This window comes from Kitasatospora sp. NPDC057692 (assembly GCF_042799475.1).
GTDB lineage: Bacteria > Actinomycetota > Actinomycetes > Streptomycetales > Streptomycetaceae > Kitasatospora.
Genome location: NZ_JBHVIV010000069.1, coordinates 1 through 48,903 on the forward strand (window position 1 = coordinate 1; position 48,903 = coordinate 48,903).

The 48,903-nt window shown below is 73.7% G+C and carries 49 protein-coding genes; 17 read left to right on the forward strand and 32 right to left on the reverse strand.

Translation table 11 applies throughout. The features are described 5' to 3' along the window. Positions 1-441 precede the first annotated feature (441 nt). Positions 442-1,704, reverse strand: coding sequence for a tyrosine--tRNA ligase (gene tyrS / locus ACFVFS_RS30255; RefSeq protein WP_380628051.1), 1,263 nt, complete (start codon positions 1,702-1,704; stop codon positions 442-444). Between the two features lie 303 nt (positions 1,705-2,007). Here tyrS and ACFVFS_RS30260 point away from each other — a divergent pair, with 303 nt between their 5' ends. Beyond that, on the forward strand, positions 2,008-2,544 hold the full coding sequence (locus ACFVFS_RS30260; RefSeq protein WP_380628011.1) for an HNH endonuclease: 537 nt from the start codon (positions 2,008-2,010) through the stop codon (positions 2,542-2,544). 120 nt (positions 2,545-2,664) lie between these two features. On the opposite strand, the gene ACFVFS_RS30265 is transcribed toward ACFVFS_RS30260, so the two are convergent. The 6 genes from ACFVFS_RS30265 to ACFVFS_RS30290 form a co-directional block, all read right to left on the reverse strand. Next, a complete protein-coding gene (locus ACFVFS_RS30265; protein WP_380628012.1) occupies positions 2,665-4,431 on the reverse strand; it encodes a PQQ-binding-like beta-propeller repeat protein in 1,767 nt (588 codons plus the stop codon). 119 nt (positions 4,432-4,550) lie between these two features. Beyond that, positions 4,551-4,853 carry a 4a-hydroxytetrahydrobiopterin dehydratase gene (locus tag ACFVFS_RS30270; protein WP_380628013.1) on the reverse strand — a complete coding sequence of 101 codons (303 nt, stop codon included), beginning with the start codon at positions 4,851-4,853 and terminating at the stop codon, positions 4,551-4,553. A gap of 90 nt (positions 4,854-4,943) precedes the next feature. Continuing rightward, complete coding sequence (locus ACFVFS_RS30275; RefSeq protein WP_380628014.1) at positions 4,944-5,702, reverse strand: sulfite exporter TauE/SafE family protein; 759 nt, start codon at positions 5,700-5,702, stop codon at positions 4,944-4,946. A gap of 172 nt (positions 5,703-5,874) precedes the next feature. Next, the gene (locus tag ACFVFS_RS30280) at positions 5,875-6,936 is read right to left on the reverse strand and encodes an SPFH domain-containing protein (protein ID WP_380628015.1); all 1,062 of its coding nucleotides are present in this window, start codon (positions 6,934-6,936) and stop codon (positions 5,875-5,877) included. Positions 6,937-6,946: 10 nt separating this feature from the next. Next, positions 6,947-7,369, reverse strand: a complete 423-nt coding sequence (locus tag ACFVFS_RS30285; protein WP_380628016.1) for an NfeD family protein — start codon at positions 7,367-7,369, stop codon at positions 6,947-6,949. Positions 7,370-7,534: 165 nt separating this feature from the next. Continuing rightward, positions 7,535-8,326 (reverse strand): ABC transporter ATP-binding protein, encoded by a 792-nt coding sequence (locus ACFVFS_RS30290; protein ID WP_344333919.1) that lies wholly within the window; start codon positions 8,324-8,326, stop codon positions 7,535-7,537. A 149-nt stretch (positions 8,327-8,475) separates the two neighbouring features. On the opposite strand from ACFVFS_RS30290, the gene ACFVFS_RS30295 reads away from it, so the two are divergent. Further along, positions 8,476-9,273, forward strand: a complete 798-nt coding sequence (locus ACFVFS_RS30295; protein WP_380628017.1) for a hypothetical protein — start codon at positions 8,476-8,478, stop codon at positions 9,271-9,273. 3 nt (positions 9,274-9,276) lie between these two features. Here ACFVFS_RS30295 and ACFVFS_RS30300 read toward each other — a convergent pair whose 3' ends face one another. The 3 genes from ACFVFS_RS30300 to ACFVFS_RS30310 form a co-directional block, all read right to left on the reverse strand. Then, entirely contained in the window at positions 9,277-9,927 is a 651-nt protein-coding gene (locus ACFVFS_RS30300) for a response regulator (RefSeq protein WP_376088936.1), read from the reverse strand. Next, on the reverse strand, positions 9,920-11,017 hold the full coding sequence (locus tag ACFVFS_RS30305; RefSeq protein ID WP_380628052.1) for a GAF domain-containing sensor histidine kinase: 1,098 nt from the start codon (positions 11,015-11,017) through the stop codon (positions 9,920-9,922). The genes ACFVFS_RS30300 and ACFVFS_RS30305 overlap by 8 nt, the downstream gene beginning before the upstream one ends. Before the next feature lie 309 nt (positions 11,018-11,326). Next, complete coding sequence (locus ACFVFS_RS30310; RefSeq protein ID WP_380628018.1) at positions 11,327-13,924, reverse strand: FHA domain-containing protein; 2,598 nt, start codon at positions 13,922-13,924, stop codon at positions 11,327-11,329. 279 nt (positions 13,925-14,203) lie between these two features. Between ACFVFS_RS30310 and serB the strand changes: the two genes are divergently transcribed. Then, a complete protein-coding gene (gene serB / locus ACFVFS_RS30315; protein WP_380628019.1) occupies positions 14,204-15,475 on the forward strand; it encodes a phosphoserine phosphatase SerB in 1,272 nt (423 codons plus the stop codon). 69 nt (positions 15,476-15,544) lie between these two features. Here serB and ACFVFS_RS30320 read toward each other — a convergent pair whose 3' ends face one another. The 3 genes from ACFVFS_RS30320 to ACFVFS_RS30330 form a co-directional block, all read right to left on the reverse strand. Then, the gene (locus ACFVFS_RS30320) at positions 15,545-16,072 is read right to left on the reverse strand and encodes a histidine phosphatase family protein (RefSeq protein ID WP_376088927.1); all 528 of its coding nucleotides are present in this window, start codon (positions 16,070-16,072) and stop codon (positions 15,545-15,547) included. A gap of 111 nt (positions 16,073-16,183) precedes the next feature. Further along, positions 16,184-16,306 carry an SGM_5486 family transporter-associated protein gene (locus ACFVFS_RS30325; protein WP_376088924.1) on the reverse strand — a complete coding sequence of 41 codons (123 nt, stop codon included), beginning with the start codon at positions 16,304-16,306 and terminating at the stop codon, positions 16,184-16,186. A gap of 56 nt (positions 16,307-16,362) precedes the next feature. Next, entirely contained in the window at positions 16,363-17,661 is a 1,299-nt protein-coding gene (locus tag ACFVFS_RS30330; RefSeq protein ID WP_380628020.1) for a CynX/NimT family MFS transporter, read from the reverse strand. Between the two features lie 86 nt (positions 17,662-17,747). Between ACFVFS_RS30330 and ACFVFS_RS30335 the strand changes: the two genes are divergently transcribed. The 4 genes from ACFVFS_RS30335 (at position 17,748) to ACFVFS_RS30350 (ending at position 22,132) form a co-directional block, all read left to right on the forward strand. After that, positions 17,748-18,425, forward strand: coding sequence for a FadR/GntR family transcriptional regulator (locus ACFVFS_RS30335; RefSeq protein ID WP_380628021.1), 678 nt, complete (start codon positions 17,748-17,750; stop codon positions 18,423-18,425). A gap of 135 nt (positions 18,426-18,560) precedes the next feature. After that, positions 18,561-18,902 (forward strand): hypothetical protein, encoded by a 342-nt coding sequence (locus ACFVFS_RS30340; RefSeq protein ID WP_380628022.1) that lies wholly within the window; start codon positions 18,561-18,563, stop codon positions 18,900-18,902. 3 nt (positions 18,903-18,905) lie between these two features. Continuing rightward, entirely contained in the window at positions 18,906-21,077 is a 2,172-nt protein-coding gene (locus tag ACFVFS_RS30345) for a DUF6571 family protein (protein ID WP_380628023.1), read from the forward strand. Further along, positions 21,074-22,132: a hypothetical protein gene (locus tag ACFVFS_RS30350; RefSeq protein WP_380628024.1), complete on the forward strand. Its 1,059-nt coding sequence runs from the start codon at positions 21,074-21,076 to the stop codon at positions 22,130-22,132. The genes ACFVFS_RS30345 and ACFVFS_RS30350 overlap by 4 nt, the downstream gene beginning before the upstream one ends. Before the next feature lie 77 nt (positions 22,133-22,209). Here ACFVFS_RS30350 and fabI read toward each other — a convergent pair whose 3' ends face one another. Then, positions 22,210-22,977 (reverse strand): enoyl-ACP reductase FabI, encoded by a 768-nt coding sequence (gene fabI / locus ACFVFS_RS30355; protein WP_380628025.1) that lies wholly within the window; start codon positions 22,975-22,977, stop codon positions 22,210-22,212. 3 nt (positions 22,978-22,980) lie between these two features. Next, positions 22,981-23,700, reverse strand: coding sequence for a 3-oxoacyl-[acyl-carrier-protein] reductase (gene fabG, locus ACFVFS_RS30360; RefSeq protein ID WP_380628026.1), 720 nt, complete (start codon positions 23,698-23,700; stop codon positions 22,981-22,983). 374 nt (positions 23,701-24,074) lie between these two features. On the opposite strand from fabG, the gene ACFVFS_RS30365 reads away from it, so the two are divergent. The 6 genes from ACFVFS_RS30365 (at position 24,075) to ACFVFS_RS30390 (ending at position 29,935) form a co-directional block, all read left to right on the forward strand. After that, positions 24,075-25,220: an MBL fold metallo-hydrolase gene (locus ACFVFS_RS30365; RefSeq protein WP_380628027.1), complete on the forward strand. Its 1,146-nt coding sequence runs from the start codon at positions 24,075-24,077 to the stop codon at positions 25,218-25,220. 135 nt (positions 25,221-25,355) lie between these two features. Next, positions 25,356-26,939 (forward strand): TldD/PmbA family protein, encoded by a 1,584-nt coding sequence (locus tag ACFVFS_RS30370; protein WP_380628053.1) that lies wholly within the window; start codon positions 25,356-25,358, stop codon positions 26,937-26,939. Next, complete coding sequence (locus ACFVFS_RS30375) at positions 26,939-28,345, forward strand: metallopeptidase TldD-related protein (protein WP_380628028.1); 1,407 nt, start codon at positions 26,939-26,941, stop codon at positions 28,343-28,345. Before ACFVFS_RS30370 ends, ACFVFS_RS30375 begins: the two co-directional genes overlap by 1 nt. Positions 28,346-28,378: 33 nt before the next feature. Further along, positions 28,379-28,927 carry an RNA 2'-phosphotransferase gene (locus ACFVFS_RS30380; RefSeq protein WP_380628029.1) on the forward strand — a complete coding sequence of 183 codons (549 nt, stop codon included), beginning with the start codon at positions 28,379-28,381 and terminating at the stop codon, positions 28,925-28,927. A 122-nt stretch (positions 28,928-29,049) separates the two neighbouring features. Beyond that, a complete protein-coding gene (locus ACFVFS_RS30385; protein WP_380628030.1) occupies positions 29,050-29,439 on the forward strand; it encodes a DUF3099 domain-containing protein in 390 nt (129 codons plus the stop codon). Between the two features lie 268 nt (positions 29,440-29,707). Then, the gene (locus ACFVFS_RS30390; RefSeq protein ID WP_380628031.1) at positions 29,708-29,935 is read left to right on the forward strand and encodes a hypothetical protein; all 228 of its coding nucleotides are present in this window, start codon (positions 29,708-29,710) and stop codon (positions 29,933-29,935) included. A gap of 4 nt (positions 29,936-29,939) precedes the next feature. Here ACFVFS_RS30390 and moaA read toward each other — a convergent pair whose 3' ends face one another. From moaA to ACFVFS_RS30410, 4 genes are all read right to left on the reverse strand, one after another. Beyond that, positions 29,940-30,929 carry a GTP 3',8-cyclase MoaA gene (gene moaA / locus ACFVFS_RS30395; protein WP_380628032.1) on the reverse strand — a complete coding sequence of 330 codons (990 nt, stop codon included), beginning with the start codon at positions 30,927-30,929 and terminating at the stop codon, positions 29,940-29,942. Between the two features lie 91 nt (positions 30,930-31,020). Then, complete coding sequence (locus ACFVFS_RS30400; protein ID WP_380628033.1) at positions 31,021-32,631, reverse strand: cation acetate symporter; 1,611 nt, start codon at positions 32,629-32,631, stop codon at positions 31,021-31,023. Next, a complete protein-coding gene (locus tag ACFVFS_RS30405) occupies positions 32,628-32,984 on the reverse strand; it encodes a DUF485 domain-containing protein (RefSeq protein WP_380628034.1) in 357 nt (118 codons plus the stop codon). The genes ACFVFS_RS30400 and ACFVFS_RS30405 overlap by 4 nt, the downstream gene beginning before the upstream one ends. A 249-nt stretch (positions 32,985-33,233) precedes the next feature. Then, positions 33,234-34,277, reverse strand: a complete 1,044-nt coding sequence (locus tag ACFVFS_RS30410) for a zinc-dependent alcohol dehydrogenase family protein (protein WP_380628035.1) — start codon at positions 34,275-34,277, stop codon at positions 33,234-33,236. Positions 34,278-34,460: 183 nt separating this feature from the next. Between ACFVFS_RS30410 and ACFVFS_RS30415 the strand changes: the two genes are divergently transcribed. Together ACFVFS_RS30415 and ACFVFS_RS30420 are read left to right on the forward strand one after the other, a co-directional pair. After that, on the forward strand, positions 34,461-35,459 hold the full coding sequence (locus ACFVFS_RS30415) for a DEDDh family exonuclease (protein WP_380628036.1): 999 nt from the start codon (positions 34,461-34,463) through the stop codon (positions 35,457-35,459). A 31-nt stretch (positions 35,460-35,490) separates the two neighbouring features. Then, positions 35,491-36,291 (forward strand): SURF1 family protein, encoded by an 801-nt coding sequence (locus ACFVFS_RS30420; protein WP_380628037.1) that lies wholly within the window; start codon positions 35,491-35,493, stop codon positions 36,289-36,291. A 53-nt stretch (positions 36,292-36,344) separates the two neighbouring features. Here ACFVFS_RS30420 and trxA read toward each other — a convergent pair whose 3' ends face one another. From trxA to ACFVFS_RS30435, 3 genes are all read right to left on the reverse strand, one after another. Next, positions 36,345-36,677, reverse strand: coding sequence for a thioredoxin (trxA, locus tag ACFVFS_RS30425; RefSeq protein ID WP_380628038.1), 333 nt, complete (start codon positions 36,675-36,677; stop codon positions 36,345-36,347). Between the two features lie 3 nt (positions 36,678-36,680). Next, positions 36,681-37,127 carry a MerR family transcriptional regulator gene (locus ACFVFS_RS30430; RefSeq protein ID WP_380628039.1) on the reverse strand — a complete coding sequence of 149 codons (447 nt, stop codon included), beginning with the start codon at positions 37,125-37,127 and terminating at the stop codon, positions 36,681-36,683. Positions 37,128-37,281: 154 nt separating this feature from the next. Then, a complete protein-coding gene (locus ACFVFS_RS30435; RefSeq protein WP_380628040.1) occupies positions 37,282-37,857 on the reverse strand; it encodes a hypothetical protein in 576 nt (191 codons plus the stop codon). Positions 37,858-38,029: 172 nt separating this feature from the next. Here ACFVFS_RS30435 and ACFVFS_RS30440 point away from each other — a divergent pair, with 172 nt between their 5' ends. Then, on the forward strand, positions 38,030-38,803 hold the full coding sequence (locus ACFVFS_RS30440) for an SDR family oxidoreductase (protein ID WP_380628041.1): 774 nt from the start codon (positions 38,030-38,032) through the stop codon (positions 38,801-38,803). Positions 38,804-38,854: 51 nt separating this feature from the next. On the opposite strand, the gene ACFVFS_RS30445 is transcribed toward ACFVFS_RS30440, so the two are convergent. The 9 genes from ACFVFS_RS30445 to ACFVFS_RS30485 all read right to left on the reverse strand — a co-directional run bounded on the left by ACFVFS_RS30445 (position 38,855) and on the right by ACFVFS_RS30485 (position 45,955). Then, positions 38,855-39,496, reverse strand: a complete 642-nt coding sequence (locus ACFVFS_RS30445; protein ID WP_380628042.1) for an alkaline shock response membrane anchor protein AmaP — start codon at positions 39,494-39,496, stop codon at positions 38,855-38,857. Further along, entirely contained in the window at positions 39,493-40,092 is a 600-nt protein-coding gene (locus ACFVFS_RS30450) for a DUF6286 domain-containing protein (protein WP_380628043.1), read from the reverse strand. Before ACFVFS_RS30450 ends, ACFVFS_RS30445 begins: the two co-directional genes overlap by 4 nt. A gap of 204 nt (positions 40,093-40,296) precedes the next feature. After that, a complete protein-coding gene (locus ACFVFS_RS30455) occupies positions 40,297-40,656 on the reverse strand; it encodes a hypothetical protein (RefSeq protein ID WP_380628044.1) in 360 nt (119 codons plus the stop codon). Next, entirely contained in the window at positions 40,656-40,847 is a 192-nt protein-coding gene (locus ACFVFS_RS30460) for a hypothetical protein (protein ID WP_376088849.1), read from the reverse strand. Before ACFVFS_RS30460 ends, ACFVFS_RS30455 begins: the two co-directional genes overlap by 1 nt. Before the next feature lie 40 nt (positions 40,848-40,887). After that, complete coding sequence (locus tag ACFVFS_RS30465) at positions 40,888-41,409, reverse strand: Asp23/Gls24 family envelope stress response protein (RefSeq protein ID WP_380628045.1); 522 nt, start codon at positions 41,407-41,409, stop codon at positions 40,888-40,890. Between the two features lie 165 nt (positions 41,410-41,574). Further along, a complete protein-coding gene (locus tag ACFVFS_RS30470) occupies positions 41,575-42,381 on the reverse strand; it encodes an enoyl-CoA hydratase/isomerase family protein (RefSeq protein WP_380628046.1) in 807 nt (268 codons plus the stop codon). A gap of 232 nt (positions 42,382-42,613) precedes the next feature. Beyond that, complete coding sequence (locus tag ACFVFS_RS30475; RefSeq protein WP_350548483.1) at positions 42,614-42,847, reverse strand: helix-turn-helix domain-containing protein; 234 nt, start codon at positions 42,845-42,847, stop codon at positions 42,614-42,616. 388 nt (positions 42,848-43,235) lie between these two features. Beyond that, positions 43,236-44,834: an ABC-F family ATP-binding cassette domain-containing protein gene (locus ACFVFS_RS30480; RefSeq protein ID WP_380628047.1), complete on the reverse strand. Its 1,599-nt coding sequence runs from the start codon at positions 44,832-44,834 to the stop codon at positions 43,236-43,238. Positions 44,835-45,031: 197 nt separating this feature from the next. Further along, on the reverse strand, positions 45,032-45,955 hold the full coding sequence (locus ACFVFS_RS30485; protein ID WP_380628048.1) for a hypothetical protein: 924 nt from the start codon (positions 45,953-45,955) through the stop codon (positions 45,032-45,034). 387 nt (positions 45,956-46,342) lie between these two features. Between ACFVFS_RS30485 and ACFVFS_RS30490 the strand changes: the two genes are divergently transcribed. Beyond that, on the forward strand, positions 46,343-47,599 hold the full coding sequence (locus ACFVFS_RS30490; RefSeq protein ID WP_380628049.1) for a glycoside hydrolase family 26 protein: 1,257 nt from the start codon (positions 46,343-46,345) through the stop codon (positions 47,597-47,599). A 9-nt stretch (positions 47,600-47,608) separates the two neighbouring features. On the opposite strand, the gene ACFVFS_RS30495 is transcribed toward ACFVFS_RS30490, so the two are convergent. Next, a complete protein-coding gene (locus ACFVFS_RS30495) occupies positions 47,609-48,775 on the reverse strand; it encodes a GNAT family N-acetyltransferase (RefSeq protein ID WP_380628050.1) in 1,167 nt (388 codons plus the stop codon). Positions 48,776-48,903: the final 128 nt, after the last annotated feature.

Below are 48,903 nucleotides of genomic sequence, written 5' to 3' on the forward strand. Positions count from 1 at the left end.
CTCCAACCCCAGAGAATCTGAGGCCGGGGATGTCAACATATCTGGCGTTGACTTTTGGCACGCTGTTGAGTTCTCAAGGAACGGACGCTTCCATCGGGCGGCTTTCACACCGGCCCTCCGGGCGCTTCGCTCTTTCGTGTTTCCAGCTTATCAGATGTTTTCCGCTCCGTTTTCCGGAGTTTCATTCATCCGACTTTCCCGAACTGGTCCGGGGCCACTTTCTGCGGCGCCCTCCACATTAGCGCATTTCGAGTGTCACTCGAAATTCACGCTCCGAGAGCGATACGCGCTGAGTGGGTGGCCGCTTCAGCGACTCGTTCAACACTAGGCCACCTGGAGGACATCGTCAAACATCAGGGGCGGGATCCGGCTGGATCCCGCCCCTGAGGGTCGAAGCCGCAGGTCAGCGGCGTCGTGATTCGGCCATCGCGGCCGGTTCGATCACTTGGCCAGCTCGGCCGCGGCCAGGTTGCGCTTGCCACGTCGCAGGACCAGCCAGCGGCCGTGCAGCAGGTCGGCCTCGGCCGGCACCGCCTCCTCGTCCGTCACCTTGACGTTGTTGAGGTAGGCACCGCCCTCCTTGATCGTCCGGCGGGCGGCCGAACGGCTCGGGGAGAGGCCGACGGCGACCAGCAGGTCGACGACCGACTGGAGCTCGGTGACCGCGGCCTTCGGGACCTCGGCGAGCGCGGCGGCCAGGGTCGGGGCCTCCAGTTCGGCGAGGTCGCCCTGGCCGAACAGCGCCTTGGAGGCGGCGACGGCCCGCTCGTACTGGTCGGCGCCGTGCACCAGGGTGGTCAGTTCCTCGGCGAGGGCGCGCTGGGCGAGGCGGGCGGCCGGGCGCTCGGTGGTCTCGCGCTCCAGCTCCTCGATCTCCTCCTTCGAGCGGAAGCTGAAGATCCGCAGGAAGTTGGGGACGTCCCGGTCGTCCGCGTTCAGCCAGAACTGGTAGAAGGCGTACGGGGTGGTCAGCTCGGGGTCGAGCCAGACCGTGCCGGACTCCGTCTTGCCGAACTTGGTGCCGTCGGCCTTGACGATCAGCGGCGTGGCCAGCGCGTGCACCGACTTGGCGTCCGCCTTGCGGATCAGGTCCGTGCCCGCGGTGAGGTTGCCCCACTGGTCGCTGCCGCCGGTCTGCAGGGTGCAGCCGTAGCGGCGGTTCAGCTCCAGGTAGTCCATGCCCTGGAGGATCTGGTAGCTGAACTCGGTGTAGCTGATGCCCGCGTCGGAGTTGAGCCGCCGGGCGACGGCCTCCTTGGCGATCATGTTGTTGACCCGGAAGTACTTGCCGACGTCGCGCAGCAGGCTGATCGCGGACATCCCGGAGGTCCAGTCCAGGTTGTTGACCATGCGCGCCGCGTACGGGCCCTCGAAGTCCAGGAACCGGGAGATCTGCCCGCGCAGCCGCTCCACCCAGCCGGCCACCGTCTCGGGGTCGTTGAGCACGCGCTCGGCGGTGGGCTTCGGGTCGCCGATCAGACCGGTGGCGCCGCCGACCAGGCCGAGCGGAAGGTTCCCCGCCTGCTGGATGCGGCGCATGGTGAGGATCTGGACCAGGTTGCCGAGGTGCAGGCTGGGCGCCGTCGGGTCGAAGCCGCAATAGAAGGTGACCGGGCCGTCCGCGAACGCCTTGCGCAGTGCGTCCTCGTCGGTGGACAGGGCGATCAGCCCACGCCACCGCAGCTCGTCGACGATGTCCGTCACGGTCACGCTTCTCCTTCGGTCGGGCGTCCCACCCGGTGCGGGCCCGGTTCGGCCGGGCCCCGGTGCGGAACGACGCCAGCGCTGTAGAGCCTACGCGGTCGCCGCCAGCGAGTTTCCGCCGCACTGGCACGGACGCGCCGCGAGAACCGGGTCCCGACGTGGCCATGTCCCTCCGTGACACCGGAAATTCCGTTGTTCGACGACCGTGAGCCCCTTCACAGTGGTCCCACCGCCGCGCGGCGGCAGTGACGTGGGTCGAGGACGGTCGTGCCGCCGTGGCACGCCCGCGGAAGGGTGGCCGAGGTGCGCAGCACGTTGGTTCTGAACGCAAGCTACGAGCCGCTGACGACGGTGTCGCTCCAGCGCGCCGTGGTCCTGGTGCTCCAGGACAAGGCCGTGGTCGAGCAGGCGCACCCGCTGCGCACCATGCGCGGGACGGGGGTGACGGTGCCGGTGCCGCGGGTGATCAGACTCCAGCGGTACGTGCGGGTGCCGTTCCGACAACAGGCTCCGTGGTCGCGCCGCGGGGTGCTGGTGCGGGACCAGCACCTGTGCGCCTACTGCGGGCGGCGGGCCACCACGGTGGACCACCTGCAGCCCAAGTCGCGCGGGGGCGGCGACACCTGGCTCAACACGGTGGCCGCCTGTGCGGAGGACAACCAGCTCAAGGCCGACCGGACGCCGGAGCAGGCGGGGATGAAGCTGCTCCGCAAGCCGTTCGTGCCGACGCCGCAGGCCACCCTGATGATGGCGCTGGGGCTGCGCGGTTCGGACGTCCGGGAGCTGGCCGACTGGCTGCCGGCCCAGGCCGTCGCCGTGCCCGCGCCGTCGGCCGCCTGAGTCCGCGGTCCGAGGACGCCGCCCCTCCGGGCGGCCGTGAACCGGGGGCGTGAGGGGGGAGCGGGGGAAGGCCCCGGCCGGGGACCGACGGGGGAGGTCGGTTCCCGGCCGGGCGCGGGCTCACTCCTTCGCCCGGAAGCCCGTCGCGGTGCCGAAGTTGGCCGCGTGCTCGGGGACGGCGACGACCCGGCCGCCGCCGATCAGGACGCGGCCGGCGACCAGCAGCGAGCCGGTGCCGGACGGGAAGCCGCCGCCGGCCTTCTCCTGTCCGCCGTCCAAGGCGAAGCGGCTGAGGTGGGCCGACTGGTCGAGGCGCTCGTCGACGGCGAGCACCAGGGCTCCGCCGTCCACGCCGACGGCCCGGGCCGCGCCCTTCTCCCGGGCGGTGGTCCGCCAGCGCTGCTTGCCGGTGTCCAGGTCGTAGCCGACCACCGCGACCGACCCGCCCGCCCCGTTCGCCCCGCCCGCCGAGCCGGCGGTGACCGTGGTGACCATGGTGCGGTCCTGGAAGAAGACGCCGGGGGTGGCCGAAAAGGTCCCGTGGGCGACCTCCAGTCGGCCGTCGCCGTCCGCGACCGGGATCTCGACGGCGGGGTCGCCGGCCGGACCCCAGGCGAGCACCCGGTCGTCCTCGGGCTTCTCGCCGGTGGTCAGGACGACGGGCGGTTCGGCGGAGAGCACGGTGGCCGTCCTCGGCCTGTTGTTCAGGCCTCGCCACCAGGTGACCTTGCCGTCGGCGGTGTTCAGCGCGACGACCTGGTCGACGGGCGCGGAGTCGGCGCAGGTGCTGGTGACCAGGACGGTGGCGCCGGAGACGCCGCCGGAGAGGGTGCAGAACTTCCCCTGTCCGGTGTACTGCCAGACATCGGCGCCGTCGGCGGACTGCCAGGCGACGGCGTGGCTGTCGCCGACCGCGATCACCTTGTCCTCGGTGACGCCGACGCGCGCGCCGTAGGCGCCCTTGGCGTCGGTGAGCGGCTTGGTCCACACCGTCCGGCCGGCCTTGGTGTCGACGGCGGCGACCAGCGCGCACGGGCTCTTCGGGTCGGCCTGCGGCCGGAACAGCACGGCGCCGAGGCCGGCCGGGTTGACGGTGGGCGACAGTCCGCACGGGACGGCTCCGGCGGCGGGCGGCTCCACCGCCCAGACGGGCCGACCGTCCGCCAGGCCGTACGCGCGCACACCGGTGTCGTCGGCGCGCACCACCGCGCCGTCGAGCAGCCAGCTGCCGACGAGGGTGCCGTCCCCGCCGTGTCGGCCGGCCTCGACCGGGGCGGCCCAGGTGCGGGCGTGGGCTGCGGTGAAGCCCGGTTCGCCGTCGGCGGAGGCGCTGCCGTCGTCCTCGGCGCTCACCACCACGCCGGCCGCGACCAGGACGCCGAGTGCGGCGAGGCCGGCGCCGCTGCGCACCAGCAGGGCGCGACGGCCGGGGCTGTACCGGGTGCTCCCGGCGGCGTCCGCGGCGGCGCGGGCCTTCCCGCCCCGGCCGGCCCGCCGGGAGGGGGCCGGCGCGGCGGCCGGCGCGGGTTCCGGCGCCGGTTCGGCCTCGGCGTCGGGCCCGGTCCCAGGTTCGGGCTCCAGGTGGACGTAGCCGTCGGCGGTGTACTCGGCGCCGGCGGGCACGTACAGCTCCTCCCCCGCCGGCTGCGGCTGCTGCGGGACGACCACGTACGGCGCGTAGAGCTCCTGGTGGTACTGGTGCTGTCCGTCGTGGGGGTGCGCGTCCGGGACGTAGGCGTCGGGCTGCTGCTGTCCCTGGCCGTAGGGGTGGTACGGGTCGTACGGGAGGTAGGGGACGTCCGTGCCCTGTCCCTGCTCCCCCGGCCAGGTCGCCTGCTGCGGGTACCAGGACTGCGGGCGGCCGTCGCCGAGGGGGTCCTGCGCCATCCGTTCCGTCCCTCCCGGCCGCCTGCACTGCGGCAGCCAGCATCTCATGGGCCCGCGGCGGGGCCGGAGGGGACGGTTCCGCGGGAACCCGGGGGCTAAGGCGTGTCCGACACGCCTAGCTAGGCGGCGGACTCGGCGGCCAGCGCCTCGTCGATCCTGGCGGCGAGGGTGAGGTCGAGGGCGGTGAGGCCCCCGGCGCTGTGGGTGGAGAGGGCGAAGCGCAGCGTGCGCCAGCGGATGTCGATGTCGGGGTGGTGGTCCATCGCCTCGGCGGTCCCGGCGACGGCGGCCACGACCCTGATCCCGGCGGGGAAGTCCGGGGCGTCGGCGGTGCGGACGATGGTGTCGCCCTCGCGCGTCCAGTGCGGCAGGCCGGCCAGCCCGGCGGTGATCTCGTCCTCGGTCAGCCGTTCGCGGCTCATCGGCCCACTCCTGTCACCGGTCGCTGTCAGTTCACACCGAACCTATAGAGGACGGGCCCCCGGACGTCGGCGACACCTCGAAGCGAGGCCTCAGTCGGTGAGCAGCTTGGCGACGGCGGCCAGGCCGACGACGACGATGATCGCGCGCAGCGCCTGCGGCGGCAGCTTGCGGCCGACCCTGGCGCCGACCACCCCGCCGACCAGCGAGCCGACCGCGATGAGGCCCGCGGCGGCCCAGTTCACCGTCGAGGTGAAGAGGAAGAACAGGGCCGCCACGCCGTTGACGACCATCGCGAGGGCGTTCTTCACGCCGTTGATCCGCTGCAGGTCCTCCTGGAGCAGCATGCCCATCAGGGCCAGCAGCAGCACGCCCTGGGCGGCGCCGAAGTAGCCGCCGTAGACGCCGGTGAAGAAGATCCCGACGAGCAGCGGCACACCGCCGTGCGGGTCGCCGTCGGGGCGGCGGCGGGCGGCGACGGCCCTGGCGACCCGGGGCTGCAGCACCACCAGGACGAGGGCCAGCAGGATCAGCACCGGGACGACGGCGTCGAAGGCGGCGCTGGGCAGTTCGATCAGCAGGTAGGCGCCGAGGACGCCGCCGAGCAGCGAGGCGGTGCCGAAGCGCAGCAGTCGGGCGCGCTGGCCGGCCAGTTCGCGGCGGTAGCCGATCACGCCGCTGAGCGAGCCGGGCACCAGGCCGAAGGAGTTGGAGACGTTGGCGGTGACCGGCGGGAGGCCGACGGCGAGCAGCACCGGGAAGGTGATGAGGGTGCCGGAGCCGACGATCACATTGATCATTCCGGCGCCGACGCCTGCCGCCAGTACGGCGACCGCCTCCCAGACCGTCATGAGCCACCTCCCGTGGGGGTCCTGTCGCGGCGATCATGCCGGACGGACCGGCGGGGGTTCCAGAGGCACCCGGTATTCGGGACGTACGCCACAGTTCCCGCCGGTACGCCCGAGGGCCCGCCCCCGTGCGGTACGGGGGCGGGCCCTCGGCGGAGCGGGTGGCGGGCGGCGGTCACTCCGGGTCGATCTTGCGGTACTCGCGGAGCGGGTCGATCCGGGGCCGTGCGGAGCCCTTGGTGTCGGTGTCCAGCGGGCGCGGGCCGGCGGCCGGGTCGATCGGGACCTGGCTGGAGGCCGGCGGGGCGGCCGGGGCGGCGGCGCTGGGGGCGGCCACCGCGCTGCCGTTGGCACCGCCGCCGTTGCCGGTCAGGCCGGTGAACGCGCCGCCGAGGCCCTTGAGCGCGTCGCCGACCTCGCTGGGGATGATCCAGAGCTTGTTGGCGTCGCCCTTGGCCAGCTCGGGCAGGGTCTGGAGGTACTGGTAGGCGAGCAGCTTCTGGTCGGCGTCGCCCTGGTGGATCGCCTCGAAGACGGTCCGGATGGCGGCGGCCTCACCGTCGGCGCGCAGCACCGCGGCCTGGGCCTCGCCCTCGGCCTTGAGGACCTCGGCCTGCTTCTCGCCCTCGGCGCGCAGGATCTGCGACTGCCGGTTGCCCTCGGCGGTGAGGATCGCGGCGCGCTTGTCACGCTCGGCGCGCATCTGCTTCTCCATCGAGTCCTGGATGGAGGTCGGCGGCTCGATCGCCTTCAGCTCGACGCGGTTGACCCGGATGCCCCACTTGCCGGTGGCCTCGTCGAGCACCCCGCGCAGACCGGCGTTGATCACCTCGCGCGAGGTGAGGGTGGATTCGAGGTCCATCGAGCCGATGATGTTGCGCAGCGTGGTGACGGTGAGCTGCTCGATCGCCTGGATGTAGCTGGCGACCTCGTAGGTGGCGGCCCGGGGGTCGGTGACCTGGTAGTAGATGACGGTGTCGATGTTGACGACCAGGTTGTCCTGGGTGATCACCGGCTGCGGCGGGAACGGCACGACCTGCTCGCGCAGGTCGATCCGGTTGCGGACGCGGTCGATGAACGGGACGACGATGTTCAGGCCGGCGTTGAGCGTCCGGGTGTAGCGGCCGAAGCGCTCCACGATCGCGGCGCTGGCCTGCGGGATGACCTGAATCGTCTTGATCAGCGCGATGAAGGCCACCACGACCAGGACGACCAGGACGATAAGGACGGGTTCCACGGACTCTCCCCTAGACGACCAGGGCGGTCGCGCCCTGGATATCGACGACGTCGACCTGCTCCCCCGGCTGGTACACCTGCTCGGGGTGGAGCGCGCGGGCCGACCAGATCTCGCCGTTGAGCTTGATCCGGCCGCCCTCCGCGTCGACCCTTTCCGCGACGACCGCGGTGGCGCCCTTGAGCGCCTCGATGCCCATCTTGATCTGCGGGCCCTTCCGCAGCGCCCGGTAGGCGATCGGGCGGATGACGACCAGTTGCGCGACCGAGGCCGCGACGAAGGTCAGGACCTGCCAGACCGGGTCGGCGCCCAGTCCGGCGACGCCTGCCGCGACGAGCGCGCCGACGGCGAACATGGCGAGTTCCGGCATCGCCGTGATCACCAGCGGTATGCCGAGGCCGACGGCGGCCAGGAGCCACCAGATCCAGCTGTCCACGTGTCCATCCTAGGGAGGGAAGGGCCTTCGAGGCGGTCAGTTCCCGCAGGTGGAGGGGCGGAAACCGGTCGCGCGTACGACCGGTTCCGGTTCGATCGGGTTCAGCCGGGGTTCAGCGGCTCCGCGCGGGCCGTGTACGGGGTCCCGCGCGGAGCCCATGCGGGGTCAGCCGAGCGGCAGGCCCTGGGCGGACCAGCGGTCGCCGTGGCGCTCCAGGGTGAGCGGCAGGCCGAAGCACTTGGAGAGGTTGCGCGCCGTCAGCTCGGTGTCGATCGGGCCGGCCGCGAGCACCTTGCCCTGACGGATCATCAGGACGTGGGTGAAGCCGGGGGCGATCTCCTCGACGTGGTGGGTGACCATGGCCATGGCCGGCGCGAACTCGTCCTGGGCCAGCGCACCGAGGCGGCGGACGAGGTCCTCGCGGCCGCCGAGGTCGAGGCCGGCGGCGGGCTCGTCGAGCAGCAGCAGCTCGGGGTCGGTCATCAGCGCGCGGGCGATCAGGGTGCGCTTGCGCTCGCCCTCGGAGAGGGTGCCGAAGCGGCGGTCGGTCAGGCCGGCCATGCCGAGGCGGTCGAGCAGGGCGAGGGCGCGGGACTCGTCGGACTGCTCGTAGGTCTCCTGCCAGGTGACGGTCATGCCGTAGGCGGCGGTGAGCACCGTCTGCAGCACGGTCTGCTCGGCCGGGAGCTTGTCGAACATCGCGGCGCCGGCCAGGCCGATCCGCGAGCGCAGCTCGAAGACGTCCACCTCGCCGAGCTTCTCCCCGAGGACGGTGACCTTGCCGGCGGTCGGGAAGAGGTACGAGGAGGCGATCTGCAGCAGGGTGGTCTTGCCGGCGCCGTTCGGGCCGAGGATGACCCAGCGCTCTCCCTCGGAGATGGACCACGAGACCTGGTCGACCAGCGCGCGCCCCTCCCGGACCACGGAAACGTCCACCAGCTCCAGCACGTCGCTCATGCCTACGCCTTCCCCAAAAACAGATATCTCGGCCGTCGGTGCGGGCGGGCGTCCTCCTCCGGCGGCCGGTGGGCACGGAGTGGGTGCGCCGCACGCGCATGGGCAAACCTACGCCACGCGGATGGCCGCCGATTCCGTAGGCTGGCCGGATGCTCGCCACTCCTGCCGACAATCCGTACGAAGAGCCCCGTTCGGGGCGGCTGACCGCCTGGGGCAACGCCCTGCTGGCCGGTCTGGTGCCGCCCGACAACGCCGCCGCGGCGGTGCTGGGGGCCGACGAGAGCCACCGGGTGACCGGGCTTCCCGGGGACGGCCCGGACGAGCGGCACGGGCTCACCTGGGCACTGGGCCGGCTGCGGGTGCTGGGCGTGAAGGGCCTGCGGCTGGCACTGCCGACCGCCGGGCACCCGCTGGGCCTGACCGGTCCCGCGCCGTTCAACGAGCGGGCGATGGGGGCCGGGGAGGCGGTGCTGGCGGTCGGGGTACCGCTGGGGCTGGTGCCCGAGGTGGAGGTGTTCGGCCCGGCCGGGGACCGGTCGGCGACGGTGCTGTGGCGCTGCACCGAGGTGAACGACACACCGCCGGCGGACGTGCCCTCGCTGCACGAGGCGGAGTTCGAGCTGGCGGACGGGCTGCGCCGGGCGACCGCGCTGCTGACCCGGCTGGACGTGGCCGGGGCCGGGCCCGAGGCGCTGCGGGCACTGGAGGCGTACCGGCGGCGCGGGCACGACGAGCTGCTCGCACCGGGGTACCCGCCGCGCGCGGTGCGGGTCCTGGAGTCGGCGCGCCAGGTGGCGGCGCTGCTGTCGATCGCCTCGGGCGGTCACGGCGCGGCGGTGAGCGCCTCGGAGATCGCGGCCCGGCAGGCGGCGCTGGCGCCGCTGTGGCGCACGGCCCGCCGGGCCCAGGTGGCGGCGTACAACGCGCTGGTGGACGAGCGGACCTGAGTCCTAGCGGGTCTCGCCGTGCCGGACGGCCCAGAGCGCGGCCTGGGTGCGGTCGGCGAGGTCCAGCTTCATGAGGATGTTGGAGACGTGCGTCTTCACCGTCTTCTCGGACAGGTGGAGGCTGCGGGCGATCTCCCGGTTGGACCGGCCGTCGGAGATGTGGCCGAGCACCTCGCGCTCGCGCTCGGTGAGGGTGCCGCCGCGGCCCTGCGGGGGGCGCGGGCCGTCGTCGGCGAGCAGCGCCTCGGCGAGTTCGGGCTGGAGCAGCACGTGGCCGGCGTGCACCGAGCGGATCGCACCGGCCAGCGCCTCCGGGTCGACGTCCTTGTAGACGTACCCGGCGGCGCCGGCCCGCAGCGCGGGGACCATGGTGCGGTGCTCGGTGAAGCTGGTGACGATCAGGATCCGGGCCCGGCTGCCCTCCTCCTTGAGCGTGCGCAGCGCCTCGATGCCGTCGACGCCGGGCATCTTGAGGTCCATCAGCACGACGTCGGGGTCGAGGGCCCGGGCCCGGTCGACGCCCTCGGCGCCGTCGGCGGCCTCGCCGACCACCTCGATGTCGTCCTGCACCTCCAGGAAGGTGCGCAGGCCGCGGCGGACCACCTGGTGGTCGTCGACCAGCAGGACGCGGATCGCGGACGCGGTGTCAGGCACCGGGGACCTCCATCTCGACGACCGTGCCCCTTCCGGGGGCGGAGTCCAGGGTGAGTCGGCCGCCGACGGCTTCGGCTCGGTCGCGCATCGAGACCAGACCGAGGTGGCGGCCGGCCCGGCGGACCGACTCGGGGTCGAAGCCCCGGCCGTTGTCGCTGATCCGCAGCAGGGCGCCGCGGTCGGGCGTGCCGGCCAGGGTGACGGTGACCCGGCGGGCGCCGGAGTGGCGCAGCGCGTTGTGCAGGGCCTCCTGGGCGACCCGCAGCAGGGCGGCCTCCTGGGCCTGCGGCAGGGCGCGGACCCGGTCGGCGGCGAAGGCGACGTCGGCGGTGTGGGCGCGGTCGAGGACCTGCACCTGGGAGGCGAGGGTGGCGCTCAGGCCGTCCTCCTCCAGGGCGGCGGGGCGCAGCTCGACGACGACGGCGCGCAGCTCGTCGGCGGCCTCGGCGGCGAGCCGGGCGACCTCGGCGAGCTCCTGCCGGGCGCGGGCCGGGTCGCGGTCGACGAGCTTGGCGGCGGCCTTGGCGGTGAGGCGCAGCGAGAAGAGCTTCTGCGAGACGGCGTCGTGCAGGTCGTGGGCGATCCGGGCGCGTTCGCCGGCCAGGGTGAGTTCGCGGCTGCGCTCGTACAGGCGCGCGTTGGACAGGGCGAGCGCGGCGTGGGCGGCGAGTATCCGCAGGAGTTCCTCGTCGTGGTCGGTGAAGCCGCCGCCGCCCTGCTTGTTGGCGAGGTAGATGACGCCGAGGACGGCGGGCTCGTCCTCCGCGGGGTCGGGGTCGACGATCGGCATGCCGAGGAAGGCGCCCAGCTCGGGGTGGGCCTCGGGCCAGCCGCCGAAGGCGGGGGCCTTGCGGACGTCGTCGAGCCGGACGGCGCGGGTCTCGTGGAACATCGCGGCGAGCACGCCGTGCTGCCGGGGCAGCGGGCCGATGGCCTTCCACTGCTCGTCGGTGACGCCGTCGACGACGAACTGGGCGAAGCCGCCGTGGTCGTCGGGGACGCCGAGGGCGGCGTACTCGGCGCCCAGCAGGCGGCGGGCGGAGGCGGTGATCCGGCGCAGGACCTCGCGGACCTCCAGGTGGCGGCTCATCGCGAGCAGGGCCTGGCTGACGGCCTCGATGCCGGCGAGGCAGGGTTCGCAGGCGGGCAGGGTGGCGGCGGGCGGCGGGCCGACCGGGATCCGGTCGGCGGACAGCGCTCCGGCGTGCCGGTGGTCGCTTGGCACGGTGGGCATGTCGCCAACCTACCGCTGCGCGCGGGGCCCGCGCGTCCGTCCCCGGGCCGGGCGGGGCCCGGGTCTGCGGACCTAGGCCGCCCGGGCCCGCCATGCTGGGCAAACGCCGCGGGGGCGGCCCTCCCCGGGTGGGGCGGGCCGCCCCCGCGGGCGGACGGCGGGCGGTCAGCCCTTCTGCATGACCTCGGGCTCGTGACGGCGCTGGAGGCGGGTCACGACGATGCCGATGAGGACGGACATCATGATCAGGATCCCGGCGTCGAACCAGAACTGGCCGGCGTTGTGGCCCCAGATCGCGTCGTACTCGGGGTTCTGGAAGTCCTTGTTCCAGGGGCCGAGCAGGTGCGAGAGGTCCAGCGTGGTGGCGACCATGCCGGTGCCCCAGCGGGCCGGCATCAGCCAGGCGAACTGCTCCAGGCCGGGCTTGGAGAAGACCTGGAAGAGGCAGCCGGTGAAGACCACCTGGATGATCGCGAACATGACCAGCAGCGGCATGGTCTTCTCGGCGGTCTTGACCAGCGCGGAGATCGCCAGGCCGAACATCATCGAGGCGAAGCTGAGCAGGATCAGGCCGAGGCTCATCTCCAGGATCGGCAGGCTCTTGACCACCAGGCCGTCGGAGGGCAGCTTGCGCGGCAGGAAGCCGACGGCGGAGATGATCGCGCCCTGGATCACGCTGAAGAAGCCCAGCACGATGATCTTGGACATCATGTACGCCGAGCGGGACAGCCCGGTGGCCCGTTCCCGTTCGTAGATCGCCCGTTCCTTGATCAGCTCGCGGACCGAGTTGGCCGCCCCGGAGAAGCAGGCGCCGATCGCCAGGATCAGCATGATCGTCGCGGCGCCGCTGTTGAGGCCGAGCTGCGTCTTGGGGTTGCGGGCCAGGCCGGCCTCGTTCGGGATCAGCACGCTGACCGCGCCGAGCACCGCCGGCAGCAGGATCGACAGCGCCAGGAAGCCCCGGTCCGAGGCGAGCACCGAGACGTAGCGGCGGATCAGCGTCCACAGCTGCGAGCCCCAGCTCTGCGGCTTCGGCGGGCGGACGGCCTCCTGCCCGATCTGCGCGGACTGCACCGGCTGCACGGCGCCGGAGTCGATGTCGGCCGAGTACTGCTGGTGGTGCACCGAGCCGCGGTAGCGGCCGGCCCAGTCGTGGTCCGGGTAGTTCTCGAAGGCCTGGAAGACATCGGCCCAGGTCTCGTACCCGAAGAAGTGCAGGGCCTCGTCCGGCGGGCCGAAGTACGCCACCGAGCCGCCCGGCGCCATCACCAGCAACCGGTCGCAGAGGGCGAGTTCGGCCACCGAGTGGGTGACGACCAGGATGGTGCGGCCGTCGTCGGCGAGGCCGCGCAGCATCTGCATGACCTCGCGGTCCATGCCCGGGTCGAGGCCGGAGGTGGGCTCGTCCAGGAAGATCAGCGAGGGCTTGGTGAGCAGCTCCAGGGCGACCGAGACGCGCTTCTGCTGACCGCCGGAGAGCGCGGTGATCCGGTTGTCTGCGCGCTTGTCCAGGCGCAGCTCGTAGAGCACCTCGTCGATCCGCGCCTCGCGCTCGCGCGGCTCGGTGTCGCCGGGGAAGCGCAGCCGGGCCGCGTACTTGAGGCCGGTGCGGACGGTCAGCTCCTTGTGCAGGATCTCCGACTGCGGCACCAGGCCGATGCGCGAGCGCAGCTCGGCGAACTGCTTGTAGAGGTTGCGGCCGTCGTAGAGGACGTCGCCGCGGTCGGCCGGGCGGTAGCCGGTGAGGGCGCGCAGCAGGGTCGACTTGCCGGAGCCGGACGGGCCGATGACCGCGACCAGGGACTTCTCCGGGACGCCGAAGCTGACGTCGTTGAGCAGGATCTTCTTGCCGCCCTTGTGCTCGACCTCGACGGTCAGGTGGCGGGCGGAGAAGGAGACCGCGCCGGTGTCGACGAACTCCTGCAGCTGGTCGCCGACCAGCACGAAGCTGGAGTGGCCGACGGTCAGCCGGTCCTGCGCGCCGATCAGCTGGCGCTCGACGCGCTGGCCGTTGAGGAAGATGCCGTTGTGGCTGCCGAGGTCGACGATCTCGTAGCGGCCGTCCGGCAGCTGGCGCAGCTCGGCGTGGTGGCGGGAGACCTGGAGGTCGGAGACCACGATGTCGTTGTCGAGCGCGCGGCCGATCCGGATGGTCTTCATGCCGGCGGTCAGGTTGCGGATGATCGTCGGCTGCGGGCCGCCGTCGTGCTCGGCGGGCGCCGGCTGCGGGAAGCCCTGCTGGTGCGGGAAGCCCGGCTGCTGCTGCGGGAACGGCTGCGGCTGCGGCGCCTGCTGCTGGGCCTGCGGCCACTGCTGCTGGTGCGGCGGCTGGGCCTGCGCCTGCGGCGGGTAGGGCTGCTGGGCCGCCGGGGCCTGCCACTGCTGCTGCGGAGCGGCCTGCGGCTGCGGGGCGGCGGTGCGGCTGGTGGCCGCCTCGTGCCAGGCCGGGGCCTGGGCGGCGGGCTGGGCGGCCGGCGCGGAGAAGGCGAGCCGGGGGCCGTTCTCGGCGTTGCCGAGGTTGACCACGGCTCCCGGGAACAGCTGCGCCTGCAGGGTGCGGGCGCCGCCGGTGAAGGTGCCGTTGGTGCTCCCGTGGTCGTCCAGCTGCCAACCCGCCCCGTTGAAGGAGATGGTGGCGTGCTGCCAGGAGACCCGCGCGTCGTCGAACTGGAAGTCCGACTGCGGATTGCGACCGATGGTGTAGGACCGCCCGGGTTCCAGGACCCGCTGCTGTCCGTTGATCTCGATGACGAGTTGCGGCACTGCTCGTCTGCCCCGCTCTCTCGGTTCCCCCGATGGTGCGCCCCGGTCAGGTGGGGGCGAAATGATCGTGAATCTGACGGGGGAATCATTCCAGCCCGCCGGGCGCCGGTGAAAGCCGCCCCCGCGGACTGTGACCGGGCGGCAACGATTCGCGGACCCCCGTCGGACGGGCGGCTCCACGGGCGGCTCCACGGGCGGCTCCGGGAGCCGTCCACCGGCCGTCCACGACCCGGACGGGTGCTCTGGCGGCGGTCGGCTGCGGGTAGCGTGGGAGGCACCATGAACGCATCGCCCTTGGCCGCCGCGCCGCTCCCCGCCCCGCAGCCCCGGACCGAGGACGGGCGCACCCTGCTCGTCAAGGTGTTCGGCAAGGACCGCCCCGGGATCACCGCCGGGCTCTTCGCCACCCTGGCCGGGTACGGCGTCGAGGTCGTCGACATCGAGCAGGTCGTGACCCGTGGCCGGATAACGCTCTGCGCCCTGGTCAGCGCGCCCTCGGCGCCCGGCGCCGAGGGCGGTCTGCGGGCCCTGGTGCACCGCTGGGCCGAGGAGCAGAAGCTCCAGGCCGAGATCATCTCCGGCATCGGCGACAACCGGCCGCGCCGCGAGGGCCGCTCGCACGTCACCGTCCTCGGCCACCCGCTGACCGCCTCCGCGGTCGCCGCGCTCACCTCCCGGATCACCGAGGCCGGCGGCAACATCGACCGCGTCTTCCGGCTCGCCAAGTACCCGGTGACCGCCGTCGAGCTGGCCGTCTCGGGTGTGGCGACCGAGCGGCTGCGCGCCGAGCTGGCGCAGGAGGCGGCCACCCAGCGGGTGGACGTCGCGGTGGTGGCGGCCGGGCTGGAGCGGCGCGCCAAGCGGCTGGTGGTCATGGACGTCGACTCGACGCTGATCCAGGACGAGGTGATCGAGCTCTTCGCCGCCCACGCGGGCTGCGAGGCGGAGGTCGCCGAGGTGACGGCGGCGGCGATGCGCGGCGAGCTGGACTTCGCCGAGTCGCTGCACGCCCGGGTCGCGCTGCTGGCCGGACTGGACGCCGCGGTGACCGAGAAGGTGCGCGCGGAGGTCCGGTTCACCCCGGGCGCGCGCACCCTGATCCGCACGCTGCAGCGGCTGGGCTACCAGGTGGCGGTGGTGTCCGGCGGGTTCACCCAGGTCACCGACCACCTGGTGGAGCAGCTGGGGCTGGACTTCGCGGCGGCCAACACCCTGGAGGTGGTGGACGGGAAGTTCACCGGCCGGGTGGTCGGCGAGATCGTCGACCGGGCGGGCAAGGCGCGCTGGCTGGCCCGGTTCGCCGAGCAGGCCAGGGTGCCGCTGGAGCAGACGGTGGCGATCGGCGACGGCGCCAACGACCTGGACATGCTGAACGCGGCCGGGCTGGGCGTGGCATTCAACGCCAAGCCGGTGGTGCGGCAGGCGGCGGACACCGCGGTGAACGTGCCGTTCCTGGACACCGTGCTGTACCTGCTGGGGATCACCCGCGAGGAGGTCGAGGCGGCCGACGTCCTGGACGGTCCCGCGGACGGCGGCCCGGCGGCCGGCTGACGGCCCCGCACAGCGACGCCGAGGGGCGCGCGGACCCGGTCCGCGCGCCCCTCGGCCTTTCCCCCGGGATCAGTCCTGCGGTGTGAAGTACGAGACCAGCGCGGCCACGCCCGGCTCGACGTCCTTCCAGGAGCCGGAGAAGCTGAGCACCGCGATGGCGGCGGTCGGGAAGCCGCCGAGCCGCAGCCGCTCCAGCGCCTCCCGGTCCCCCTCGTCGCCGGCCAGCACCTGGGTCAGGCCGAGCACCCCGGGGTTGTGGCCGACCAGGACCAGGTCGGCGTACTCCTCCGGGGTCTCCTGCAGGACGGTGATGATCTCGCCGGGGGTCGCCTCGTAGACCCGCCCCTCGTAGACGGTCCTGCGCGAGCGCTTCGGCAGCTCGTGCGCGGCGAGCTTCCACGTCTCCCGGGTGCGCAGGGCGTCGGAGCAGAGCACGTAGTCGGGGTTGATGCCGGAGTCGGCGAGCCAGCGTCCGGCCTCCGGGGCCTGGTGGCGGCCCCGGTCGGCCAGCGGCCGCTCGTGGTCGTCGACGCCGTTGGGCCAGTCGGCCTTGGCATGGCGGAGAACGATGATCCTGCGGGGCGTGTCGGCGCTCATACCCAGCAAGCTTGGCAGAAAAGCCGGCCGGGAGCGCGGTGCTGCCCGGTGCCGCCACCCGGCGGGGCGGGCGGTGCCGCCGTGCGGGGTCCGCCGGGGGCCGCCCGGCGGTCAGCCCAGGTTCTGGGCGACCGTCGCGATGATGATCAGCAGGACGACGATGCCGCCGATGGCCGCGGCGATCTGGCCGAGCTTCTTGTGGCCGTCGGTGGGGTTCGGTTCGAGAACGGGCATGCCCGGATTCTCCCACCCCGAACACGCCCGTCCACCACCGGCCCCGCCGGGCCGCGTCAGGCCGCGGCCGCGGCCCCCGCCGGGACGGCCTCGTCCTCGATGTGCCGGGCCCGGGCCGCCCGCAGGCCGAACAGGACCTGCGGCACCAGCAGCAGCGCCAGGAAGCCGAGCGGCAGGTACCACTCGCCGGTCGCCTCGTAGAGCCGGCCGATCAGGATCGGGCCGGGGATCGAGATCAGGTAGCCGACGCCCTGGGCGAAGGCCGACAGCTGGGCGACCCCGCCGGCCGTCCGGGCGCGCAGGCCGATCATGGTCAGCACCAGCGGGAAGGCGCAGTTGGACAGGCCCACCAGGACCGCCCACAGCCACGGCACGCCGGCCGGGGCGAACGCCAGGCCGAGGTAGCCGACGATGCCGAAGGAGGCCAGGACCACCACGAACAGCCGCTGGTCGCCGCGGCGGGCGGCCAGGTTGGGCAGCACGAAGGAGACCGGCACGCCGATCACCATGGTCAGCGCGAGCAGCACGCCGGAGGCGCCCTCGGAGATGCCGGAGTCCTGGAAGATCTTCGGCAGCCAGCCCATCACCACGTACGCGCCGGTGGCCTGGCAGCCGAAGAAGCAGGCCAGCGCCCAGGCGGTGCGGCTCCGGGTGATCGGCAGCCGCACCCCGGCGGCCGAGCCGTCCGACGGACCGCCGGAGCCCCGCCGGGTGAGCAGCACCGGGATCCAGAGCAGCAGGGCGAGGGCGCCGAGCGCGGCCCACACCCCGAGGCCGACCCGCCAGTCCCCGCCGAGCCCGCTGGTCAGCGGGACGGTGACGGCCGCGGCCAGCGCGGTGCCGGCCGACAGGGCCATCGAGTACAGGCCGATCATCGGCCCGACCTTCTCCGGGAAGTACCGCTTGATCACCACCGGGATCAGCACGTTGGCCACGGCGACACCGGCCAGCGCGAGCGCGGTCAGCAGCAGGAAGACGGCCGTGTTGCCGGCGAAGGAGCGGGCCAGCACGCCCGCGGTGATCGCGCCCATGCCGGCCGCGACCACCGCGATCGGGCCGAGCCGGCGGGCCAGCCCGGGGGCGGCGAAGCCGAACAGGGCGAAGCAGAGCGAGGGGACGGCGGTGAGCAGGCCGGCCACCGTCGGGCTCATCCCGAGGTCCTCGCGGACCTGGTCGAGGAGCGGCCCGAGGCTGGTGACCACGGGGCGGAGGTTGAACGCGGCGGCGGCGATCGCGAGGGCGAACAGCCAGCCGAGGGAGCTGCGGCCGGTCGGGGCGGGCCGCTCGGACCGCGGCCGGGAGGAGGCCCGGGAGGAGGCGGTGGCGGGATCTGCGGTGTCTGCTGCGGACGACATGCGCGCCATCATAGAATGATGGGATGAATTAGCGCACCTTTGAAATTGGCATGATGGCCCGACCCACCCGACCCAAGGAGTCCCCCGTGGCGCTGTCCTCGCCGAGGCGCACCCCGCTGTCCGACCAGGTGATCGCCCAGCTGCGGGCCCAGATCACCTCCGGCGAGTGGGCCGTCGGCTCGCGCATCCCCACCGAGGCCGCCCTCGTCGAGCAGCTCGGTGTGGCCAGGAACACGGTGCGCGAGGCCGTCCGCGCGCTCGCCCACAACGGGCTGCTGGACATCCGCCAGGGCTCCGGCACCTACGTCCTCGCCACCAGCGAGCTCGCCGGCGTGATGCACCGCCGGTTCGCCGACGCCGACCGCGCCCAGGTCACCGAGCTGCGGGTCACCCTGGAGACCGCCGCCGCCGGCCTGGCCGCCACCCGGCGCACCGACCGCGACCTCGCCCTCATCGACACCGCCCTGGCCCGCCGTGAGGACGCCTGGCGCTCGGGCGACGCCGAGGACTTCGTCCAGGCCGACGCCGCATTCCACCAGGCCGTCGTCTCCGCCGCCCACAACGACGTGCTCGCCGTCCTCTACGCCGACCTCGGCGAGGTCACCCGCGCCCAGCTGCGCCACGAGGTCGGCCCCGAGCTCGTCGCCGAGCGCTACCTCGGCCACGACCGGATCGTCGACGCCATCCGGGCCGGCGACGCCCAGCGCGCCTCCTACGAGGCGGGCCACGCCATCAGCAGCTGCAACAACGCCCGGGAGGCCTGACGCCGGCCGGCCTCCCCGGGCCCCCGGCCGGACGACCTCACGCCTTGTCAGGGACGCGATTTGGCGTGCTAACGTCCCGTGGAAATTCGCGGACGACCGAGCTCCGGTCGCATGTGGACACCACGGGGAGAACTGATGGCGGATCCGGACCTGAAACCGGGCCAGGGACCGGGCGGGGGCCCGACGAAGGTGTCGACGCCGGCCCTGGACAAGGCGGCCACCTCGCTGGACGGCATCGCCGACGACAGCACCGCGGCCGGCAAGGCGGCCGACGAGTCGACCGAGGCGGCGGCCGCGAAGCTGAGCGGCTGGGACACCGCGTCGGCGCTGCGCGGGGCGCTCAAGGAGTGGCACGAGCAGGTGTCGCAGCTCAACGGCCGGCTCAACCAGGAGGCCGGGATGATGCGGCAGACCCACACCAACTACCTGAGCGTCGAACACGGCATCGCCACGTCGTTCACCCCCGGGCAGGGCTGACCCATGAGCCTGCTCGGTTTCGAGGACGTCATGAAGGCCGACCCGTCCGCGATGGCCAAGGCCGCCGCAGACTGGACCGCGATGGCCGGCAAGTACCAGCAGGTCCAGCACCGGCTGGAGACCGAGGTGCTCGCGTTCACCGGCAACCAGGGCCTGTGGATGGGCTCCACCGCCTTTGCCGCCAACCAGCACGTGGGCGTCACCCGTCAGCAGAGCATCGACGCGCAGACCGAGGCCAAGGCCGTCGCCTCGATCATCACCGACGCCAGGAACGACTTCGAGGCGGCGCAGAAGAAGCTCCGGCAGACCGTCGCCGACGCCCAGGCCGACGGCATGAAGGTGACCGGCACCGGCGCCGTCATGTTCGACGTCGGCGCGCTCGACCCGGCCGCCAAGCAGGACTACCGCCACGACCGCGACTACCAGCAGGAGCGCAGCGAGGCCGCCGGCACGTGGGCGCAGAAGATCAGGACCTACGTGGAGGAGGCGACCGCCGCCGACCAGCGGGCCGCCCTCCAGCTGCGCCGGGCCGCCAAGGTCGGCGACCTGTCGAACCAGTTCAACGGCCAGGCCGTCGGCGGCGGTGACGAGGCCGACGGCAGGCGGGCCGCCGAACTCGCCGCCCGGATCAAGGACGGCAAGACCCTCACCCCGGAGGAGCTCGCCGAGCTCAACAACCTGATGAAGGCCGACTCCGGCAGCCCGGTCTACGGCCAGACCCTGCTCAACGCGCTCGGCCCCGAGGGCACCCTGCTGCTCGCCGACGAGCTGGAGCTCCGGCTCAACGACCGGAACGGCAGGAACAAGGGCGAGTACGGCGAGCTGCGGACCAACCTCGCCAACACCATCGCCGGTGCCACCCGGGACACCGACAGCCGGTTCTACCAGGACTTCCGCAAGGGCCTCCAGGAAGCCGGCGTCAAGAACGTCAACGAGCGCCACTTCGGCGGCAGGACCGAGCCGGTCTACGGCTACCAGACCCTGGCCACCCTGCTCCAGCACGGCAACGCCGGGTACGGCCCGCAGTTCCTGAACGACCTCGGCACCGACATCCTCGCCGCCGAGCGCGGGGACAGGAACCGCTGGTCCTCGCACCAGTTCAACGGCCCGCGCCCGGACCTGGAGTACGACCCGGTGAACGGCGTGCTCAAGCTGATGGGCCAGAACCCGGACGCCGCCACCCTGTTCCTCGACCCCAAGGCCCCCGGCGCCGACGACCGCCTCGCGTACCTGCTGCGCGACCGCGAGTGGCCCACCTCCTACGTCAACACCCTGTACGGCCCCCCGATGGTCGACAAGACCACCCACCAGGAGGGCCTGGCCGCCGCCCTGGAGGCCGCCGCCACCGGCGACGTGCCCGGCGACGGCAGCCACAACGGCGGCCCGCACACCCCGGCCCAGGCCCGGGTCATGCAGGGCGTCATCGACGCGCTGGACGCCGAGGGCAAGGGCGCGGAGGACATCCACGACGATCTGAAGGCACCGCTCGCCAACGCGCTGTCGGACTACGTCGACGACACCCACCTGATCCTCAGCGAGGACGTCTCCACCGCCAAGCACAGCGGTGCCTGGGAGCAGAACGGCGAGGGCCACCTCGGCGGCGGCTCCGACCACATCATCCGGGTCATGCGCGGCGTCTCCGACGACCCGGAGGCCTACGCCACGCTGTACGCCGCCGAACGGGCCAAGGCCGCCGAGGCCCTGGCCGCCCTCCCGGCCGATCCCCAGCACGCCGCGGAGGAGCGGGACATCCCGGCGCGGCAGGTCGGAACGGCCCTCGGGGCCTACGACGCGATCCGGTCCTCGGTCATCCTGGACGAGAAGGACGACCGGATGGAGTGGGCCGAGAAGACCGGCGAGTTCGCCTCCACGGTGAACGGCACCGTGACCGGGTTCATCCCGGAGGTCGGCGACATCGCGGGCGGCCTCGTCGACCTGGGCATCTCCGAGTGGACCGACAACGTCAAGGAGGACGCCCAGAACGCGGGCAACTCCAAGTCCGCCGACGCCCACTACGCCGCGCTGACCCAGGGCAAGGCCATGGCGGCGGGCTGGGGCGACGCCGCCCACGCGAGCCCCGAGGCGGCCAACGTGGTCTCCCAGGAGATGGGCACCGGCCACACCACCGGTCACGCCAACGCCATGAGCGCCCTCGGACGGAACGGTCAGAAGTGAGGCTCTCCCGGCGCGCCTGGACGCTCGTGGCCGCCGCCCTCGTCCTCGTCCTGGGGGCCGGCGGCTTCGCGACCTGGCGCTACACCGACCTGTTCGTCCCGGACCGCCTGTGCGACGGCGCCGTCGCGACGAAGGACGTCCGGCGGATCCTGGGCGACGGCCGGCTGGAGGTCGTCCAGAGCCGCCTGGCGAAGGACCGCGCCGAGGCCGGCGGCGACTGCGTGATCGAGGCCGCGAACGGCGCCGACCTCACCCTGCGCAGCCACGGCGTCCGGCCCGACGACGAGCGCAGCCCCGTCGATCCCGCGATGTCGCAGCCGGACCGGGGCCCGATCGGCGCGTTCGGCAACGACACCGGGTGGCTGATGCTGCCGGCGGGCTGCCGCAAGGCCGCTGGCGGCGCGACGGACCGGTTCCCGGACCGGGACGCCGACGTCCTCAGCGCCGATGTGCGCCACCGCGGCAAGCACGGGCTGATCTGGCAGGACGCCCCGTCCAAGGAGACCCCCGACCAGGAGGCCCGCACCGCCCTCGCCCGGCTCGCCGGCGACTTCGGCGCGGCGCTCGCCAGGTCGTCCGGCTGCGGCTCCGACACCGTCCCGGACATGCACCTCACGGCCCCCGGCCCGCCCGTCGCACCCGCGACCGACGGGCGGCTCTGCGGCCTTCCGGGCGTGGCGACCGGCGGGAACCGGCAGGAGCTGGCCGAGCGGGTCGGCGACCCGGCGGCGCCGCTGCAGTCCTGCTGGGTCTACGTCCAGACCCTGTCCGAGCCGGCGTTCGGCTTCACCGCCACCACCGACACCCGCTACCCGGCCCTCGTCGCCACGCGGGAGCGGCTGAACGCGCCCCTGTCGGCCGGGTGGCGCGGTACGGGCGCGAACACCACCATCCGCGTGCCCTGCGGGAAGGACGACCTGCTCCTCCACCTGACCACCGGCCGTCCCGATCTGATCGAGCCGACCGGGGCGACGGCCTACACCTCCCGGCTGTTCTCCTCCTGGGCCGACGCCGTCGCGGCGCAGCGCGGCTGCGAGCCGGTCGCCCCGAAGTAGCCCCGGCGCCGGAACGCCGCTGCCCGGCACCCCTCCTCCTCGGGAGGGGTGCCGGGCAGCGGCGTGTGCGGGAGGCGTCAGGCGCCGATGGCGTGCAGGCCGCCGTCGACGTGGACGATCTCGCCGGTGGTCTTCGGGAACCAGTCCGACAGCAGGGCGACGACGCCGCGGCCGGCCGGCTCCGGGTCGTTCAGGTCCCACTTCATCGGCGAGCGGTTGTCCCAGGTGGCGGCCAGGTCGCCGAAGCCCGGGATGGACTTGGCGGCCATCGAACCGAGCGGGCCGGCCGAGACCAGGTTGCAGCGGATGTTCCGCTCGCCCAGGTAGCGCGCCAGGTAGCGGTTGGTCGACTCCAGGGCGGCCTTGGCCGGGCCCATCCAGTCGTACTGCGGCCAGGCGAACTGCGCGTCGAAGGTGAGGCCGACGACCGCGCCGCCGTCCTGCATCAGCGGCAGCAGCGCCGTGGTCAGCGACTTCAGCGAGTACGCGGAGACGTGCATGGCGGTCGCCACGGACTCCCACGGCGTCTCCAGGAAGTTGCCGCCCAGGGCGTCCTGCGGGGCGAAGCCGATCGAGTGGACGATGCCGTCCAGGCTCGGCAGGTGCTCGCGCACCTGGTCGGCGATGCCGGCCAGCTGCTCCGGGCTGGAGACGTCCAGCTCCAGGACCTTGACCGGGTGCGGCAGCTTCTTGGCGACGCGCTCGGTCAGGCTCGGCCGCGGGAAGGCGGTCAGGATGACCTCGGCGCCCTGCTCCTGGGCCAGCTTGGCGGTGTGGAAGGCGATGGAGGACTCCAGCAGCACACCGGTGATCAGGATGCGCTTGCCCTCAAGGATTCCACTCATGACTCAGTGACCCATGCCCAATCCGCCGTCGACGGGAATGACGGCTCCGGTGATGTACGCGGCCTCGTCCGAACCGAGGAACCGCACGGTGGAAGCGACCTCGGCGGGCGCCGCGTAACGGCCCAGCGGCACGCCCGCGACGATCTCCGCGCGGCGCTCGTCGGTGAGCACCGCGGTCATGTCGGTGTCCACGAAGCCGGGGGCGACCACGTTGACGGTGATGTTGCGCGGGCCCAGCTCGCGGGCCAGCGAACGGGCGAAGCCGACCAGGCCCGCCTTGGACGCGGCGTAGTTGGCCTGGCCCGGGGAGCCGGAGAGGCCGACGACCGAGGAGATCAGCACGATCCGGCCCTTGCGGGCGCGCATCATCAGCTTGGAGGCGCGCTTCACCACGCGGAAGGTGCCGGTGAGGTTGGTGTCCAGGACGGACGTGAAGGCCTCCTCCGACATCCGCAGCAGCAGGGTGTCGTTGGTGATCCCGGCGTTGGCGACCAGCACCTCGACGGCGCCGTGCGCGGCCTCGACCTCGGTCAGCGCGGCGTCCACCTGGGCGCTGTCGGTGATGTCGCAGCGAACCGCGAGCACGTCGTACTTGGCCAGCTGCTCGGGGACCTCACCCGACCGGCTGGTGATGGCGACCTTGTCGCCCGCCTCGGCGAAGGCCAGGGCGATCGCGAGGCCGATGCCCCGGTTGCCTCCGGTGACGAGAACCGAGCGGCTCAACGATCCACCTCTCTCCCTTGTGTGCGCACGCCGTGACGCCCGCGTACCACTCCGTGATGTCCGCGTACGTCGTAACGAGGTACGCGGTGTGACGCTATCGGTCGTTCCGGCGCGGCGGCGAATCGGGCTCCCACAGCGCCGCAGCGACGGAACTGTCGGTACCCGACAATCCGTGTCCGCCCGGATTTCCCGCGATTCGCCCACCGGTCCGCACCGGATTGTCGTGTCCACTGAGCGGCCCGTCCGGGAACCCGGCGGCGGGGCACGCCCGTTGTGCCCCCTGGTGCGGCACGAGGCCGGGGCCGCCGCACCGGGGCCGACGACGGCCCGCGGCCGGACAGCGGCCCCGGCGACGAGCGGAGGCGGAACGCGGAATGAGCGAGGCACGGGCCGGGACCACCCATCGGCGCGGACGACTGGCGGCCCTGGCCGCGCTGGCGGCCGGCGCGGGAGCGGTCGCCTGGGCGCTGCGCGACCTCCCGGCGGCGTTCGGCCGCCGACCGGACGGCGAGCGCGAGGAACGGCTGCGCAACTCCCCCCAGTACCGCGACGGCGTCTTCCACAACGCGCCCTCCGAGCTGGCCCGGACGGCCGCGCCGTCCGGCATCGACCCGGACACGGTGCGCCGGGTGCTGTTCCAGCGCGACGGCCGCACACCGAGCCGCGCGGTGCCCGTCGTCCGGCCGCCCGACGGCGCGGTCCCGGCCGCCGAGGGCGTGGCGGTCACCTGGTACGGGCACGCCTCGGCGCTGGTCGAGATCGAGGGCTCGCGGGTGCTGCTCGACCCGATCTGGAGCGAGCGCTGCTCCCCCGCCGCGCAGGTCGGCCCGCGCCGGCTGCACCCGGTGCCGGTGGAGCTGGAGGAGCTGCCGCAGGTGGACGCGGTGCTCATCTCGCACGACCACTACGACCACCTGGACATGGCGACGGTCCGCCGGCTGGTGCGCAGCCAGTCGGCGCCGTTCGCGGTGCCGCTCGGCATCGGCGCCCACCTGCGCCGCTGGGGCGTGCCCGAGCACCGGATCATCGAACTGGACTGGGACGAGACCTGCACGCTCGGCGACCTGGTGCTCACCCTGACCGCCGCCCACCACTTCTCCGGCCGCGGCCTGACCCGCAACACCACCCTGTGGGGCTCCTGGGTGGTCGCCGGGCCGAGCCGCAGGATCTACTACACCGGCGACTCCGGCTACTTCGAGGGCTATGCGCGGATCGGCGCCGAGCACGGCCCGTTCGACGCCGCGCTGGTCCAGGTCGGCGCCTACGACCCGGCCTGGGCGGACATCCACATGACGCCCGAGGACGCCGTCCTCGCCCACCGGGAGCTGAACGCCGAACTGCTGCTCCCGGTGCACTGGTGCACCTTCAACCTGGGCCTGCACCCGTGGGCCGAGCCGGTCGAGCGGCTGCTGGTGGCGGCGAAGGAGCACGGCGTGCGGCTGGCGGTCCCGCGCCCCGGCGAGCGGGTGGACGTCGACAACCCGCCGGAGCCGGACGGCTGGTGGGAGGGCGTCGGCTAGCCGGTCGGCCGCCGCACCGGAAATGCGCTGGCCGAAACCCCTTTGACGGGAAATGATGCGGTGCGGGTGCCCCCTTTGTGCGAAGGAGGGCGCCCGCACCGCCGTCCGCCCGACCAGGGAGCCCGATTGCCTCCGCTGCCCCCGACCAGCACGCCGCCGTCCCACGCCGTCGACCCGCTCTTCCTCGGCTTCCCGCTGCGCGCCCTCGCCGACGCCGCCCTCACCCGGGCCCGGGAACTCGGCGCCTCGCACGCCGACTTCCGCCTGGAGCGGGTCCGCAGCGCCTCCTGGCGGCTGCGCGACGCCCGCCCGGCCGGCACCTCCGACGGCGTGCAGCTCGGCTTCGCCGTCCGGGTGCTGCTGGACGGCGCCTGGGGCTTCGCGTCCGGGGTGGACCTCACTTCCGACGCGGCGGCCCGGGTGGCCGAGCAGGCCGTCGCGGTGGCCCGGCTCTCCGGCGGGATCGGCCGCACCGCGGGGTCGGCGGAACGGGTCGAGCTGGCCGCCGAGCCGGTGCACCGGGACGCCACCTGGGTCTCCGCGTACGAGGTGAACCCCTTCGAGGTGCCGGACGCCGAGAAGACGGCGCTGCTCGCCGAGTGGAGCACCCGGCTGCTGGCCGCCGAGGGCGTCTCGCACGTCCAGGCGACCCTGCTGACCGTCCAGGAGAACAAGTTCTACGCGGACACCGCCGGCACCGTCACCACCCAGCAGCGGATCCGGCTGCACCCGGTGCTGGAGGCCACCTCGGTGGACGCGCGCACCGGCGCCTTCGACTCGATGCGCACCCTGGCGCCGCCGGTCGGGCGGGGCTGGGAATACCTGGCGGGAGTACGGGGGTCGTCCCCCGGGGAGCGGAGCCTGGCGGGCACCGGCTGGGACTGGGACGCCGAACTCGCCGGGCTGCCCGTCCTGCTGGCCGAGAAGATGCGGGCGCCGAGCGTCGAGCCGGGCCGCTACGACCTGGTGATCGACCCGTCCAACCTCTGGCTGACCATCCACGAGTCGATCGGCCACGCCACCGAGCTGGACCGCGCCCTCGGCTACGAGGCCGCCTACGCGGGCACCTCCTTCGCCACCTTCGACCGGCTCGGCTCGCTGAAGTACGGCTCCGAGCTGATGCACGTCACCGGCGACCGCACCACCGAGCACGGCCTGTCCACCGTCGGCTACGACGACGAGGGGGTGGCCGCGCAGTCCTGGGACCTCGTCAAGGACGGCGTGCTGGTCGGCTACCAGCTCGACCGCGCCATGGCGCGGCTCAAGGGCTTCGAGCGCTCCAACGGCTGCGCCTTCGCCGACTCCCCCGCGCACGTCCCGGTGCAGCGGATGGCCAACGTCTCGCTCCGGCCGGCCGAGGGCGGCCCGTCCACCGAGGGCCTGTTCGCCGGCGTCGAGAACGGCCTCTACATCGTCGGCGACCGCTCCTGGTCGATCGACCAGCAGCGGTACAACTTCCAGTTCACCGGGCAGCGCGCCTACGCCATCCGCAACGGCGAGCTCGCGGGCCAGGTCAAGGACTTCGCCTACCAGGCCACCACCACCGACTTCTGGGGCTCGATGGCGGCCGTCGGCGGCCCGCAGACCTATGTGCTGGGCGGCGCCTTCAACTGCGGCAAGGCGCAGCCCGGCCAGGTCGCCGCGGTCAGCCACGGGTGCCCCTCGGCGCTGTTCCGCAACGTCAACGTGCTCAACACCCAGCAGGAGGCGGGTCACTGATGACCGCGACGACGCAGCCCCACGAACTCGTCGAGCTGGCGCTCGGCCTCTCCCGCGCCGACGGCTGCGTGGTGATCGCCGACGAGGAGTCCACCGCCAACCTGCGGTGGGCCGGCAACGCGCTCACCACCAACGGCGTCACCCGGGGCCGCCGGCTCACCGTGATCGCCACGGTGGCCGGCCCGGAGGGCACCGCCTCCGGCGTGGTCTCCCGCGAGGCCGTCGGGCCGGACGACGTGGCCGACCTGGTCCGGGCCGCCGAGGAGGCCGCCCGCGCGGCCGGGCCGGCCGAGGACGCGCAGCCGCTGGTCACCGTCGCCGAGCAGCCGAACTCGCCGGACTTCACCCGGCCGCCGGCCGAGACCTCGATCGAGGTGTTCGCGGAGTTCGGGCCGGCCCTCGGCCGCGCCTTCGCCCGCGCCGCCGAGCAGGGCGAGCTGCTGTACGGCTTCGCCCGGCACGAGATGGTCACCAGCTACCTGGGCACCTCCACCGGTCTGCGGCTGCGCCACGACCAGCCGACCGGCACCTTCGAGCTGAACGCCAAGACCGCCGACCTGTCCGGCTCCGCCTGGGTCGGGGCCGCCACCCGGGACTTCTCGGACGTGGACGTCACCGCCCTGCACGCCGAGGCGACCCGGCGGCTCGGCTGGGGCGCGCGCCGGATCGACCTTCCGGCCGGCCGCTACGAGACGCTGCTGCCGCCGTCCGCCGTCGCCGACCTCATGGTGTACCTGAGCTGGTCGGCCGGCGGCCGGGACGCCTTCGAGGGCCGGACGGTCTTCTCGAAGAAGGGAGGAGGCACCCGGATCGGCGAGAAGCTGGCCGGGCTGCCGCTGACGCTGCGCTCCGACCCGCACGAGCCGGGTCTGGAGTCGGCGCCGTTCGTACTGGCGCACGCCAGCGAGGACGAGTCCTCGGTGTTCGACAACGGCCTGCCGCTGACCGCCACCGACTGGATCCGGGACGGCGAGCTGGCCGCCCTGGTCACCAGCCGCCACGCGGCCGCGCTGGGCGGGCTGCCGCTGCGCCCCGCGGTCGACAACCTCGTCCTGGAGACCTCCGACCAGGCGGCCGCGCCGACCCTGGAGGAGATGATCGCCCGCACCGGGCGCGGCCTGCTGCTCACCTGCCTCTGGTACATCCGCGAGGTGGACCCGGCGACGCTGCTGCTGACCGGTCTCACCCGGGACGGCGTCTACCTGGTGGAGAACGGCGAGGTGGTCGGGGCGGTCAACAACTTCCGCTTCAACGAGTCGCCGGTGGAGCTGCTCGGCCGGATCACCGAGGTCGGCCGCACCGAGCGCTGCCTGCCCCGCGAGTGGGGCGACTGGTTCACCCGGACGGCGATGCCGCCGGTCCGGGTTTCGGGATTCAACATGAGCTCGGTCAGCCAGGCCTCGTAGCCGGGGCCGGCCGACCGGAGGAGGATCGGCCTGATGGACGAGAAGCGCACGGTGAAGACCAGCAAGATGCTGTCGCGCATCCTGCGGCACGACCCCGGCCGCGTCGGGATCGCCCTGGACCCGGCCGGCTGGGTCCGGGTGGACGTGCTGCTCGGCGCACTGGCCGCCCGGGGCACCCGGCTGACCAGGGCCGAGCTGGACCACGTGGTGGCGACCAACAACAAGCGCCGCTTCGCCTACTCGCCGGACGGCCTCTCGATCCGGGCCAGCCAGGGGCACACGGTGGCGGTCGACCTCGGTCTGGCCGCCACCGAGCCCCCGCCGGTGCTGTTCCACGGCACGGCGGCCCGGAGCCTGCCGGCGATCCTCCGGGAGGGCCTGCGCCCGATGGCCCGGCAGGACGTCCACCTGTCGGCGGACACCGGGACGGCGACCCGGGTGGGCGCCCGGCACGGCCGGCCGGTGGTGCTCCTGGTGGACGCGGCCGCGATGGCGGCGGCGGGCCACGAGTTCCGGGTGAGCGCCAACGGGGTCTGGCTGACGGACGCGGTGCCGCCGGAGTACCTCGCGCAGGGCCAATAGGGCCGATAGGGCCGATAGGGCCATCTCCGCGGACCCGGTCTCGTTCCCGGCCCCCTCCCGGCGTACCGTGAGATGGCCGCGCGGCGAGGCGCGCGGACGCGCGGACGAGGGCGGTTTGGGACATGGGCAAGAGCGCCGACGGCGGGCGGGTCTACCGGATCACGGGGGCCCGCAGCAGCCTCAGCGAGGACGTCCGGGGGCGGCAGCGCCGGTACGTCGCCTCGATGCTGCTGCGCACGGTCTGCGTGCTGCTCGCGGTGGTGCTGTGGGACGTCCAGCGGTGGGTGGCGTTCGCGGCACTGGCGGGCGGGGTGCTGCTGCCGTACTTCGCGGTGCTGCTCGCCAACGCGGGCCGGGAGCGGGCCCCGGGTCTGCCGTCCACCTTCGACGTGCCGCCGACCACTCCGCTGATGCTGGGCCCCGGCGGCGCCGGTGCCCGCGGTGCGGATGTGACGCAGGGTACTGACGGGGCCGGGCGTGTGCCCACCGATTCTTCACAGGACCGGAGCTGACCGTCCGTTTTGAGCCACTTTCCGCCCGTTGCCCAGGTGGAAAGCTCAAAAGAAGCTCAGATTAATCATGCAAGACCTCCCCATACCCGCCCCGGGCCGTGACATACTGCGTACGCGCTCCGCATCCCCCGTCGGAGCGACGGACCGACGCCGGGCGGCTCCCCCCGTGGCTGCCCGGCGTCGCCATGTGCGCACGACGGCCGGCGCGAAGGCCCGCGTGACAGACTGGCGGTGACGACTCCCGCCGACCGCCCGAGGACGACCGCCGATGCTGCTCCCCGACGCCCCCCAGCCGCAGACCCCGATCTGCTCCGCCAAGGGCTGCCGCGCGGACGCCGTCTGGGAACTGCTCTGGAACAACCCCAAGCTGCACACCCCGGACCGCCGCAAGACCTGGCTGGCCTGCGAGGAGCACCGCGAGCACCTCTCCCAGTTCCTGGGCGTGCGCGGCTTCCTCAAGGAGGTCCTGCCCTTCACCGGCGGGACCACCCCTTAGGGGCTCAGCCCCCGATGGCGGACATCGGGCGGACCGGCTGGTGGAACTCCGGGTCGTCGATGCCGGCGCCGGCCTTCTTGCCCCACATCGCGGCGCGCCACAGTGCGGCCAGTTCGGTGTCGTCCGCCCCCGAGCGCAGGGCGGTGCGCAGATCGGTCTCGCCGGTGGCGAAGAGGCAGTTGCGGACCTGGCCGTCGGCGGTGAGCCGGGTGCGGTCGCAGGCGCGGCAGAACGGGCGGGTCACCGAGGCGATCACGCCGACCCGGCCCGGGCCGCCGTCCACCACCCAGCGTTCGGCGGGGGCCGCGCCGCGGGCGGCGGAGGGCTCGGGGGTGAGGACGAACCGGGCGGACAGTCGCTCCAGGATCTCCTCGGCGGTGATCATCGAGGAGCGGTCCCAGCCGTGCTGGGCGTCCAGCGGCATCTGCTCGATGAACCGCAGCTCGTAGCCGCGCTCCAGGCACCAGGCGAGCAGGTCGGGCGCCTCGCGCTCGTTGACGCCCCGCATCAGCACCGCGTTGAGCTTGACCGGGACGAGCCCGGCGGCCTCGGCGGCGGCCAGGCCGGCCAGCACGTCGTGGTGGCGGCGGCGCCGGGTGAGGGTGTGGAAGGTGTCCTCGTCGAGGGTGTCGAGCGAGACGTTCACCCGGTCCAGGCCGGCCGTGCGCAGCGCCTCCGCGGTGCGGGCGAGGCCGATGCCGTTGGTGGTGAGCGAGAGCTCGGGCCGCGGGTCGAGGGCGGCGCAGGCCTCGACGATGCCGACCAGCCCGGGGCGCAGCAGCGGCTCGCCGCCGGTGAAGCGGACCTCCCGGACGCCGAGGTCGCGCACGGCGAGGGTCACCAGCCGGACGGTCTCCTCGTCGGTGAGCAGCTCGGGCTTGGCCAGCCACTGCAGGCCCTCCTCGGGCATGCAGTAGGTACAGCGCAGATTGCACCGGTCGGTGAGGGAGACCCGCAGGTCGACGGCGCGGCGGCCGAAGGAGTCGAGCAGCACGGCGGTCCCTTCCCGAGTGAGGCGCCGCCCGGGGCGGCCGGCCCGGCCACCGTCACGGCGGGGCCGGGCCAGCTTAGTCATCGTCCGCCGGTCAGTGGGCGCCCAGCCCGGTGAGTGAGCGGACCTCCAGCTCAGCGTACTTCGCCGGGTCGGCCTCGCGACGGGAGAGCACGGTGCCGATCCAGCCGGCCAGGAAGCCGACCGGGATGGAGACCAGGCCGGGGTTCTCCAGCGGGAACCAGTGGAAGTCGGAGTGCGGGAAGAGCGAGTTCTTCCCGCCGGAGACGACCGGGGAGAAGACCACCAGCAGCACCGAGGACACCAGGCCGGCGTAGACGGAGCTGACCGCGCCGGCGGTGGTGAAGCGCTTCCAGAACAGCGAGTACAGCAGGGTGGGCAGGTTCGCCGAGGCGGCAACCGCGAAGGCCAGGGCGACCAGCGCGGCGGTGTTGAGCTTGTCGGCGAACAGGCTGAGCGCGATCGCCACCGCGCCGATCCCGGCGGCGGCCCACTTGGCGACGTGCACCTCCTCGCGCTCGGAGACCTTGCCGCGCCGGATGACGTTGGCGTAGAGGTCGTGGGCGAAGGAGGCCGAGGAGGCCAGGGTGAGACCGGCGACGACGGCGAGGATCGTCGCGAAGGCGACCGCGGAGATCACCGCGAGCAGCACCGCCCCGCCGGTGGTGCCGGCGCCGCCGCCGAGTTCCTCGGCGAGCTGCGGGGCGGCGGTGTTCCCGGCCTTGTTGGCCGCGCTGATCGCCTTGGGGCCGACCAGTGCGGCGGCGCCGAAGCCGAGCGCGAGGGTCATCAGGTAGAAGCCGCCGATGATCCCGATCGCCCAGAGCACCGACTTCCGGGCCGCCTTGGCGGTGGGCACGGTGTAGAAGCGGACCAGGATGTGCGGCAGGCCCGCGGTGCCGAGCACCAGGGCGAGGCCGAGACTGAGGAAGTCGAGCTTGCTGGTGCCGGTGGCGCCGTACTTCAGGCCCGGTTCGAGGAAGGCGTTGGCCTTGCCGCTGGCGTCGGCGGCGGCGCCGAGCAGGCTGGACAGGTTGAAGTGGTACTTGGCCAGGACCAGCACGGTCATCAGCGCGGTGCCGGCGATCAGCAGCACCGCCTTGACGATCTGCACCCAGGTGGTGCCCTTCATCCCCCCTATGGCGACGTAGAGGACCATCAGCGCGCCGACCGCGACGATGGTCCACCGCTTGGCGGCGTCGCCGCTGACCCCGAGGAGCAGGGCGACCAGGCTGCCGGCGCCGACCATCTGGGCCAGCAGGTAGAAGATCGACACCACGATGGTGGAGATGCCCGCGGCGGTGCGCACCGGGCGCTGGCGCATCCGGAAGGCCAGCACGTCGGCCATGGTGTAGCGGCCGGAGTTGCGCAGCGGTTCGGCCACCAGCAGCAGTGCGACCAGCCAGGCGACCAGGAAGCCGATGGAGTACAGGAAGCCGTCGTAGCCGAACAGCGCGATGGCCCCGGCGATGCCGAGGAAGGAGGCGGCGGACATGTAGTCGCCGGAGATCGCGAGGCCGTTCTGGAAGCCGGAGAAGGCGCGGCCGCCGGCGTAGAAGTCGGCGGCGTCCTTGGTCTGCCGGCCGGCCCAGACGGTGATGCCGAGGGTGGCGAGCACGAAGAGCCCGAACAGGGTCATCGTGAGACCGCGGTGGTCGGTGGCGGAGCTGGCGAGCAGGTTCATTCGGCGGCCTCCCGGGGGGCGTGGACGACCGCTCCGCGCGCCTCGCGGATGGCGGCCGCGCTCGGGTCGATCCTCCGGTCGGCGTAACGCGCGTACCAGCCGGCGATGGCGAAGGTGGTGACGAACTGCAGCAGCCCGAGCAGGAGGGCCACGTTGACGTGCCCGACGACCTTGGTGGCCATCAGGGCGGGGGCGTAGCCGGACAGCAGCACGTAGAGCAGGTACCAGAGCACGAAACCGATGGTGACCGGGAACGCGAAGTTCCGGAACGAGCTGCGGAGGGTTCTGAACTCCGCGCTCTCCTCGATGAGTTGGGTTTCGCTGGGGGTGGTGGTGATCGGCGGCGATTCCACTCTGACTCCTCACTCCTTCGGCGTAGCGGTCGCATCAGTGGAAACGATCGGACGTGAGCGAAGTCACAATCCCGATGCGCGCCGCGCCATGCTAGGAGGGTCCCGGTTCACCCGGAAGGGTTTGACCGTGATCTGCCAAACCTTCACTCTTCCGCCGTAACCAACTGCTCGAAAACCACCCATCCGGGCAAGCCGAAGGGGTGGCCCGGCACACCGGACCACCCCTGGCGGCACGTCAACAGCGGTACGTCAGAAAGCGATCCGCACCTTCAGGGCCGAACGGTCGTCCATCGCCCGGTAGCCGTCCGGGACGCCGTCGAGGTCCACCGTGCGGTCGAAGACCAGGCCCGGCTCGATGGCGCCGGACAGGACGTCCGGCAGCAGCTCGGGGATGTAGGCGCGGGCCGGTGCGACGCCGCCGCCCAGCGAGACGTTCCGGCCGAACATCTGACCGATGTCGACGCCCGCGCTGCCGCCGTGCGGCACGCCCACGTAGCCGACGGCGCCGCCATCCCGGGCGATGGACACGGCGGTGCGCATCGACTCCTCGGTGCCGACCGCCTCCAGCACGGCGTGCGCGCCCTGCCCGCCGGTCAGCTCCCGGACCGCCTCGACCGCCGCCTCGCCGCGCTCGGCGACCACGTCGGTCGCGCCGAACCGGCGGGCCAGGTCGGTGCGGGCGGCGTGCCGGCCCAGCGCGATGATCCGCCCGGCGCCCAGCCGGTGCGCGGCCAGCACCCCGCACAGGCCCACCGCGCCGTCGCCGACCACCGCCACCGTGGCGCCCGGCCGCACCCGCGCCGAGACCGCCGCGTGGTGCCCGGTCGCCATCACGTCGGACAGTGCCAGCAGCCCCGGCAGCAGCTTCTCGTCACCCAGCGCCTCCTTGGGCAGCTTCACCAGGGTGCCGTCCGCGTACGGGACGCGCACCGCCTCGCCCTGCCCGCCGTCCGAGCCGACCTGCCCCCAGAAGCCCCCGTGCGGGCAGGAGGTCTGCAGGTCCTCGCGACAGAAGTCACACGTCCCGTCCGACCAGACGAACGGCGCCACCACCAGGTCGCCCGGCCGGAAGCCGCGCACCTCGGCCCCGGCCTCCTCCACCACGCCGAGGAACTCGTGGCCGATCCGCTGCCCGGCCACCCGCGAGGCGACGCCGCGGTACGCCCACAGGTCGCTGCCGCAGATGCAGGCGTTCACCACCCGCACCACCGCATCGGTGGGTTGCTGCACGACCGGGTCCGGAACCTCCTCGATCCGGATGTCCTGGGGACCGTGGATGACCGTGGCGCGCATGAGGGTTCGTCCTTCGCAGAGGTGCCCGCCGGGGTGCCGCGGGCGACCGGGAAACAATCGACCAGGTGTACGACGACTGCACCGTCCACTCTATTCCGGCCGGTCCCGGCCAACCTTCCGGACGACCCCGGCCCTCGGCGAAGGGCCGTCCGACGTCACCGGCGGGCCTTATCCTGTTGGACCATGTACGCCATCCAGCCCGAGACCCCCGGCGCGGCGCCGCGGACCGCTCCCGTCCCGGCCCAGCGCTCCGCCTCCCCCGACGGCGGCTTCGCGGTGGTGGACGTCGAGACCACCGGCCTCGGCCGCACGGACCGGGTGATCTCGGCGGGCGTCTACCGGCTGGACGAGGACGGCGACGTCGTCGACCACTGGTACACCCTGGTCAACCCGGAGCGCGATCCCGGCCCGGTCTGGATCCACGGCCTCACCGACGACGTGCTGGCCGGCGCGCCCACCTTCCCGCAGATCGCCGACGAGTTCGCCGAGCGGCTGCGCGGCCGGGTGATGGTCGCCCACAACGCGCTCTTCGACTGGAACATGATCTCCCGCGAGTTCTCCCGGGCCGGCCTGCACGCCCCGGTCGAGCAGCGGCTGTGCACCATGGTGCTGGCCCGCGACCTGCGGCTGCCGCTGCCCAACGGCAAGCTGTCCTCGCTGGCCGCGTACTTCGGCGTCCACCAGCGCCAGGCGCACAACGCGCTGGACGACGCCCGGGTGCTCGCCGAGGCGTTCCGCCCCAGCCTGGCGCTGGCCCGCTCGGGGGGCGTCCCGCTGCCGCTGCAGTCCTGCCTGGCGGTCACCGACCTCGGCGACGACGCGCCCGCCGCCGCCTCCCGCGCCTCCTGGACCGGCGCCGCGTACCGGCAGGCCAAGAAGCGCCCGCCGTGCCCGTACCCGAACCCCGGGCGCTGGCAGGACGGCAAGCCGCTGGTCCAGGGCATGCGGGTGGCGTTCACCGGCGACACCGCCACCGACCGCGAGCTGCTGGAGGACCGCGCCGTCGAGGCCGGCCTGCACATCGCCACCTCGGTGAGCCGGCTCACCAGCCTGCTGGTCACCAACGAGCCGGACAGCTGGAGCGGCAAGGCCCGCAAGGCCCGCGAGGTCGGCACCCCGGTGGTCGGCGAGGACGCCTTCCTCCAACTGCTGCGCGAGGTCGCCCCGCACCCCGGTGCGTGAGCCGGTTGTGAACAGGGCGTACCGTGCCCATGTGTACCGTTTCCTGCTCTCCCGGCGCTGGCTGATCACCCTGCTGATCGCCCTGCTGCTGATCCCCGCGACCATCCGGCTGGGGTTCTGGCAGCTGCACCGCCACGAGGCGCGGGTGGACCGCAACGAGCTGATCGCCCAGGCCCTCACCGCCGGGCCCGTGCCGTTCGACACCCTGTCGACCGCCCCCGGGTTCGCCGTGCCCAAGGACCTCACCTGGCGCCCCGTGACGGCCACCGGACAGTACGACCCGGCGCACGAGTTCGTGGTCCGCAAGCGGACCGACTCCAGCGGCGACAAGATCGGCTACTTCGTGGTCACCCCGCTGGTGCTCGCCGACGGCGGGGGAACCGTCCTGGTCAACCGCGGCTGGGTGCCCTCCGCCTCCTCCGCCGCCGAATACCCGACCGTCCCGGCCGCACCGGCCGGCCAGGTCACCCTGACCGGCCGGCTGCGCGCCGACGAGGCCGCCTCCGGCAGCGTCAAGGACCGGGCGGGCCTGCCGGACCGGCAGTTCACCCTGATCAGCAGCACCCAGCAGGCCAAGGAGAGCGGGGCCGCCCTGCTCGGCGGCTACCTGGAGCTCACCGCCACCGAGCCGGCCGCCCCGGCCGACCAGCCCGAGCTGCTGCCCGAGCCCAACCACTCCGACATCGGCCCGCACATGGCGTACGCGATCCAGTGGTGGCTGTTCACCGCGATGATCCCGGTCGGGTTCGCGGTGATGGCGCGCCGGGAGGCCAAGGACCGCCGCAAGGAGGCCGCCGAGGCCGAGGGCCCGGCCGTCGCCGTCCCCGCCTGAGCCCGCCCCCGGCCGAGCCCGCCCCCGGCCGGGCGCCCGCGGCGCGGGAACCGTCAGAGCACGTCGTCCAGCTCGCGCAGCAGCCGGGCCTTGGCCCGGGCTCCGACCACCGACTTCACCGGCTCGCCGCCGCGGAACACCATCAGCGTCGGCATCGACAGCACCCCGTACGCCGCCTGGGTCTGCGGGTTGTGGTCGACGTCCAGGCTGACCACGGTCAGCCGGTGCGCCTCCTCCCGGGCGATCTCCGCCAGCACCGGCACCATCTGGCGGCACGGCGGGCACCAGTCCGCCGTGAAGTCCACCAGCACCGGCCCCTCGGCCGCCAGCACCTCGGCGGCGAAGGTCTCGTCCGTCACCGCCGCCACCCCTGTGATCTGCACCATGGCCTATCTCGTCTCCCAGTCGTCCCGGTCGGGGGCCGCCGGTGCGGCCCACTCGCACTGCGGCGGCTCCGCGGCGGCCCCCGCGGCGAGCGCGTCGCGCTCCCGCTCGGCCCGGGCGTACTGCTCGGACACCCGGGTACGGACCTCCTGGAGCCTGGCGATGCACTCGTCCAGCTCGGACAGCTTCTTCCGGTAGACCTCCAGCGAGGCCGGGCAGGAGTCGCCGTGCGGGTGGCCCGCCTGCAGGCACTCGACGAACGGCCTGGTGTCCTCCAGGCCGAACCCGAAGTCCTGCAGGGTGCGGATCTGCCGCAGCAGCCGCACGTCCTCCTCGCCGTACGCGCGGTAGCCGTTGCCGGCTCGCCGGGCGGGGAGCAGCCCGAGCTGCTCGTAGTACCGCAGTGCCCGGGTGGTCGTCCCCGCCCGCTTCGCCAGTTCACCGATCCGCATGTCCGGACCCTGCCCTTCCGGCCGCTGTTCGAACGCCGCCGGGAACGACGGTAGACCTTGACGCGGGCGTCAAGGCCAGCGCCGGAACCGGCCTCCGGGCGGGCCGCCGGTGCCGGGTGCCGTCAGCACCGGGTGCTGCCGGTGCCGGGTGCCGTCAGTGCTGGGTGTTGTAGAAGCCGATCAGCACCGCGCCCCACCACGCGGTCTGCGAGACCAGCGCGGACGCCGCGCCCCGGACCAGCAGCCGGGTCGGCGGCCGGCCTTCCCCGTACTCCGTGAGCCGGCGGTGCAGGGTACCGGCGTACACGCCGTTCAGGGCGATCACCAGGACCAGGAACAGTTTGAGCTGCGTCAGTCCGGCGTCCAGGTGCGGCTCCAGCAGCACGCCGGTGAGCGTCAGCCCGAGCAGCCCGCCCCAGACCGGCACGTGCAGCGGGGCGGTGAAGTCCACCACCTCGCGCAGCGGACGGCGGCCCAGCGCCCAGAGCAGTCCGTAGTAGTCGATCGCTAGCACCGCGCCGAACCCCACCACCAGCGCGGCCAGGTGGCCGAAGAGCGCCACGGTGTGCAGGGCCGGACCGGCGTGCAGGTGCCCGGCGGTCCAGGCACTGGCCGCCCAGAGCAGGCAGACGGCGGCCGCGGCTCCGGCGACGCGCAGTCTGCGGCGCGCGTCGTCCGGCGCGTCCGCGGCTCCCCCCGGGGCCGGGACGGTCGGGTGGTACTCGGGCATGACGGCTCCGGGGTCGAGGGGAGGGTGGCGCAAAAGCAAGGGTAGGTTTCCCTAACTTTCGTAGCACCGTCAACTTTCGGCCAGTCATCGTTATGATTCGGCCACGGAGCGTCCGGTCGCCACCACCGCGCCCCGTTACCCGCGGCCCGGGCCGACCCGGCAGGATGGCTCCATGGATCTTGGACTTCAGAACAAGGTGTACCTGGTCACCGGCGCGACCCGGGGCCTGGGCCTGGCCACCGCCCGCGAACTCGCCGCCGACGGCGCCCGGGTGCTGGTCAGCGGCCGGCGCCAGGAGAGCGTCGACGCGGCCGTCGCCGAGCTCGCCGCCCTCGGCGGCGGACCGCGGGCGGTGCACGGGCTGGCCGCCGACAACGCCGATCCGGCGACCGCCGAGCGGCTGGTCGCGGCGGCCGTCGAGCGCTTCGGCCGACTGGACGGCGTGCTGATCAGCGTCGGCGGCCCGCAGGCCGGCCCCGTCGCCACCGCCCCCGAGGAGGCCTGGCGGGACGCCTTCGACTCGGTCTTCCTCGGCGCCCTGCGGATCGCCCGCGCCGCCGCGGCGTCGCTCGGTGAGGGCGGCGTGATCGGCTTCGTGCTCTCCGGCTCCGTCCGCCAGCCCATCGCGGGCCTCGGCATCTCCAACGGCCTGCGCCCGGGCCTCGCGATGGCCGCCAAGTCGCTCGCCGACGAACTCGGCCCGCGCGGCATCCGGGTGGTCGGGCTGCTGCCGGCCCGGATCGACACCGACCGGGTGCGCGAACTCGACGCCCTCGGCGGCGACGCCGAGGCCGCCCGGGCCCGGCACAGCGCCGACATCCCGCTCGGCCGCTACGGCACCCCCGAGGAGTTCGGCAAGGTCGCCGCCTTCCTGCTCTCCCCCGCCGCCTCCTACCTCACCGGGGTCATGATCCCCGTCGACGGCGGCGCGCTGCGCGGGCTCTGAGCGCCACCGGGCGGCGTCGGGCGTCGGGGGTCGGAAATCAGACGTCAGACGTCAGACCACGCGCGGCTGCCTGCCGCGGCGGCGGCGCCGCCCGGTGACCTCCGGCCGGGCCGCGACCACCCGGATCCGCAGCTCGGCCGGCAGATCCGGCAGGCCCAGGCTGGTCCGCGCCCCGGCGCGCGGGCCCGTCTCGAAGTGCTCGGCGAGCGCCGCCGGGTCACCGCCCGGGGTCATCCGGACGGCCGCCCGCAACCCCGGGTGCCGCGCCCCGCGGACCAGTCGGACGCCGACCCGTTCGACCTCCGGCAGCGCGACCGCGCCGGTCTCCACCGCCTCCTCCAGCGCCCTGGTGCGCAGCCGCAGCCGCAGACCCGGCGCGCCCGGCGTCGGCAGCACGACGGTGGTCGGACCGCTGCGGCGCAACTGGGCCACCAGCCACCACGCGGTGCCCGCGACCGCCACGACCAGCCCGGCGATCACCACCGGCCACCACCAGGACTCACCCGCCCAGCGGGCGCGCGAGCGCGCGCTCAGCACCGGCTGGTCGGGCGAGGTGAGCGGCCACCAGGAGGGCGGGTCGACACCCAGGCGCCCGTAGAGGTCGAGCCCGCCGGCCAGCACCAGCACCCCGGCCGCCAGCAGCACCAGCCCGACCACCCCGAGCAGCAGCCGGTTGACCGTGCCCCGGCTCACTCGCCGCCTCCGCCCGCCGCGCCCTTGGTGTCCTGCCCGGCCGCCTGCCCGGCCGCCTGCTCGATGTCCTGCCCGGCGTCCTCGACCGGCTTCGCGCGGCGGCGGCGGCCCGCCGTCCGCACGTCCAGGCGCAGCGGCCGGGCCAGCGTGACCGCCGCGAGTTCCTCGCGCAGCCGACGCTGCACCGAGGCCGGGTCGGCCGGGCCGACGAGTGCGATCCGCACCCGGCGCCGGTTGACCCGCACCCGCAGGTGCTCGACACCCGGCAGCCCGGCGGCCCGGTCGGCCAGCAGGGCGGCCACTCCGGAGCGGTCGATGGCCGCCGCGGTGCTCCCGTGCGGGCGCAGCGGCAGCCAGCGGCCGAGTCCGGGCGCGAGCGCCAGCCAGAGCAGCCAGCCCCCGATCAGCACCCCCGCGCCGGCGCCGATCAGCACCGCCGGGTCGTCCAGGTGCCGGGTGGCCAACTCGTCCGCCAGGTCCGCCCGCCACTGCCGCGCCGAGTGCCCCGTCCGCACCGCGATCACGTCGTACAGCAGCGTCCCGGCCGCCACCAGCAGCACCGTCGCCACCACGGCCGCCGCCGCGGTACGCGGCACCCGAGGCCGCCGCACCTTCACCGGAGCGGCCTCCGCCCCCTGCTCCACCTCCACCCGCCCCCTCACCGGGCCCCCTCCACGACCAGCCACCCGGCCGTCGCGGCCACCGCCATACGCAACGCCCGCCCCCGCACACGTGCCCCCGTGAGCCGCCCGACCACGCCCGCGTTCACCGGGCGCCCGCCACGACCGGCGGCGGGGCGGTCATCGGGGAGTCTCCGGGACCAGGTGTTCGACGACCACGACGACCTCGGCCACCCGGGTGCCGGTCAGGGCGCGGGTGTCGCGGGAGACGCGGTCGCGGACGGTGCGGGCGAGGGCGGCGAGGTCGGCCGGGAAGGGGAGGTCGACGGAGACGCGGACGGTGACGGGGGCGCTCGGCGTGGCGGGGCCGGTGACCGAGACCTTCGGCGGGCCGCCCCGAGCCGCGCGCTCGCGCCAGGCGTCGGCGAGCGCCTCGCGGGCGGCGCGGGCGGCGATCCTGGCGTAGACGCGGTCGGCTATCCGCAGCCGGCCGCGGGCGCCGGGCTCCCGGTGGGCGGGTACCGGGACGAGGCCCGCCATCAGCGGCGCCGGTCGCGGTTGCGCAGTAGGTCGCCGAGCTCGCCGGGGTCGATGTCGCCCTCCAGCAGGCGGCCGACCACGAATCCGGCCGCCCCGAGCACGGCCACCAGCAGGAACGCCGCGAAGCCGCCGAAGTATCCGGCGAAGCCGAGCGCCATTCCCACCACCAGGCCGACGATGGCCAGGTTCATCCGTTCCACCTCGTCTTCCGCCACCAACCACGTCAGGGGGCTACTTCAGCTTGGGCCGCTGTCCGGAGGAGGGCGCCTCCTCTTCCTCCTCCTCGACGTCGGGCTCGTCGGGCAGGTGGACGTCGTTGACGGCGATGTTGACCTCGACGACTTCCAGCCCGGTCATCCGCTCGACCGCGTCGATGATGTTCTCCCGCACCTGGCGGGCGAGTTCGGGGATGACGACGCCGTACTCGACGACCAGCGCGATGTCGATGGCGGTCTGCTTCTCCCCCACCTCGGCCTTGATGCCGCGCCCGACACTGCTGCGCCCGCCGGGAACCCGGTCCCGCATCGCGCCGAAGGTCCGGGCCAGGCCGGAGCCGAGCGCGTGGATGCCGCTGACCTCGCGCGCGGCCATCCCGGCGATCTTCTCGACCACGCCGACGGCCAGCGCGGTGCGGCCGCGCTCGCCGATCGCGGCGTGGGCGGCCCCCGAGCTCGCCGGCGAGGCGGCGGCGGGCGCGTGGGTACCGTGCGGGGCGTTCTTGTGCAGGGTGGCGGGCGTCGGAGTATCAGGCATGGCTCATCTCCCGTCGTGCGGCTCCAGCTATATCGCAAATCGCTCCAACTCTGGCATTTCGCCACGAATCCCGCCCCCGGAGCAGTCGGAAGGCCCGAACGCCGGAAGGCCCGGCCCGGTGGGTGCGTCCCACGGGGCCGGGCCTTCCGGCGCGGTTGCGGCCGGTCAGTCGCCGATGCCGGCGAGGTCGCGCAGCCGGCGGGCCTGCGCCGCCCGTTCGGCCGAGCGCTGCTCGTCGTAGCCGCGGTCGGCCGCGCCCTGGAGCAGGGCCTTGGTCTCGATGACCGCGTTGCGCGGGGCGGCGAGCAGGGCGGCGGCGAGGTCGCGGGCGGCGGCGTCCAGTTCGGCGGCCGGGACGGCGAGGTTGGCCAGGCCGATCGCGGTGGCCTCCGCCGCGCCGACCCAGCGGCCGGTGGCGCAGATCTCCAGCGCCCGGGCGTAGCCGACGAGCTCGGTCAGCGGCTTGGTGCCGGCGAGGTCGGGAACGAGGCCCAGCGAGGTCTCCTTCATGGAGAACTGGACGTCCTCGGCGACCACCCGCAGGTCGCAGCCGAGGGCGAGCTGGAAGCCGGCGCCGACGGCGTGGCCCTGGACGGCCGCGACGGTGACCAGGTCGGGGCGGCGCCACCAGGTGAAGGCCTCCTGGTAGCCGGCGATGGTCTCGTCGAGCTCCTTGTCCCCGGCGGCGGCGAGCTGGAGGAAGCTCGGTTCGCCGGGGATTCCCTCGGGGCTGAACATCGCGCGGTCGAGGCCGGCGGAGAAGGAGACGCCCTCGGCGCGGAGCAGGACCACCCGGACGGTCCCGGGCAGCTCGCGGCCGACGGCGGTGAGGGCGCGCCACAGGGCGGGCGACTGGGCGTTGCGCCGCTTGGGCTGACAGAGGGTGACGACGGCGAGTTCACCGTCGATCTCCAGGCGGACGCCGTCCCGCTCCCGGTGCGGGCTCTGCGGATCGGTGGCGGGAGCGGTCATGCGGGGACCTCCGGTGGCGAGGGTGCTTGGCTACCGGAGAGTAACAAAACTGGCGGCGCGACGGCAGGGGGCGGTCGACGGGCGGCTCCCGACGACGGGCGGCCCGGCCGGCGCGCGGCCGTGGGATGACGATCGGCGGCCGGTTCGCCCCGGCCGGGGGCGGACGATCAACGGTCGTCTCCCCCGCCTGCGCCCTGCCGCCGAGTCATTCGTCCGATGAATTGACGAAGCGTCAGGAACCAGCTCCAGCAGGAGCTTTGTTCTTGCCCCGCGTGGCACCGCCGCGGCCCCGGAGAATCACCCCGGACTCGCTCAGCATGCGGTGCACGAAGCCGTACGAGCGACCGGTCTCCTCCGCGAGGGCGCGAATGCTCGCCCCGGAGTCGTACTTCCTCTTGAGATCGGCCGCGAGCTTCTCACGCGCGGCACCGGTCACCCGGCTGCCCTTTTTCAGAGTCTCGGCCACCCGTGCCTCCTCGTAGCGTTGCTCGGTCAGATTCCCATGATCACCCATCCACCGCGTCCTGGCCACCCATTCGACAAGGTCCATGTCCGCAACAGGCGGTCCTGCGGTGGTGATCCGAGCGCACAAGGGCGCTCACGCTGAGTGCACGCCCCCGGGGGCGTACCGCCGTTCGATGCGAAAGGGCTGATCAGCAGCGTGGTCCCGATCACGATCGAGTGGCGGTCCAACGGAAGCTCCTCAAACGGAATGCAGGACCCCTTCATTCCCGGACACGCCGAAAGGACTAGTTTTTCTGGCCCAAAAAGGGGAGGAAACGTCGACACCCGACCGGGTGCGAACACGAAGGCCCGGTCGTCCGTACGGACGACCGGGCCCCGGGCGAGCGTGATCAGGCCAGCGTGACCAGGTCGGCGTAGGCCGGGCTCCAGAGGTCCTCCACGCCGTCCGGCAGCAGGATGATCCGCTCCGGCTGGAGCGCGTCGACCGCGCCCTCGTCGTGGGTGACCAGCACGACCGCGCCGGAGAACTCGCGCAGCGCGCCGAGGATCTCCTCCCGGCTGGCCGGGTCCAGGTTGTTGGTCGGCTCGTCCAGCAGCAGCACGTTGGCGCTGGAGACCACCAGGGTGGCCAGCGCGAGCCGGGTCTTCTCGCCGCCGGAGAGCACGCCGGCCGGCTTGTCCACGTCGTCCCCGGAGAACAGGAAGGAACCGAGGATCTTGCGGACCGCGACCAGGTCCATGTCCGGCGCCGCCGAGCGCATGTTCTCCAGGACGGTGCGCTCCGCGTCCAGCGTCTCGTGCTCCTGGGCGTAGTAGCCGATCTTCAGGCCGTGGCCCGGCACGACCTCACCGGTGTCCGGCTGCTCGACCCCGGCCAGCATCCGCAGCAGGGTGGTCTTGCCGGCGCCGTTGAGGCCCAGGATGACGACCCGCGAACCCCGGTCGATGGCCAGGCCGACGTCGGTGAAGATCTCCAGCGAGCCGTAGGACTTGGAGAGCCCGCTGGCCGTCAGCGGGGTCTTGCCGCACGGGGCCGGGTCCGGGAACCGCAGCTTGGCGACCCTGTCGTTGGCGCGGACCGTCTCCAGCCCGGACAGCAGCTTCTCGGCGCGGCGGGCCATGTTCTGCGCGGCCACCGTCTTGGTCGCCTTGGCGCGCATCTTGTCCGCCTGCGCGTTCAGCGTGGCGGCCTTCTTCTCGGCGTTGGCCCGCTCGCGCTTGCGGCGCTTCTCGTCGTCCTCGCGCTGCTGCTGGTACTGCTTCCAGCCCATGTTGTAGACGTCGATCGCGGAGCGGTTGGCGTCCAGGTAGAAGACCTTGTTGACGACCGTCTCGACCAGGTCGACGTCGTGCGAGATGACGATGAAGCCGCCCTTGTAGGTCTTCAGGAAGTCCCGCAGCCAGGCGATCGAGTCGGCGTCGAGGTGGTTGGTCGGCTCGTCGAGCAGCAGCACGTCGGAGTCGGAGAACAGGATCCGGGCCAGCTCGACGCGGCGGCGCTGACCACCGGACAGGGTGTGCAGCTGCTGGTCGAGGATGCGGTCCGGCAGACCCAGCGCGGCGGCGATGGTGGCGGCCTCGGCCTCGGCGGCGTACCCGCCCTTGGTGAGGAACTCGGTCTCCAGGCGCGCGTACTTCTTCATCGCGTTGTCGCGGGTGGCGCCCTTGCCGTTCGCCATCCGCTCCTCGTTCTCGCGCATCTTGCGCAGCACGCTGTCCAGCCCGCGGGCGGAGAGGATGCGGTCCTTGGCGAGGACGTCGAGGTCGCCGGTGCGCGGGTCCTGCGGCAGGTAGCCGACCTCACCGGAGCGGGTCACCGTGCCCGCCGCCGGGATGCCCTCGCCGGCCAGCACCTTGGTGAGCGTGGTCTTGCCCGCGCCGTTGCGCCCGACCAGACCGATCCGGTCGCCGGGGGCGACCTTGAAGCTCGCGGACTCGATCAGGATCCGGGCACCGGCACGCAGTTCGAGACCGTTGGCGGAAATCATGGCTGGGGACTACTCCTGGGACGTGGGCGGGCGACCGGACGGGGTTCGGGCCGGGAGGCGGGAAAGGGCGTCGTCGACGGGGACCGGCGGACCGCACGGGGCGGCGCCGCTCGCCTGTCAGTGCCCGGAGAGAACAGCCATGACGGCAAGTCTACCGGGCCGCGCGGGCGACCCCGGAGAATCACCCGCCCGGAGCACTACGGCTGCCGCGCGCCGTCCTCGCCGCAACCGCCGGCCGGGCGGACCGCGGCGAACGGCTCGGCCGGGCTGCCGCAGGCCGCCTCGGGCGCCGCCGCCCAGGTGTCGAAGACCCGCGGGGCGACGATCGGCCCGTCCGAGATCAGCACCCGGCGCCCGTCCAGCGCCTTCATCACGACACCGGGCCCGGCGTTCAGCTGCCACCCGCTGCTGTCCATCCGGTAGCCGGAGATCCCGCCGGAGACCGGCTGCCCGCTGCTGTTGGCGCAGCTGCGCGGCACCAGCACCGCGTGGTCGGTGGCCACCGTGCGCACCGGGTCGTAGACGCAGCTGCCCGGCGGCTTGGAGTTGTAGCGCAGGTCGCCGTCGGCGTCGCGGAACCCCATCGTCAGCTCGGGTGTGACCACCGCCACCCAGGGCGCGGACTGTCCGACGGTGCGCAGCGAGGCCGCGGCCCGCTCGGTGGCCAGCTGCTTGCGCTGCTCCTCGGTGCGCTTGTCGGCACCCGGCTCGCCCGCGCCGCGCAGCCAGTCGGCCAGGCCGGGCACCGCGCGGTGCCAGCGCACCTGCTGGTCGCCGGGCCGCACCGAGGTGACCAGGCCGTCGTCCCACACCACCACGGCGTTCTCCCCCGCCATCGCCAGGTAGAGCGCCGTGGCGCCCTCCCGCTGGTAGGACCAGGCGTGCTCGCCGGTGGCCCGGTGGTACGCCTCCAGGCCCGGCCCCACCCGCAGGTCCAGGGCGGCGGCGTCCAGTGAGGCGGTGGGATCCGCGCTCGCGTCCGCGGTGCCCTTCGCGGCCACCCGGTCGCCGAACGGGACCGGCTTGTTGGCGTGCGCGGCGGCGCCCGCCACAAGGACCAGCAGCACCGCCAGGGCAGGGAGGATCGATCGGGGGCTGAGGGCGCGCGACTTCCAGGACACGGGCGGAGCGTACCTTTCGGCACCCGCGCGAGTCAGCCGGACTTTCCCGTACGGCTGAACGGCCGAACCCCGCCGGCCGGTTCCCGGAGCCCCGCGCGGGCCCGCCCGGCGACCTGCGCCGTCGGGCACCGGAACGGCCTCGCGGGCTCCGGGACGGGGCTCGGCGGTAGGGCGCCCGGGGCCTTGAGGACCGTTACCGAGGTGATACACGGCACACGCGGACGGCGTTCGAATATCGCCCACTTTCGGGTGACATTCGGCTTTCCTCGCCCGGTCGGCCCTACTGTCGGCAAGGGTGTCGCCACGCTGCGTGGCCCTCCCCGCTCCGCCCAGCCCTGCTCCGCCCTGCCCGTGGCACCGTCCGGGGGCGCCGTCCGAGGAGACCCCATGCGATTCGGCCGTCTGGCGCTGGCCGCCGCCACCCTGCTGCTGCTCACCACCGCCAGCGTGCCCGCCGGGACACCGCTGGGCCAGACCGAACGGCACTCGCTGTCCTCCGACGCCATCGCGCCGCGCGGCCCCGCCCCCCACCCGCCGGTCCAGCGCCCGGCGCACGAGCCGCCGTTCGGCGCCTTCGTCGGCTCCTGGGACAACTACATCCCGCAGATCGGCCGGTACGCCCAGTGGCTGGGCAACGCCAACCTCCAGGTCGGCCACACGTATCTGGCGGGCAACGGCTGGGCGGACATCGAGGGCGAGCCGATGGTGCTCGCCATGTGGTCGCAGTGGCGGCTGGCCGACCCGGCCCGGATGCTCGTGCTCGGCGTGCCGATGCTGGTGCCGAGCGAGGCGAACGTGCCGGACGGCGAGGTGGCCCGGCTGCTCGGCCAGGGCGCCCGCGGCGACTTCGACCGGCACTTCCTCCGGCTGGCCCGCCGGCTGGTCGCGCTCGGCGGCGCGGACACCGTGCTCACCCTCGGCTGGGAGATGAACGGCGTCACCTACACCCACCGCTGCAAGCCCGACCCGGCCGCCTGGAAGACCTACTGGCGGCGGATCGTCACGGTGATGCGCTCGGTGCCAGGGCAGCGGTTCCGCTTCGACTTCGCGCCCAACCGGGGCCTCGACGCGATCCCGTGGACCAAGTGCTACCCGGGCGACGACGTGGTCGACATCATCGGCATGGACAACTACGACCAGCCGGCCGGCGGCACCTTCGACGACTACGTGCGCGAGCCGTACGGGCTGCAGGACCAGGTCGAGTTCGCGGCCAAGCGCGGCAAGCAGGTCTCGTACCCGGAGTGGGGGCTGTTCCGCAACGGCGACAACCCGGAGTTCGTGCAGCGGATGGTGGAGTGGATCCGCACCCACGACACCGCGTACCAGACCGTCACCGACTACTGTCCGCACGGCTTCTGGCAGTGCGACCGCAACCCGCGCTCCAGCAGCCGGTTCCGGCAGCTGATGACCGGCTCCCCGGGGGCCCCGGAGCCGGCCGTGCCGACGCCGCCCGCCGGGTCGGCACCGCCGGCCGCTCCGGCGCCGTCGGCCGCTCCGAGCGCCGCTCCGAGCGCCGTGCCGACGGCGCCGCCGGTACCCGGCCTCCCGGGCGGGCCGGCGGTCCCCGCACCGCCGGCCCCGCCCACGGCCCCGACCGCCCCCGTCCCGCCGACCGCTCCGGCGCCGCCCGCCGGACCGCGGTAGGCGGGCGGGTCAGCTGCGGCGGCGGGCGGCGAGCGCCTCCTTGAGCCTCGGCGCGCGGGTGTCGAGCAGGCGCACCGCCGCCCCCCGGGCGCGCACCGCACCGCTCCGGGCGGCCGCCGCCGGGGCCGCCCCGCGCGGGCCGAACAGCAGCCGCTGGTTGGGCAGCCGGTCCGGGCGCCAGCGCTGCTTGTACGGCTCCTGGCCGCGCAGCAGGCTTATCACCGGGATCCCGGCGCCCAGCGTCTCGTCCAGCGCGGCGCCGAACAGCAGGCCCGCGATGTCCAGCCGCTCCCGCAGCGCCGGGTGCGCGCCGTACAGGTAGAGGCCGCTGAAGGAGGGGCAGAGCAGCACCAGGTCGACCGCCACCAGCTCGCCGTCCAGCCAGAACTGGTGGACGGCCGCGCGGCCGGTGGCGACCAGCCCCGTGGTGGACTCGGCGAGGTGCCGGGCGAACCGCTCGCTGCGGTGCTCGGGGGTGACGCCGCGGTCCTGCCACTGCAGGAAGTGCAGCCGCAGCAGCCCGTCCAGCGCCTGCGGCACCTCCTCGGGGCGGGTCGCCCGCACCTCCACGCCCGACTCGGCGATCTTGCGCAGCTTGACCCGGCTGCGCTGGGCGGTCTTGCCGGGCACCCGCTTGAGCAGCTCGTCCATCGGGGCGGCCGGCAGGTACTGGCAGAGCGAGTCGGTGAACCGGCGGCGCCGGCCGCGCCACTGCTCGAAGACCCGCTGGACGGCGGCCTCCGGGCGGACCTCGCGCAGCTCCAGGCTGTGCCAGGGGCGGGTGAGCGGGAGGGCGCCGGCGAACTCGGCGGCGGCGCGGTCGGCGCAGTCGTCGTCGAGCAGGACGTCGGTGAAGTCGATCAGTCCGGCGCCGAGGCCGGTCAGGCCGCCGAGCGGGCCGCGGCGCCGGCGGAACGCGCCCGCGCCGACCAGTCGGCCCTCGCGGCGCACGAGCACCACCAGCAGGGCGCCGGGGGTGCCGTACTGGCGCCACCAGGAGCGCTGCCAGACGGCGGACTGGAAGAAGGTGGCCGTCCGGCAGCGGGCGACCAGGTCGTCCCACTCCTCGGCCAGGGTGTCGAGGGCGTCGTCCTCCCGGCGCAGCTCGGTGGTCCAGCGGGGGGCGCGGGCCTGGGCGGGGAGGCCGGCCGTGGGGGTGACGGCCTCGGTGCTCATCGTCCGCTCCCGGCGGCCGCCCCGGCCCCGACGGGCTCGCACTCGGCGGGCTCCGGGGCGAGCGGCTCCGGCGCGAGCGGCTCCGGCGCGAGCGGCTCCGGGGCGAGGGGCTCGGGCGCGAGTGGCAC

Excerpts from the sequence above, each read along its gene's own strand:
- ACFVFS_RS30265 (WP_380628012.1), bottom strand. The coding sequence starts at position 4,431 with ATGGCGCAGGACCCCCTCGGCGACGGCCGCCCGCAGTCCTGGTACCCG.
- ACFVFS_RS30270 (WP_380628013.1), bottom strand. The coding sequence starts at position 4,853 with ATGAGCCGCGAACGGCTGACCGAGGACGAGATCACCGCCGGGCTGGCC.
- ACFVFS_RS30275 (WP_380628014.1), bottom strand. The coding sequence starts at position 5,702 with ATGACGGTCTGGGAGGCGGTCGCCGTACTGGCGGCAGGCGTCGGCGCC.
- ACFVFS_RS30290 (WP_344333919.1), bottom strand. The coding sequence starts at position 8,326 with ATGAGCGACGTGCTGGAGCTGGTGGACGTTTCCGTGGTCCGGGAGGGG.
- ACFVFS_RS30295 (WP_380628017.1), top strand. The coding sequence starts at position 8,476 with ATGCTCGCCACTCCTGCCGACAATCCGTACGAAGAGCCCCGTTCGGGG.
- ACFVFS_RS30305 (WP_380628052.1), bottom strand. The coding sequence starts at position 11,017 with ATGAGCCGCCACCTGGAGGTCCGCGAGGTCCTGCGCCGGATCACCGCC.
- serB (WP_380628019.1), top strand. The coding sequence starts at position 14,204 with ATGAACGCATCGCCCTTGGCCGCCGCGCCGCTCCCCGCCCCGCAGCCC.
- ACFVFS_RS30320 (WP_376088927.1), bottom strand. The coding sequence starts at position 16,072 with ATGAGCGCCGACACGCCCCGCAGGATCATCGTTCTCCGCCATGCCAAG.
- ACFVFS_RS30325 (WP_376088924.1), bottom strand. The coding sequence starts at position 16,306 with ATGCCCGTTCTCGAACCGAACCCCACCGACGGCCACAAGAAGCTCGGC.
- ACFVFS_RS30330 (WP_380628020.1), bottom strand. The coding sequence starts at position 17,661 with ATGTCGTCCGCAGCAGACACCGCAGATCCCGCCACCGCCTCCTCCCGG.
- ACFVFS_RS30340 (WP_380628022.1), top strand. The coding sequence starts at position 18,561 with ATGGCGGATCCGGACCTGAAACCGGGCCAGGGACCGGGCGGGGGCCCG.
- ACFVFS_RS30345 (WP_380628023.1), top strand. The coding sequence starts at position 18,906 with ATGAGCCTGCTCGGTTTCGAGGACGTCATGAAGGCCGACCCGTCCGCG.
- fabI (WP_380628025.1), bottom strand. The coding sequence starts at position 22,977 with ATGAGTGGAATCCTTGAGGGCAAGCGCATCCTGATCACCGGTGTGCTG.
- ACFVFS_RS30365 (WP_380628027.1), top strand. The coding sequence starts at position 24,075 with ATGAGCGAGGCACGGGCCGGGACCACCCATCGGCGCGGACGACTGGCG.
- ACFVFS_RS30375 (WP_380628028.1), top strand. The coding sequence starts at position 26,939 with ATGACCGCGACGACGCAGCCCCACGAACTCGTCGAGCTGGCGCTCGGC.
- ACFVFS_RS30380 (WP_380628029.1), top strand. The coding sequence starts at position 28,379 with ATGGACGAGAAGCGCACGGTGAAGACCAGCAAGATGCTGTCGCGCATC.
- ACFVFS_RS30385 (WP_380628030.1), top strand. The coding sequence starts at position 29,050 with ATGGGCAAGAGCGCCGACGGCGGGCGGGTCTACCGGATCACGGGGGCC.
- ACFVFS_RS30390 (WP_380628031.1), top strand. The coding sequence starts at position 29,708 with ATGCTGCTCCCCGACGCCCCCCAGCCGCAGACCCCGATCTGCTCCGCC.
- ACFVFS_RS30400 (WP_380628033.1), bottom strand. The coding sequence starts at position 32,631 with ATGAACCTGCTCGCCAGCTCCGCCACCGACCACCGCGGTCTCACGATG.
- ACFVFS_RS30410 (WP_380628035.1), bottom strand. The coding sequence starts at position 34,277 with ATGCGCGCCACGGTCATCCACGGTCCCCAGGACATCCGGATCGAGGAG.
- ACFVFS_RS30415 (WP_380628036.1), top strand. The coding sequence starts at position 34,461 with ATGTACGCCATCCAGCCCGAGACCCCCGGCGCGGCGCCGCGGACCGCT.
- trxA (WP_380628038.1), bottom strand. The coding sequence starts at position 36,677 with ATGGTGCAGATCACAGGGGTGGCGGCGGTGACGGACGAGACCTTCGCC.
- ACFVFS_RS30430 (WP_380628039.1), bottom strand. The coding sequence starts at position 37,127 with ATGCGGATCGGTGAACTGGCGAAGCGGGCGGGGACGACCACCCGGGCA.
- ACFVFS_RS30435 (WP_380628040.1), bottom strand. The coding sequence starts at position 37,857 with ATGCCCGAGTACCACCCGACCGTCCCGGCCCCGGGGGGAGCCGCGGAC.
- ACFVFS_RS30440 (WP_380628041.1), top strand. The coding sequence starts at position 38,030 with ATGGATCTTGGACTTCAGAACAAGGTGTACCTGGTCACCGGCGCGACC.
- ACFVFS_RS30455 (WP_380628044.1), bottom strand. The coding sequence starts at position 40,656 with ATGGCGGGCCTCGTCCCGGTACCCGCCCACCGGGAGCCCGGCGCCCGC.
- ACFVFS_RS30460 (WP_376088849.1), bottom strand. The coding sequence starts at position 40,847 with ATGAACCTGGCCATCGTCGGCCTGGTGGTGGGAATGGCGCTCGGCTTC.
- ACFVFS_RS30465 (WP_380628045.1), bottom strand. The coding sequence starts at position 41,409 with ATGCCTGATACTCCGACGCCCGCCACCCTGCACAAGAACGCCCCGCAC.
- ACFVFS_RS30470 (WP_380628046.1), bottom strand. The coding sequence starts at position 42,381 with ATGACCGCTCCCGCCACCGATCCGCAGAGCCCGCACCGGGAGCGGGAC.
- ACFVFS_RS30480 (WP_380628047.1), bottom strand. The coding sequence starts at position 44,834 with ATGATTTCCGCCAACGGTCTCGAACTGCGTGCCGGTGCCCGGATCCTG.
- ACFVFS_RS30490 (WP_380628049.1), top strand. The coding sequence starts at position 46,343 with ATGCGATTCGGCCGTCTGGCGCTGGCCGCCGCCACCCTGCTGCTGCTC.
- ACFVFS_RS30495 (WP_380628050.1), bottom strand. The coding sequence starts at position 48,775 with ATGAGCACCGAGGCCGTCACCCCCACGGCCGGCCTCCCCGCCCAGGCC.